Consider the following 53,488-nt stretch of genomic DNA (forward strand, 5'->3'; position numbering starts at 1 on the left):
AGTTCGGGCGCGATAGACGGTTCTGAATCTGTCGCGAGGGTGAAAAAAGGAAGGCGAAGGTGTGTCTGTCTCGCCGCTGTTGCAATTGGGCAACGGGCGATGTGACTGGATCAGGCGCCGGCGAGCAGTCCCTCAAGTGAAGGCAGGATAAGGGAGGGCGGGTGGTCGCGATATTCGTCGGGTTGGCCGCTGCGATTGACCCAAACGGTGCGGAAACCAAATTTCGCCGCGCCTGCGATGTCCCAGCGGTTGGAAGACTGGAAGGATATCGAGGCTGGGTAGAGACGCCAGTGCGTCGCCACAAGATCGTAGACGGACGGGTCGGTCTTGAACTTCCGGACCTGGTCGACGGAGAAGATGTCGTCGAGCACGGTGTCGAGGGCGGCCGATCGGACTGCGGCCTCCAGCATTGCCGGCGATCCGTTGGACAGTATCGCCAGCCGCGCGCCTTCCGCCTTGAGCGCCTTCAGCACCGCCGGCACCTCCGGGTAGCAGTCGAGCCGCCAGTAGGCGTCGAGCAGGTTCTGTCGCAGCGACCGGTCGGCCGAAGGCACCTTGTCGAAAGCGAAGTCGAGCGCCTGTTCGGTCAATTGCCAGAAATCGGCATAAGAACCCATGAGGCTGCGGACCCAGGAATATTCGAGCTGCTTCGCCCGCCAGACGTCGGACAGCAATTGACCCTCGGGACCGATGGCGGCCGCATGCCGCCGCACCGCTGCGTGGACGTCGAACAGCGTTCCATAGGCGTCGAATACGAAGGCGGCGTGTCGCATTCCAAATTCGTCCATCATTGCAGGCGCGGACGCAAGTCCCGTCGTCGCCTGAACGCCGGTTCTGGCCCCAACAATTCCTCTGGCTCGCCTGTTGACGGCGCGGGACAAAGCGTCTTCCATTGCGCCGCACAGAGATTTGGGACTTCACATGAGCTTATCGACGCCCGCGCAATCGACGACCTGGACCTATGTCGACGGAGACTGGCATGAGGGCAATGTCGCACTCATCGGTCCGCGCAGCCACGCAATGTGGCTGGGCACCAGCGTGTTCGACGGCGGCAGGTGGTTCGAGGGCGTGTCGCCCGATCTCGACCGGCATTGCGCGCGCGTCAACGCATCGGCGGTTTCGCTGGGCCTGAACCCGACTATGGCCACCGAGGAGATCGTCGGCCTGGCATGGGATGGCTTGAAGAAATTCGACGGCAAGACGGCCGTCTATGTCCGGCCGATGTATTGGGCCGAGCATGGCAGCTATATGGGCGTCCCGGCCGATCCGGAATCGACCCGCTTCTGTCTTTGCCTCTACGAAGCGCCGATGATCCCTCCATCGGGTTTTTCGGTGACGGTTTCGCCGTTCCGCCGCCCGACGCTGGAAACCATGCCGACCAACGCCAAGGCCGGTTGCCTCTATCCCAACAATGGCCGGGCCATCCTCGAAGCCAAGCAGCGCGGTTTCGACAATGCGCTGGTGCGCGACCTGCTCGGTAATGTCGCCGAAACCGGCACGTCGAACATTTTCCTGGTCAAGGACGGCCACGTCTTCACGCCGGCGCCGAACGGAACTTTTCTCTCCGGCATCACGCGTGCGCGCACGATTGCACTGCTTGCGGACTACGGCTTCCGCATCACCGAGACCACGCTTTCAGTGCGCGATTTCATGGAAGCCGACGAGATTTTTTCCACCGGCAACCACTCCAAAGTGGTTCCCGTGACCAGGATCGAGGATCGCGATCTGCAGCCCGGCCCAGTGGCCAAGAAGGCGCGGGAACTCTATTGGGAGTGGGCCCATTCGACTCCCATCGGCTAAAGCCGATAAAAAAGAGGCGAGGGCGCCTGTCGCGGAGTTGTCGCAGCAATATTCCAGCCTATCTCAAATCCGGCGGCTGCGCCGGAAACATTGCCACCGAGGAGTTACGACCATGGCTTTTGAACTGCCCGCACTGCCCTATGACTACGAGGCGCTCCAGCCTTACATGTCCAAGGAAACGCTCGAATATCACCACGACAAGCATCACAAGGCCTATGTCGACAACGGCAACAAGCTGGCTGCCGAAGCCGGCATGGAAGGCCTGTCGGTGGAAGAGATCGTCAAGCAGTCCTTCGGCAAGAACGCCGGCCTCTTCAACAATGCCGGCCAGCACTACAACCACATCCATTTCTGGAAATGGATGAAGAAGGGCGGCGGCGGCAACAAGCTTCCGGGCGCCCTGCAGAAGGCTGTCGACAGCGACCTCGGCGGCTACGACAAGTTCAAGGCGGATTTCATCGCCGCCGGCACCACGCAGTTCGGCTCCGGCTGGGCCTGGCTTTCGGTGAAGGACGGGAAGCTCGCAATCTCCAAGACCCCGAACGGCGAGAACCCGCTCGTGCATGGCGCGTCGCCGATCCTCGGCGTCGATGTGTGGGAGCACTCCTATTACATCGACTATCGCAACGCGCGTCCGAAATATCTGGAGGCCTTCGTCGACAGCCTGATCAACTGGGACTACGTCCTGGAAATGTACGAAAAGGCTAAATAATCTCCTGACCGGCTTTCAGCACTGAAAAAGGCTCCACCTTGTGTGGAGCCTTTTGATTTAGGTTGAAGTGCAAGCGTGGAGACCGGCGCGGCGGTCAATTCACTTGATGTCCGGTCAAAGCGCCGGCCAAGGTGCCGGCACATAACCGTAGGCGTCGCCCTCGCGCACGACATGACCGACGCCGGGGAAAGGTAGATGCATGCCGGCGACGAGCAGGTTGTCGGCCGCCGCCATGTCCAGCACCCTCTTGCGTGTGGCGATTGCGGTTTCCTGGTCCACATCGAAAGCGATTGCCCATTCCGGGTGGCTGAACTGCAAAGCCGCGGCGTGGATCACGTCGGTGAAGATGAGAAGATTTGCATCACCAGAGCTGATCCGAAGCGCAAGATGGCCGGGCGTATGGCCAGGAGCGGGCAGGGCCGTGATACCTGGCACGATCTCGATCTCGCCTTCGATCTTCCGGACCTTGCCCTCATAGGGCACGATCGCCTTGCGCGCCATGTCGAAGAACGGCTTCATTTCGGTCGGCGCTCTCGACATCACTCCGTCATCATTCCAGAAGGCGAGTTCGGGCGTCGACACCACCACCTCCGCCGCCGGGAAAGCCGCCTTGCCGGCGGCATCGAGCAGCCCGTTGGCGTGGTCCGGATGGAGATGGGTGATAATTACGGTGTTGATCGATTCGGGTTTGACGCCGGCAGCGGCAAGCGCCTCCGGCACATGACCAAGCGTTGGTCCCATGGCTGAGGCAGTCCCGGTGTCAATCAGCACGCGCTGGTCGCCCTTGGTGACCAAAAAGGCGTTAACAGATGTCGGCACCGCTTTCGGTAGGAAGGCTTTTGTGAGCAGCGCCTCGGCGGTTGCCGGATCGGCGGCGGGAAAAAGTTCGAGCCCCAGATTCAGATGGCCGTCGCTCAGAGCGGTGATATCCAGTTCGCCGAGCGTGAAGCGGTGGGCGGCCGGCAAAGGCATTGAAGCAGGTGCGGTTGCAGCCGCTGCCATCCGAAAAGGATCGATCCGGGAGAAGAGCAGGGTACCGGCGCCGAGCGCGCCGAGGCCGAAGGTTCGACGGTTTATGGTCATGACGTAGTCTCCTGGTGGGTGGGGCGGAGCGGCCGAAGGGGAATGCCTTTCACGGTCTTGATGGAAGCGAGCCGCTATTCGCGTGGACGCTTCGGATCGGCGGTACTTTTCGCCAAACTGACCGGCGCGAAAACTCACAAAACCGTGAAAACAAATGGCGGGAATTTCTGCTCCAATGGCGTCGTTTTCCCAAGGCATCCTTTTGCAACCCAGGGGTCACTCCATGAAGAAATTTGTTATTGCCGTTTCCGCAATTGCGCTCGCTACCACCGCCGCGTTCGCCGACGTGATCGCCGACCGCCAGGCAGTCATGAAGGAAAACGGAAAACAGGTCGGCGTGCTGGTGAAGATGGTCCAGGGCGAGGCCGATTTCGACGCCGCGGCGGTTATGGCGGCTTTGACCAAGCTCAACGAAAATGTGCAGGCGATCGATGTCGCGGCTTCGTTCCCGCCGGGCAGCGACAAGGGCGATACCACCGCTTCCCCGAAAATCTGGGAAGACATGGCCGGATTCCAGGCCGAGGTGGACAAGTTCAAGGCCGCCACGGCCGAAGCAGCCGCCGCTCCGGCTCAAAGCCTCGAAGCGCTGAAGCCGCAGGTCGCCGCGATCGGGCAGCGCTGCTCGAGTTGCCACGAGACGTTCCGTATCAAGAAGGACTGACGCCAGCCTATGAATTTGCCTGGAAAGCTTGCCATCGCCGCCGTGATCGCGGCAGGCATTGGCGGGCTGGCCTTCTGGTACCTGACAGCGCCTGGCCGAATCGACGCCGAAGCCGCGGCTGTGCTTGGAACCGGCGACGCGGCGAGGGGCGAACGCATCTTCTGGGCCGGCGGCTGCACGTCCTGTCACGCCCGGCCGAAATCCGAAGGTGAGGCGCTGCTGCAACTGGTCGGCGGAGTGCAACTCGAGACTGCATTCGGCACGTTCGTCGCGCCCAACATTTCCCCGGACGTCAACGATGGCATCGGCGCGTGGTCGCAGGAGGATTTCGCCAACGCCATGCTGAAGGGCGTCTCGCCGTCGGGACGGCATTACTATCCTGCCTTTCCCTATGCGTCTTACGCGCGGATGAAGCCGGCGGACGTGGCGGATCTCTACGCCTTCATGAAAACGCTGCCCGCGGTCGCCGGCCGAGCGCCGGATCATACGCTCAGCTTTCCGTTCAGCTTCCGGCGCGGCATCGGCCTGTGGAAGCTGCTCTATCTCGACGACGCTCCGGTCATCGCGATGGCGGAGGGCACACCGGAGAATGTGCTGCTTGGCCGCTATTTGGTCGAGGGGCCAGGTCATTGCGGCGAATGCCATACGCCGCGCAACATCGCGGGCGGGACCGATAAAGGCCAGTGGCTTGCCGGGGCAATTGCCGCCGAAGGCGACGGCGTCACTCCCAATACTACATCGGGCGAGGGCGGCATTGGCGACTGGTCCGAAGGCGATATCGCCAGCTACCTCGAAACAGGCTTCACGCCGGATTTCGATTCGGTGGGCGGTTCGATGGTCGAAGTCCAGAAGAACATCGCCAGATTAACGCCGGAAGACCGGGCGGCGATCGCGGCCTATCTCAAGGCTGTGCCGCCACGTCCGAATGGATATCCGGCGCGGCCCTCGACCCAGGCGCCTTCAGACTGAACGCCGATAGGGAGGTGCGGATGCCTTTCCGGTGACTTTCAGCGCGAACGCGTAGTTGAAGGCGATCTCCTCCAGCCGCGAAAAACGCCCGGATGCTCCGGCATGGCCCGAATCCATGTTGATCTTGAATAAAACCGGGTTGTCGCCTTTCTTCCGGGCGCGCAGGCGGGCGATCCATTTCGCCGGCTCCCAATAGGTGACGCGGGGATCGGTCAGGCCGGCGACTGCCAGGATCGGCGGGTATTCGTACGCGCCGACATTGTCGTAGGGCGAGTAGGCGGCGATCGTCCGGTAATCCTCTGCGGACAGGATGGGGTTGCCCCATTCCGGCCATTCCGGCGGGGTGAGTGGCAGCGTGTCGTCCAGCATGGTGGTCAGCACGTCGACAAAGGCCACTTCGGCGATGATGCCGCCGAACGCCTCCGGCGCCATGTTGGCGACGGCGCCCATCAGCATGCCGCCCGCCGAACCGCCCTGTGCGACGATCCGGTCATGCGCGGTGTAGCGCTCGGCGACCAGATGGTTGGCGGCGGCAATGAAATCGAGAAATGTGTTCTGCTTCTTCGCCCGCTTTCCGTCGTCGTACCAGCCATAGCCCTTGTCCTTGCCGCCGCGAACATGCGCGATGGCATAGACGAAGCCGCGATCGGCGAGCGACAGGCAGTTGGTATTGAAGGATGCGGGGATGGCAATGCCGTAGGAGCCGTAGCCGTAAAGCAGGCAAGGCGCCCTGCCGTCCAGCGGCGTTTCGCGGTGATGAATGAGCGAGATCGGAACCAGTTCGCCATCGTGAGAAGGGGCCATCAGCCGGCGGGTGACATAGTCAGCCGGGTTGTGGCCGGAGGGGACCTCCTGCGTCTTCAAAAGCGTGCGCCCGCGCGTGCGCATATTGTAGTCGAACAGCTGCGCCGGCGTCGTCATAGACGAATAGGAAAACCGCATCGTGTCGGTGTCGTATTCGTAGGAGCCGGAGAGGCCGAGCGAGAAAGCCTCTTCCTCGAACGAGATTATGTGCTCTTCGCCGTTGGCGCGGTCGCGCACGACGATGCGCGGCAGGCCATCCTTGCGCTCCAGCCGCACGAGAAAATCCTTGAAACTGAGCAGCGACAGGATCAGCCGGCCGGGTTCATGGCCGACGAGTTCCGTCCAATTGGCGCGCCTCGGATCGGCGACCGGCGCCGTCATGATCTTGAAGTCCTTCGCGCCGTCGGCATTGGTGAGGATGAAGAAAATGTCGCTGCCTTCCTCAAGATCATATTGCAGCCCGGTTTCGCGCGGCTCCACGATACGCGGGGCGGCTAACGGATCCCTGGCGCTGAGCAGACGGTATTCTGTCGTTTCATGATCGTTGATGCCGATGAAGACCCAGTCATTGCTGCGCGATCCGCCCACGCTCATGAAGAAACCGGGATCGGGCTCTTCATAGACGAGGCGATCGTCGGCGTGATCGGAACCGAGCGCGTGGAAAAAGATCTTCGACGGGCGGTGGTTCTGGTCGAGCCGCGTATAGAAGAATCCGTCGCCGGCAGCATTCCATACGCCTGAGCCGCCAGTGTCCGGGACGATTTCGGCGAGGTCCTTGCGTTCAGCAAGATCGCGGACGCGCAGCGTGAAGAATTCCGAGCCCTTGTCGTCGAAGGCCCACAGGAGGCGGCTGTGGTCGGGCGAGTGGTCGACGCCGCCGATGCGGAAATAGGGCCGGCCCTCGGCTTCGGCGTCGCCGTCGAGGATGATGTCTTCCTCGCCGCCGTCGCGCTGGGTGCGGAAGTAGCGCGGCTGCTCGCCGCCTTTCTTGAACGATGAGCCATAGGCGTACGGGCCGTCCTTCATCGGAACCGACGAATCGTCCTCCTTGATGCGGCCTTTCATCTCCTGGAACAGCGTCTTCTGCAGTTCGGCAGTGTCGGCCATCAGTGCCTTCTGGTAGTCGTTTTCGGCATTGAGATGGTCGCGGATTGCCGGATCGAGCAGCGCCGGGTCGCGAAACACCTCCTGCCAGTTCTCCGCGCGCAACCAGGCGAACTCGTCTGTCCGGGTGACGCCGTGCCGGGTGTCGGAGACCGGGCGCTCCTCGGTTATGGGCGGATTGACGTTCGGAAACATGGTTTTGGCGGTCATTGCTTCTCGCTTGGGAAGATTCTTGAATGGCAAATGAATACGTCCGTCACGGCGCGTTCAAGAGCAGTAATCTAGTTGTTCGGCGTGTCCGGTTTAGCCGGTTCGCCACAGGAGAGATAGATGAACAGGCTTTTGAGGGTCGCCGCGGCGCTCGCCGCATGCTTAACCGTCGCTGTCAGCGCAGGCCAATCCGGGGCGGCGGTCTTTGCGGCATGGGAAGTCGCCAATGTCCCGTTCGGCGACACGTTGAACGTCAGGAAATATCCGGCCGGCCATTCGCAGAAGCAGGCGGCATATCCCAACGGGACGGTGCTGCAGATGACGGGAAAATGCACAGGCGGCGTCAATCTGCTTGATATCTCCAACCAGCCGGCGTGGAAGCAGGAACAGGCGGTTCGTTACCGCTGGTGCCAGATCTGGCACGACCCGGCCCAGAACGGCAATTTCGTTACCGGCTGGGTCTACGGCAAATACATTGCTCCGCACTGACGGCCGGTGCATCAGCAAGCTCGCAGGTAAGTTCGGTCCCTTTCATGCGAAGGCGCAGACCCGTCGATTTCAGGTGGTTGGCGGCTGTCGGAGGCCGGCATTTGCCTCTAAAAAAACGAGAGCTTGCCGGTCCGGTCCGAATCGGTCATTGGACCTGCCACTGCGGCAAAAAAGCGCCGTCGCGCGGTCTTATCCATAAGCAGTAAAGACTTGGCGCAGCCGTGACGCTACGTAACGTTGCTGATTTGAGTGAAAATCGGTTTCGTCTAATCGACCTGGGCGCGTACAAGTCGCCGGCGAATATCTGGAATGACTAGCCAGGTAGCTAATATATACAAAAATTGTGAATTGACTTGACTTGGCAATATGTCCGATAAGACAAGTCGACGCGAATCGTGGGGTTTTGCCCTGCGCCAGACTGCGCAATGCCCCGCCGGTTAGAAAGGGGCACAACTATCTAGCTAAATTGGGGCCCGAGTAAAATGGACACTATGGAAACGCCTGCTCGTAATCACGAGATGCTGATCGAGCTCACCGCCGATGTTGTCGCTGCTTATGTGAGCAACAACCCGGTCCCGGTCGGCGAACTGCCTAACCTTATCTCTGACGTGCATGCAGCGCTTGGCCGCGTCGGCGGCAGCGCCGAGCAGCCGCCCGCCGACAAGCAGAAGCCGGCGGTCAATCCCAAGCGGTCTGTGCATGACGACTACATCGTGTGCCTGGAAGACGGCAAGAAATTCAAGTCGTTAAAGCGTCACCTGATGACCCATTACGGCCTGACGCCCGACCAGTACCGCGAAAAATGGAGCCTGGACGCCAGCTATCCGATGGTCGCGCCGAACTACGCGGCCGCGCGCTCGCAGCTCGCCAAGAAGATGGGACTCGGCCGTAAGCCCAAGTCCCGATAGGCTTAAACGTCTACAGGAGTTTCGCGACGGCGCCTTCGGGCGCCGTTTTGTTTTCCAGCCATGCCTTGGCGTGGCGCGGCTTCCGTTCCGCGCAGCCGGTCGAGCCCCTGCTTCAAAGCTATGTGCCGGTTCAGATCGTAGCTCCAGTGTCGCCGCAGTCCCTTCAGGCGCTCGCGCTCGATAGCTCTTTCCAGGCGGCCGGCTAGCCTGAGCTTTTCGGCGGGTCCGGCCTGAAGGGCGGCGGCAAGATCGATGCCGCAGGCGAGGTGCAGGGCGGCGATTTGCCGGGCATGCGCCGTTTCCTGCGCTTTCCGATCCTTGAAGTCTTTGGTTTCCTGGCGAAATCCGTGCATGCGGCTGGTCCTGTCCCTGGCATTGAGGCCAACAGGCTAGGCGCGCGGCTGAGGGGTGGGGATAAAACTCTCGCCTAAAAACCAAACGGAATCAAAAAAGTGTCGAGTTTTCAGTCTGTTGGCTGCTGGCCGACAGATTCTTTGTTCTCATTTTGTTCACATCCTGGTTGCAGGTCGTTATAAGAACTTATTCCTATCAGGCGAGGAGGAAAAGTTCAGTGCATTCGACCGCAGCGACGGCAAGCAAGGCGATCATAGAAATCCAGCCGGGGGCAAGAAGCGCTCCAACCCGTTCGGCCCAGCCGGTCGGCGGTCAGCGCGGCGAACGCGCCGTCGAATTGTGCGAGGGCATGATCGACATCGTCGCGGCGTTGTTCAACGTCTCGGGAAAGGAACTGCGGCGGCCGGGGCGGACCGATCAAAGCATCACGCGGGTCCGGCAGATCGCCATGTATGTCAGCCATGTCGTGCTGCGGCTCAGCATGAACGAGGTCGGCCACGGCTTCGGACGCGACCGCACCACGGTTCTCCATGCCTGCCACCTGATCGAGGACATGCGCGACGACGAAGACTTCGACTGTCTCGTCGCGCGGACCGAGCGGGTGGCGCTCGCGGCATTCCGCAACCGGCTTGGACTTTGACGGATGGCGGACAGGATGAAGCGGCGGCTCCTGAGCTTCCTGGCGCGTGGCGATGTCGCCGTCCGGCCGGCGGCGACTGCGGGCAGGGTTCTGCTCGACGCCGGCGAATGGGGGACGATCGCCGCAGACGCGGCCTTGCTGGCGGCAATGGCTAAGGACGGTGTGCTGGTCCGGCATGGCACGCGCCTTTCACTCGCGCCGAAGCGAGCAACGACCGGCCTGGGTGGGGCGGATGCCAGCCGCTTCCAGGATCAGCACCGCGAACTCGAGATCGTGCAGGTAGAGACCAGCGGGGAACCGGCCCTTGCCCTGATCAATCTGGCGGAATCGCCTCTGGGGCAATTGATGCGCCGCCGCGGCGCGGACGGCAGGCCGTTCCTGACGCAAGCCGAATTTGCCGCCGGCGAGCGGCTTCGGTCGGACTATACTCGGGGCAGGATCATGCCGCGGCTCGGCGCGAACTGGGAAGCGAGCGTGGCTTCGGGCACGCGCGCGCAAGGCGGAGGGCTGGCCGAACTGACCGATGCGGCACTCGCGGCGCGCCAGCGCGTCGATGCCGCGATCGCCGCTGTCGGCCCGGAGCTTTCCGGCGTGCTGATCGACGTATGCTGCTTCCTGAAAGGGCTGGAACTGGTCGAGCGCGAGCGCGGCTGGCCGGTGCGTTCGGCCAAGATCGTGCTCAAGACCGCGCTCGGCGTGCTCAGCCGCCATTACAATCCGGCGGCAGGACGGTCAGTGCGGCACCGCTCACTGCATTGGGGAAGCGAAGACTATCGGCCGAAAATGTCGATGTAGAACGGGGTTAGGCGTGCTGGACGAGAGCGGCTTCGGCGTCGCCCTTCATGCGCTTGACCATCGAGCGCAGGCCGTTGGCGCGCTGAGGCGTCAAATGCTCGTCGAGGCCGAGCGAACGCATCAGCCCCTCGGCGTCGGTCGTCACGATCTCGCTGGAGCGCTTGCCGGAAAACAGCGCGAGCATGATAGCGACCAGGCCACGGACGATATGCGCGTCGGAATCACCCTGGAAGCAGACGACCGGATCCGGCCCCGGCCCCTTGTCGGTCACCAGCCAGACCTGGCTGACGCAGCCTTGGACCTTGTGGGCGGCATCGCGCGCTTCGTCCGGGAAGGGCGGCAGCGCCTCACCGAGCTCGATAATGTAGCGATAGCGCTCCTCCCACTCGTCCAGGAAGGCGAAATCGTCGCGGATGGTGTCGATCGTAGTCATTTGCCGTGGATATAGTGGCTGAGGCGGGCCGCGTCACGGAAAAAGAGGGAGCGAGGCGCAAGGCGTGATGCCAGATCTGATGATCTGTCTGGATTGGCTGCCTTGTTCTGGACCGCGGGCGCCGTCAAAAGCCGTTCAGGCATGGATTCCCGACACTCTCCGCTCGTTCCTCGCTCACGAGGTCGGGAATGACGGCTTCATGAGGCCACTTCCGCAAATCGCCAACGCCAGCGTTTCCACAAATCGCCGGCGCGGACACTCCGTAGTCACCGACGTTGGAGATTAGCGGAGCCCTCAATGCAGTTCGTCATTCCCGACCTCATGAGCGAGGAACGAGCGGAGAGTGTCGGGAATCCATGCCGGAACGGGCAAGAATGCCGGAATCGGTCCAGAATAATCGTCGAGAGTCTCCCCTGCTGATGCCGGCGTATGCTGTGCCGGTCATCCGCATTCCATGAAACGCGGCGTGGCTTCAGCGAAAAACGGCAAGCAAAAAGATTAGCAGCCCGCCCAACAGTAGCGCGCGAACCTCAGTTCGCGGCCGGAATTTCCGCCTGGGGCGTCGGAATGGCGCCGGTCATGGTGGCGGTGTCGGGTTCGCCGAAATTCTCGTCGAGCATTTCGAAGGCGATGCGAGCCGCTTCGCGCGCCCTGACGCCGACCGTATGCAGGGCCGATCTGCCGGTCTCGCAGACTTCGGGTTTCCGCTCGCAAATGCCGGTCACGTCGCCGACCGCCTCGCGCGCGGCCAGAAACGCCTGGATGGCGCCGACGCTTGGGGCGTCAGTGGAGGTATTGCCGGTGTCTAGCGGAAGGACCAGCAGGACCAGCGAAAACCATAATGCCATCCGAACCAGAAAACCCATCTGACTGCCCTCATCGTCTCCGGGGCGCGCTTCATAAAATGCGCGACCTCCATGTTATCGCTTCACCATGGCACAGGCCGCCCAAGGAGCGCTTGCCTGGGAAGGCGGCTTTTTCGGCAAATTCGATTCTAATTTTAGGTATCGGTGGGTCCGGACAGTTCGATTCATGCTTTAACGGCGCAGGTAAGATTACATTAACCATGTAAGGCATTGTAATCACGAAGTTTTCACAGATCCTCGGGTGATCTTGAAGCTCCTCGGCGTGCGCGTTGGCGGCCTCGCGCGGCTAAACCGTCTGTTTACCATGGAACCAACTCGCCCTGTTCGGGAGCGCCGGCGCCCCAATATTCGGCTTTGACGGTGGACCTCGATCGGCGCGCCTTATTCATTCTTTAAAGCCTGGGTGCGACTTTCGGATTCAACCAGAACCGGGTGAAATAGGGTGCGTTGAGTGAGTTTGTTGGCGGCCAGATATAGCGACTTGCTCGGCGCGATCGCCGCCGGTTGCGATCGGCTGGTCCACCCTTCGATCGCCGGCGAGAGCGAAAGACTTCGCCACCGCCGCCTGATCGGCGTGCTGCTTGCCTCGCCGTTTCCGATTGCCGCCGCTGCCGGCCTGCTGCTGCCATCCGCACTCGGCGCCGCGGTCACGTTGGCCTTCATCTGTGCCACCTGCGGGGCGGCCTGGCTCGCCGCTCTGCTGGTCGCCGCAACCGGCAAGGACCGGGCGGCCGGCATCATCGCGCTGGGCGCCGGCGCGGCGGTCCTGGCTTGCTTGACGGCGGCTGCTGGTGGCCTTGCCTCGCCCATGACGCTTATAATGCTTGCGCTGCCGTTCGAGGCCTATTGGGTGGCGCGGACCACGAAAGCGGCCCTGTGGGGCGCGGCAGCGGCTGCCGCTGCTCTCGCGCTGCAGGCGGTGCTGGGCGGCGCGCTGTTTTCCGGCGCTTCGCCGGCTCTCTGGCACTGGCTGCTCCCGACCGCCTATGCGGTGGCGATGCTGGCGAGACTGGCTCCGGCCGCCGGCGAAATCGGGACCGCCCGGGAGACGAACGCCGAAACCAAGCTCGAGGACATCATCGACGCGGTGGTGCTGAAGATCGCGCCGGGCGGCGACGTTCTCGACGTCACCGAAAAATCACGCCAGATGCTGCAACTCCCGCCGGAGCTGCTGCTCGGAACCGGGCTGTTCGACCGTATCCATGTCGGCGACCGGGTCGGCTATCTCTGCGCGCTCGCCGATCTGCGCGACGGGCGGCCGAGCCGCAAAGCGGAAGTTCGCATCCGCCTGCCGCGTGCGGGCAATGGCATGCCGAACGACAATTATCGCCATTTCGCCGTCGAGCTGAGCAGGGATCCGGGCTCGGAACAGGCGTTCCTGGCAATACTGCGCGACAATGAGGAAATGGCGAAGCTGCGTTCAGCGCTCGCCGCGGCTGTCGATGCGAATAACGGCATCGACATCGCCAAGGGCCGTTTCCTCGCCGCCGTCAGCCATGAATTGCGCACGCCCCTCAACGCAATCATCGGCTTTTCCGATATGCTCCTGCACGAGATGTTCGGCGGCTTTGGCGACCCGCGCCAGAAGGAATATGTCGGCCTTGTCCGCGATTCGGGCCAGCATCTGCTGGAAGTCGTCAATTCGATCCTCGACGTGTCGAAAATCGAAGCCGGCTCCTATCCGACCTATCCCGAGCCGTTCCGGTTCCGCGAGGCGGTCGAGATGTGCCGCTCGATGATGAGCCTGCAGGCGCAGGCCAAGAAGATAAGGCTGCATGCCGAAGTGGCGGCCGAGACCGGCGAAATCCACGCCGACAAGCGCGCCGTGCAGCAGATGCTGATCAACCTCGTGTCAAACGCGGTGAAATTCACACCGGATGGCGGCCGGGTGACGATCGGCGGAAAGAGAATCGGCTCGCGCCTTCACTTCTGGGTAAGCGACACCGGCATAGGCATTGCGGAAGACGATTTGTCCACGATAGGAAAGCCGTTCACGCAGGTCCAGAACGACTATACGCGCCAGTATGAAGGGACGGGCCTGGGACTGTCGCTGGTGAAGGGGCTGGTGGCGCTGCATGACGGCACGATGTCGATCGAAAGCGCGGTGGGCGAGGGCACTGTCGTGACGATAAGCCTGCCGGTCGACGGACCCGCCGGACAGGTGTGCAACGACGGCGGCGAATTGCTGCCGATGCCGGGCAGGACGAAAGAGAAGGTCGATGGCACGCTCCGCAAAGCAGGCTAGGAAAGCTGTCGGCCGGAGCCGTGCGCTGCATGGCGGCGTGGCCGCCCTGGGCGGACTGATTTCGCGCAACCCGGCCGCCGTGGGCGGCTCCACCGCATTTCTGGTCGCGCTGCTCTATGTGTCTGCCAACGCGCTCTGGTATCAGCCGCATGCGCATCCCGGCGCATTCTTCGCCACGCGCGACCTGAATGAGGCCGGTTGGCCGGAGCGGGACACAGGCTCGGAGACCACGATCCATCTGGTGCGGCCGGAGGAGGCTCCGCCTCGCTCGAAAGGCGATCCGCGGGTCGAGCAGGTCCAGTCCGTCCTGAAGGAACTGAATTTCTATGACGGCGCGGTCGACGGCCTGGCCGGCCCGAACACCACGCGCGCCATCGAAGAGTATCGGCGCAAGATGGGCCTGACGGTGACCGGGGAAATCGACGCCGAGCTTCTCGAAATGCTGGGCACGCCGTCCACGACGGCGGGGATCGCGCCGACGCCGGCGCCGCGCGAGAGCGCCTTGCCAGCACCCCAGCCAGTGACGGATGCGCCCGAAGACATGGTCGTCAGGATCCAGGCCGGGCTAAAAGCTTTCGGCAATGACGACATGGAGATCGACGGGGTGATCGGCTCGCGTACGCAGGCGGCGCTGCGCGAATTCCAGTCGCTGTTCGGGCTGCCGGAAACCGGCCAGCCGGACCAGGCGGTCTATTCCAAGATGAAGGAAATCGGGCTGACGAATTGAGGGGCAGGGCGGCGAGTCGGTCGCGTATGATTGATTCTGTTCGGACGGGCTCTGTAGCTTCTCGGCGTTTCATGACCATTGAGGAGCGGTCCCGGTAATCTCGCTCTGCTCGCCATCGGTTAACGCCTGTTCTGATGGTCGCCGCTCGCGACCTCTTCCCCGTTCCCGCGGAGAGAGGCTAAGGGTGGGGGATTGCCTCATCCGACGGAAAGCCCCGCCAAAAATGCGCATCACCACCGATCTGTTCGTTTCCGCGCTTGTGCGGCGGATTTTCGCTGCCGGCGGATTTGCGGCCGTGGTCAAGCGCGGGGCGACGGAGGCAGGCGCCGTGTTTGTCATTGCGCGTGGCCGGCTGGGCGAGGCGAGCCTCTACGGTCCGGCCCCGCAGACGAGTTATGACGAGAGCCGGCCCGACGAGCGGCGCTTCACGCCGATGAACCAGGGTGACGATGCAGCCGCTCTGGACAGGCGGCTGGAAAAGGAGGCGCGCTTCGATCCCGATGTCTGGATCGTCGAGGTGGATGCAGGCGATACGCCGATCGAAGAGCTTATCCCGGTTGTCACGTTCTAAGGTGATAAAATCCTGTTTTGCGGCTGCCCGGCAGCAGCGTGCTCAGCGATAAACGGTTGCGCCATTGGCGGGACTGCATGGATCCGGCTCGACCCCAAAGGCCATGAGCAGGAACTTGCCCTTGTCCCTGTGGACAACCTGAATCCCCGGTCCGCCGAAACCGTTCTTCGTCTCCTGATTGTCGACGAGATAGACATTGGAGAGCTCGGTCGCGCTCAGTTCCTTGAGATAAATTTCGTGCTTGCTCTTGGATATCTCCGCAGCGTTCCAGAAAGAGCAATCGGCGCTTCGAACAAAGTAGGCGAGCGCAACCGGATGCATACCGAGCATATCCCGGGCCTTGTTGGCAAGCATATCCCGTGCCTTGGTCAGCTCATCGACTGATTTAACCGTCAAATTAATGTCGACATTGTCTATCTGTTGGACGAGCGTTATGCCGTTCCTGTCTATGGCGGATATTCTGCTTATCATTGCTGAGATTTCACTTTTGAACAGGAACATCCCAGCGACCACACACACAATGAATGCGCCAGGCCAAATGAGTTTCTGCATATGCCTCCCCCGCCGAATAATATCAGGGGTTGCAGTGTATCACGATATTGAAGCTTCTGGTAGCAGGCTTGTTTTGGCGGCACCTTACAGTCGAGGCGCGTTTCTCCGGACCGACAGGGCCGCGGCCTCCATCCGCCAATTGCGGACGCGGTCCAGCGCCGTGTCGCGGTCCAACGCGCGGTAGCGCTCGAGAAACAGCCGGATCGCCTCGGCATGCGCGAAATGCCCCGGGAAAACCGCGGCGGCGATGAGGAAGGCGCGCTCCTCGGCGAGATCCAGCGCACGCAGCGCCGCAAGCAGCACGGCGTGGCTCGACGTATCGGTGACCGATCGCGCCGCGGCTGCGTCCATGTCGAGCGCAGTGGCGAGCGCCGCCTGGAAGAAAGCCGGATTGCCGGTGAGCGCCGCGGCGCTGAGCTTTGCGTAGCGGGAATCTTCGGCTGCGTCGTGATCGTCGTCGCTCCGGGCGGGCAGCATCATGGAGCGCAGGCGGCGGCGCACATTGTCGGCGGCGTCGCCTGGATTGGCGGGGGCCTCGTCGTCGGCGATTGCGGCTTTGCCGGCCGGTTCGGGCGCGGATACGAGGTTTGCCGGCGACCGCCTTTCAAGGGCCCGGATCAGGTGAGCGATGGTCTGGTTCAGGCCGGGGCGGCGCGCTATGGCGCGCGCATGCGGCAGGCCGTGGCGACCGATGATCGCGATCAGATCGATGTCGGTCAGCGCCTTGGATCGGACGAGAAGCGGCGCGGCGATGTCGACCGGCTCGGCGCAGAGGCGGTCGACCAGCGCCTTGGGCGCGCTTTCGCATTCGGACAGTGCCGCAGCCACATACCGGCGCGACTCGACCGAGACCATGTCGAAAAGCGGCAGAGCGAGGTCTTCGAGCTGTGCGATTTCGCGGCGCGACGGGCGGGTGAGCGAGCAGAAGGCGGATACGGCTGCGCGGAACAGCCGCTCGGCCTTGCGCGCTTCGCCCTTGATGGCGATCTGCCTGAAATCGGATGCTGACACCGGGTACGCCTACTCGAAACACGCTGCGCCGCCCCCGCCTGCCAGGCCTTCGCCGGACCGCGAGCACGATCGCGTCGATAAAGTTAGCCTCGATCCGTTAGCAGACTGTTAACTCTCTGCGCCCTTAATCGGGGCGGAGGCGTTGCGTGGTTGCTCCGGTCAAACCGAGAGGGAATTCGCAAGTCATGGGCAGCATAGTTTCTTTCGTGCAGAAGAAAGCAGGCGCGAGCCGGCCCGGCCAGGCCGCCGGGGCGCCCGCCACCGTCATCATATTTCCAGGCGTTCGCTACGAGCGGCGGGAAGCCCAGAGCGCCGTTTCGCGGCCTGGACTCAGCCTGCCGAAACAGACCAAGCCGCAGCACTGAACGGATTCAGGTGAGGCCTGCCTGGTCGACGGAATCCGTCAGATCAGCGTACAGCTGATGCCGGCAAGGTAGCGGCTCACGACCTCGTCCCAGCTTTCGTCCGGCACGAAAATGCGGATGACGACGATGCCTTCGTCGAGCGGCGCTTCGACGAAAATGGCCTGCTGCAGTTCCTCGGGAAGGTCCTTGCGCAACTCGATCATCTGAGCAGGGGTAAGGATCGTGAAATCGAGGAGACCGGTGGCCGAGGTCCGGTCGTTGAACGAATAGATGTTCTGGCCGCCGCGATTGTAGATCGAGACCGACCAGAACGGTACATTGCCGGGCGCGATGACCCGCACCACGCCATCCGAGAGATCGAAGCGGCATGCCGCCGCGCGGAAAAGCGGGTCGACCGAGCCGACCGCGGCCGGTCCCCCGGCCTCCGGGTCGATCCGCGTCATCCGGTAGAGGTCGGACGCCATCGCCATGCGCGACCAGGCATCGCGCTCAGCCATTTCGGGAACGAGAAGCAGGATCGCGATGTGGACGATGCCGGCGCCAAACAGGCCGAGCAGGACGGCGTGCAGCAGCCTAACCATCGCAACCGGCCTCGATCACGAGCGGCAGTTCGACCTCGGCGATGCCGGTGCTGCCGGCGATCGGCGTGTCGTAGAAGGTCAGCACCATACGCATCGCGCCCGAGCCCGACACCGCCAGCCAGTTGCCCGGGGCCGGCCGGCTGTCGACCGCTATCGCGAACGAGCTGTCGGGCTGGCGCAGAAGTTCGAGCGAGTGGAGCGCGGATGCGCGGCCGTCGCGCGCGTTGACGACGCGGCCGGCGCCGTCGGCTGCGTAGAGCGTCCAGAAACGGGCCGGCGGGGTGGATCCCTCGATGCGGTAGGCGCATTCGCGCCTGAGCGGCGCGCCACCGGCGTCGCGATCGGCAACGAAGGCCAGGCCTTCGGCGCGGCCGAGCGACAGAATGCCCTGGCGGGCGACGCGGGCCTTCGAATAGGGATCGGCGTTGGGCGTGCCGATCTCGGGGAATGCGGTCCAGCCGCCGATGGTGACCGCGCCGACGCCGTCCGGGGTCCTGAGCGCATACCACAGGCTGGCGGTTCCGCCGCCAATGGCGATGGTCAATGTCAAAAGGGTGAGGAAGGCGGTCTTGAGCATGAAGCGCGCCGGCGGGAGGGATCGTCGTTCGAGTAGCGCGTTACAGGCGCGGCGCGCAAGCCGCGATGCCTCGATTGGCGCGGCCTGGTCTACAGCTTAGGTGAGCTTACAGCCGACAGCGTCTCGGGCTCGGCGGGGGCTTCGATGACGGGAGCGGAGCGGAATGTCTCCGACATCTGCCTCAAGACCCTCGTGGTGGTCGAGGAAAGCACCGGCGGGCGCTCTATCGCCGGCGTTGAAGCCTCTTGCGCAGCCTCGCCGGCTTTCTTCTTCTCCGCCTCGGCGATGACTTTCGGATCGACAAACGGATTTTCGATGCCGGGGATCGGCTTCAGATCGATGTTCTGGTGCGCGTAGGCCATAAGCCGCTGCCAGATCATCGCCGGCAACGATCCGCCGGTCATGTCGTTGGTCGGGGAGAAGTCGTCGTTGCCGAGCCAGACGGCGGCGGTGTAATTGCCGGTGAAGCCGACATACCAGGCGTCGCGATAGGACTGCGTCGTGCCGGTCTTGCCCGCCGAGCGGATGCCGGGAAGGGCGGCACGCCGCGCCGTTCCCCATTCGGGGATCTGCACGAGGATGGAATTCATCGCGACGAGCGCCTGTTCGGAAAGCACGCGCTTTGGGGCAGGGGCGTCGCGCTGCCAGTCGTAGATGATTTCGCCCGAATGGGTCAGGAGCTGCGTGATGCCGTGGCGCAGGCCGGCAAAGCCGCCGCTGGCGAACGTGCCGTAGCCGGTCGCCTGGTCCATGACGGTCATGCCCGACGTGCCGAGCACCGTCGTCTTGAACACTTCGAGCGGCGATTCCACGCCCATCGCATGCGCCATCTCGACGATCGGCTTGACGCCGAGATGATCCTTGGCGAGCCGCACCGGCACGGTGTTGACCGACTTGACCAGCGCCGTGGTCAGGTTCGTGCGGCCCGAATAGCGGCGCGAATAATTCTGCGGCGACCAGCCGTTCCAGGTGATCGGGCCGTCGGAAATTTTCGAATCCGGCTTAAAGCCGTTTTCCATCGCGGTCGCATAGACGTAGGGCTTGAAGGAGGAACCCGCCTGGCGCAGCGCGCGCGTGGCGCGGTTGAACTGGCTGGTCCCGTAATCGCGGCCGCCGACTATGGCGCGCACCGCGCCGTTGTTTTCGAGCACCACCACCGCGCCCTCGGTGACGCGGTATTCCTTGCCATGCTGGCGCAGGTGGAATTCGAGCGATTCCTCGGCGGCGCGCTGGATGTTCATGTCGATGGTCGTGCGCGCCACCATGGAATGCACGCCGGACCTGGCGGCGACGCGCTTGACCTCCTCGAAGGCCCAGTCGAGGAAATAGTCCGGACTGTTCAGGTCACCGCGGTCGACGATGCCGGCGGGCCTCAGCCGCGCCGAGAGCACCTGGCCCTCGGTCATGAAGCCGCTGTGGACGAGATTGGTAAGCACCACGTTGGCCCGCGCGCGCGCCGCCGGAAGGTTGATGTGCGGCGCGTATTTGGCCGGCGCCTTGAAGAGGCCTGCGAGCATGGCGGCCTCGGCGAGGTTCAGGTCCTTGACCGTCTTGCCGAAATAGAAATCGGCGGCCGCGGCGATGCCGAAGGTGCCGCCGCCCATATAGGCGCGGTCGAGATAGAGCTGCAGGATCTCCTTCTTCGACAGGTTCATCTCCAGCCAGACCGCCAGGAAGGCTTCCTTGATCTTGCGTTCGACGGTGCGCTCATTGGTCAGGAACAGGTTTTTGGCGAGCTGCTGTGTGATGCTGGAGCCGCCCTGGACCACCGAATTGGCGCGCACGTTTTCCGACATTGCGCGGATCAGACCAGGGAAATCGATGCCGTAATGCTCGAAAAAGCGGCGGTCCTCGGTGGCCAGCACCGCCTTGATGACGTGGTCCGGCATCTCGTCGACGGGCACGGAATCGCGCTGGATGATGCCGCGCTGGCCGATCTCGTTGCCGTAGCGGTCGGTGAAGGTGACGGCGAAATCGTCCTGTGCGCGCCAGTCGCCATGGGTTTCCTCGAAGGCGGGCAGCGCGAGCGCCAGCATCACCACGGAGCCGGCAACGCCGAGCGTAAACCCCTCGCTCAGAAGCTCGATGACGCCGCGCCGCCAGCCCGAAAAGCGAAAACGGCGAAAGAAGATGGTGAGGTCTTCCCAGAACTCCCGCGCCGCAAAACCGGCCTCGTAGAGCGTGGAATCGATCCAGGCGTCGATGGCCAGAAGCCTGCCCGCCCGTGGGCTTCTCGATTTCTGCGGTTTGAACGGGTTGTCCATGCAGCTTGTGTCCGGGCAGGCGTGTTTCGCGCGGGCGCAACCGCCCCTCTTATCATTTTAGGATTGCAGCGGTGCGAAATCCAGTTCCGGCGGGCGCGGGCGCGAAATATCGTAAAGATGAGGCCTTCTGGCCGGTAGGCGCCGGCAAAGGCGGTCGCCTTACCGTCCGTTCGCCAGATTGAGGATGAGCTGGTGGACGGCGCGGGCAAGCCGGCATTGGCTCGACCGGTGCTCGTGATGCACCGCCGTCATTCACCTGAACGCGGACTTATGCACCAAGCCACGCCGTGAGCCTTGATCTTTCGCGCACCATGCCATCCTGATTGAAGTGGTGAATACAAAAGTGCGCCCAAGTACCTTCGAACGCCATCTCCATATCGCCAGCGACCGATGTGCTGCCTAGTCCGAGTTCCGCGTAGGTGAACTCGAAGCTGCCACTCGGACGGGCAATCGCGATATGAAACGGTTCGCCATTGAACTCGTTGATCTTCGGGCTCGCCCTGCTCTTCAGTATGCCTGGTATTTCGACCCTGGCGGTGCGCCCTTCCAGGTCGGCCACCAGCTCGATCGGCAAGAACAAAGTCTTGCAAAACTCGGAACAGGTCGACGCGAAAACAGAAAATAAGTTGCTCAATGGCTCGCCGGCCCTGCCTGAGATTATTGTTTCCAGGGCGCTCCGCTGTGCTTCGTCCGCTCGTTCATCTATGACGATCTGGCGTTTGCCGTTTCCGTCCTTGATCTCTCCGGGCCATTTGTACAGCCCCGCCCAGTTCAATCCTGCAAGCGGCGTCTCGTTGAAATGGCCCTCGACGACGTGGCCGATGAAGGCCGACTGGCAATAGCCGTTGGTGCTCGGCAGATTGAACTGGCAACCGCAATTCATGGCGCAATTGCAGTTATCGTAAGTCTCGCTCTTGAAGATCCACTGTTCCGCCATCGTCGTCACTCCTTTACCGGTAGTCTTGTTGAGAAACATCGGCAACAAGACAAGACTGTTCTACAGACGACCAACGTCAGCTCGGGTCTCAGCTGCACAACAAATTCGATCTCTGCATCACTCAGCGGATCAAGCCATCCTGGTTGTAGTGGTGCACGCAAAATAGCGCCCATGAATCTTCGAACGCCATCTCCATATCGCCGCTTACCGAGGTCGTGCCTTGCCCAATTTCCCCATAGGTAAACTCGAAACTGCCGGCCGGCCGCGCCAGTGCAATGTGGAAGGGCTCGCCATTGAACTTGTTGATGATTGGTCTGCCGACGCTCTTCACAACACTCGGGATGTCGACGTTCGCGGTTCTGAGTTGGAGGTTCACCTCGAGATTGATCGGCAGGAAATGTGTCTCGAAAAACTCCGTACATAAGGAACCGAAAACGGAAAAATGGTTGCTGAGGGGCCGGCATGCCTTACCCGATATAATCGTTTCGAGAGCGATCCGTTGAGCCTCGTTCGCCCGCTCGTCGATAATGATCTGGCGCTTGCCGTTTCCTTCCTCGATCTCGCCGGGGAATATGCAGAGTAGCGACCAATTCAGGCCCGCCAGCGGCGTGCCGTTAAAATGACCTGCAACGACGGCGCCGACATAGGCAAACTGACAGTTTCCGTGTGTCGTAGGCTCGTTGAACTGACACCCGCAACTCACTGAACAATTGCAGTTATCGTAAGTTTCGCTCTTGAATACCCATTGGTCCGCCATTGTTTTGTGAGCCATGTGTGCCTCCCTAGCTCAGCTTTTAGAGTCTGTTTGGAAACTCTACTCTGGCGTTCATCTGCCGGCGTTTTCTGCGCTTCCGACCCGAATGTCCGCTGCGCTCCGGTTCTCGAAAACACCGTCATATGACCCGCCATAGCGAGTTTCGAAACAGGCTCTTAGGGCGCAGATACCAGCGCAGCCATCACGACGGTGGCACAAGAGAGGAGGCGAACTCCAGTTCAGGAACTGAAGTGTCCCGGTATAGAATCTGAACTAGCCAGGAAGCGCCATCTGCCGTAACGTCAGGTGAAGCTGGGAGGTTCATCATGACACAAGCTAGCTATGGACAGTTCTGTCCGGTGGCTCTGGCTGCCGAAGTGCTGTGCACGCGCTGGACGGTGTTGCTCCTGCGCGAACTGGTGGCCGGCTCGACCCGCTTCAACGATCTGCGCCGCGGCGTGCCGCTCATGTCGCCGGCGCTCCTGGTCAAGCGGCTGCGTGATCTCGAGAAGGCCGGCATCGTCCGTCGTGTTGCTTCGCGGACCGAGCCGGGAATTCTGGAATATCAACTAACGCCCGCCGGACGGGACATAAAGCCGGTGGTCGAGGCGATCGGTATATGGGGCCAGCGCTGGTTCGAGGCCGATGTCTCGCTGCAACATCTCGATCCGTCGCTGCTGATGTGGGACATGCACCGCAACCTCGATCCCTCGCCATTGCCGCCGCGGCGCTGCGTGATCCGTTTCCTGTACCCCGAACTGTCGGCTGCTCGCCGGAAGTGGTGGCTTATCATCGAGCCTGGCGCCGAGGTGGATCTCTGCTCGGTCGATCCCGGCTTCGATGTCGACCTTTACGTCACCGCAGACCTGCGCACCATGACCGCGGTCTGGTTGGGGCTGACGACTGTCCGCAAGGCGATGAGCGAGGGAAAGCTTCTGCTCACCGGCGATCGCCAACTCGCCAGCCACATGCAGACCTGGCTCGGCCTTAGCTCCTTCGCTGCGGAAAAGAAGCTGGTTTCTGCGTAGCGCAGGGTGCAGCTTATCATTGTGGGGAAGCTGGCTTCCCCGGCTGAGGTGGGCCTCTCCGGCCAAACGCGTCTCAAGAGCGGCCCGCCTGCGACAGCCTGTAGCTGGACATCATGCGCAAACAGGATAGCATGAATGGCCATGGACAAGCTTGCCCGTATCTTCGCAATCGTCCTGCTCGCGGCGTTCGCCATGGGCACGGTTGCGCATGCTGCGCGTGTGACGGGCATGTCGTTGGCTATGTCTGCCCCCGCGATGGCCGACGCGGATATGGGCGATTGCGATGCCTGTCCGCCGGATGACGGAAAGACGCCGATATGCGGCCAGGCCTGCCTGGCGCCTTTCGCCGGAATTGCGGCAAGCGTCGGCGTTAAGTTGCTGTTCGTAGCCTCCGGTATTGCGGGCTCGGTGCTGAAAGCTCCGGACGGTCATGTCGGATCGCCCGATCCTTCTCCGCCACGAACCACCTTCCTGAACTGACGCCCGGCCGGGCCTGCCCGCCGCCGGCGTCGATGATTGCTGGCGAATTTCTTGCCGCCAGCGACCGCAGTTCCGCATGAGGCGTCTTCCCGACATCGCATGCGGATGAACGGCTGACTTTCAGGATGGTTGATCCATGTCCAGATTTCCTATGCCGGCGCTGACGCGTCGAGCCTTTGTTGCATCGGCGGCCGCAGGGGCGGCGAGTGCAATGTTGCCTTTGCTCCGGCAGCCCGGGGCCAATGCCGCGGCTATGCGCGAGGTCCGGTTGCGGGCCGCGCCGGGCCGAACGCAGCTTGCGCCGGAACCGTTCGGCGAGACGTCGGCGTGGTGCTATAACGGGACTGTCCCCGGCCCCGAAATCCGCGTCCGCCAGGGCGAGCGCTTGCGGGTGGCGGTGGAGAACGGCCTTGCCGAAGAGACAACCGTGCACTGGCATGGCGTGCGCGTGCCGAACGCCATGGACGGCGTGCCGCATCTGACCCAGGCGCCGATCGCGGTGGGCGAGCGCTTCGTCTATGAGTTCGACGCGGTCGACGCCGGCACGTTCTGGTATCACCCGCACCAGCGCGGCTTCGAGCAGGTCGGGCGAGGGCTTTATGGTCCGCTGATCATAGAGGAGCCGGAACCGATCCGGGTCGATCGCGATGTGACCTGGGTGCTCGGCGACTGGCGGCTGATGAAATCGGGCGAAATCAGCGACGATTTCGGCAACCGGCACGACATTCATCACAATGGCCGCGTCGGCAATACGGTTACCATCAACGGCCGCGTGCCGGACAGCTTTGCCGTCAGGAAAGGCGAGCGTATCCGCCTGCGGCTCATCAACACCGCGAATGCCCGCATCTTCAGCCTGGACTTTGCAGGCCATGAGCCGATCGTCATCGCGCTCGACGGCCAGCCGGTCTCGCCGCACGCACCGGACGGCGGACAGGTGGTGCTGGGGCCGGCCATGCGCGCCGATCTGATCGTCGACATGACGGGTGAGCCGGGCAGCCGGGCCTCGATCGTCGACAGGTTCTATCAGGGGCTCGAATACCGGCTGGTCGATCTCGCCTATGCCGACGCACCGCTTCGGGAGCGGGCGCCGGACTGGCCGATGGAACTGCCGGCCAATCCGCTGCCGGAGCCGGACCTCAACACCGCGTCCCGCAACGAAGTTGTCCTCACCGGCGGCATGATGGGCGAAATGGTGGCCCAGGACATGGGCGAGAGCGTGGGCCCGGGCGCGCCGGGCGGCATGATGGGCGACATGAAGCCGGGCGGCATGATGGGCGACATGAATTCGATGATGGGAGGGATGATGCGGATGATGAACTCCGGCGCCGCCTGGTTCATCAACGGCGTCGCCGCCGATGAAGGCAGCCATGTGATGAAGCCGATGCTGACCCTCGCACGGGACAAGAGCCACGTCATCGCCATGACCAATGCGACGGCGTGGCATCACCCGATGCATCTGCACGGCCACTCGTTCCGGGTGATTTCCCGCAACGGCCAGCCCACCCGCCGCCGCGAATGGCAGGACACGGTGCTGGTTTCGCCACGCGAGAAGGTCGAGATCGCCTTCGTCGCCGACAATCCAGGCGACTGGATGTTCCATTGCCACGTTCTCGAACACCAGGCGGGCGGCATGATGGGCGTCATCCGCGTCGCCTGAACATCAGAAATCTGAAAGGAGAAACCGACATGTCCAATATCCTGAAAACCCTAGTCCTCGCTTCCCTGCTCTCAAGCGCCGGTCCGGCGCTGGCGGGCGAAAAGGACGTCACGCTCTACAAGAACCCGCAATGCGGTTGCTGCGAGGGCTATGCCGATTACATGCGTGAAAACGGCTTTGCCGTCACCGTGAAGCCGACGCACGATCTTTCCGCCATGAGCCGCGAGGCCGGCATTCCCGACAACGTGCAGGGCTGCCATCTCTCCTTCATCGACGGCTATGTGGTAAGCGGCCATGTGCCGGTGGGAACGGTCAACAAGCTTCTCACCGAACGCCCCGACATCAAGGGCGTAACGCTGCCAGGCATGCCCATGGGTTCGCCCGGCATGAGCGGCACGAAGGAAGCGCCTTTCGAAATGCTGGAAATCCAGAAATCCGGTGGCGTCGGCGGCGTCTACGCCACGGAATAGGAGCGGTCCGATGATGATGGAAGGCATGAGCGGCACGATGATGTTCGGCATGGGCCTGGTGTGGCTGCTTGTCGTCGTCGTGCTCGTCCTGGCGGCTGCCGCACTGGTCAAATATCTGTTCTTCAGCGGCAGATGAGAAGGACGGCTGTTTTCTTGTCGATGTTCGGCGTTGCCGCGGCTGGTCTGGGGTTGGCCTGGACATGGCCCTGGCTCGCCGATCGGATGGCGGGCGACGCCGCCACGATTGCGCGAGGCGAGACGCTCTATGCCGAGCGCTGCGCGTCCTGCCACGGCGCAAAGCTCGAAGGGCAGCCGAACTGGCAAAGCCCGCTGCCTTCAGGGAGGTTGCCGGCGCCGCCGCACGACGCTTCCGGCCACACCTGGCACCATCCCGACGGCGTGCTCTTCCGCATCACCAGGGAGGGGACGGCGGCCGTTGTCGGCGGCGGTTACGAAAGCGACATGCCGGGGTTCGAGGGCGTCCTCGGCGACGAGGACATCCGGGCCATTCTCGCTTTCATCAAGAATACATGGCCGGAGCGGGAACGCGCCTATCAGGCGCAGATGAGCCGCCGGGAACGGGAGAAGACACAGTGAGAACAGACCTGATTGCTTGCGCGGCACGCGCACTTTGGCGGAGAGAGCTATGACAATGAAAACGAAACTCTTCCTTCTTGCGCTGTCTCTGCTGCCGGCTCTTGCGCTGCCCGCGTCGGCTCACCATCCGGGAGCCGATCTCGATAAGGTCATGGGCAGCGAAGAGAAATTCTTCCAGGTGATCGACGAGCCGGCCGCGCCGCCCTTCGAACTGGCGAATGCCGATGGCAAGGTCGTCCGGCTATCCGATTTTTCCGACAAGATCGTCGTGCTCAATTTCATCTTCGCGAGCTGCACGGATTTCTGTCCGATTCATTCGGAGGTGATCGCCGACATTCAGGAAAAGATCAACGCGACGCCGATGAAGGACAGGGTGCAGTTCCTGACCGTCACGACCGATCCGGCCAAGGACACGGCGGCCGTGCTCAAGGACTATGGTCCGGCGCATGGGCTGGACGCGGAGAACTGGATGTTTCTCACCACGCTTCCCGGCCAGCCGGAGGACGCAACGCGAAAACTGTCGGAGCAATACGACGTCCGTTTCGAACCGCTGGAGGACGGTCAGCAGATGCACGGCGCCGTCACGCATGTCATCGATCGCGGCGGGCGCTTTGCCGCGAAATTCCACGGCTTGCGCTTCGATACGCTCAACATGGTCCTCTACATCAACGGCCTCACCAACAATGTCGGGAAACCGGCGAAGCCCGAGCCCGGCTGGTGGGACAGGCTGAAGGCGATGTTTCAATGAGCCTGGCTTGAGGCAAGGCCGTCTAGGGCGGGGCGCTCAGCAGCGCTCGCCATTGTCGCCGCCTCGCAATCGGTCAGGTCGAATATCAACCCGCCATCGCGGGCTTTATCCGCGACTGAGGATTTCGATAATCGGACAGTCGGGCGCAGTTCCGCCCTCGCAACGCGCGGCGGTTTCGGCGAGCGTCCGCTCCATGCGCCGCAGGTCGGCAATCTTGCGCCGGATGGTCTTCAAATGGGCCAAGGACGCTTCCTGGACCTCGCCGCAGCTATAGCCGCCCTCGACCATGCCCAGCAGGTTCCGGATTTCGTCCAGGCTGAAACCGAGTTCGCGGCTGCGCCGGATGAAAACAAGCCGCTTCAGATGGACATCGGAATAAACCCGGTGGCCACCTCCGGTTCGGGGCGGCGGCGGCAGCAGCCCGATCCTTTCATAATACCGCACCGTCTCGATGTTGACGCCTGTGCAGTGCGACAGTTCACCGATGCCAAATTCTTGATAGGCGGCCAAGAAAGTTCTCCTTGCATCTGTAGCGGCTACAGATTGTAGAAGCTCCGGCACAGGGTCAAGGAGCATTCCGATGAACGCACCAAAGCGTGATGGATGCGGGGCTTGAACCTGTAGCTGCTACAGGTCGCATATTGGCATTTGAGCAGGACCGGAAGGTGACGATGCGATGGACACTCGAAGCGAAACCATACAGGCGACAGGCACGGCCGGCCAGGCCGCCCGGCAAGGACTGGCCGTCACCGGAGGGCTGCTGGGAGGGCTTGCGGCCATGTCATGCTGCATCATGCCGCTCGTGCTGTTCAGCCTCGGAGCTGGCGGCGCGTGGATCGGCAACCTGACGGCGCTGGCGCCTTATCAGCCGATCTTCGTCACCATGGCCCTCGGCTCCATCGGCTACGGATTTTGGCTCGTCTATCGCAGGCGGGAGGCTTGCGCCGATGGCGACGCCTGCGCTCGCCCCTTGCCCAAGCGCTCTGTCAAGCTGGGGCTTTGGGCCGCGACGTTCATGACCGCCGCTGCCCTGGCTTTTCCGTTCGTTGCGCCGATCCTGCTTGAAATCTGAACCGGAGAATAGAGATGCACCAGACACTTTCCCTCGCGGTGGCGGCGCTCCTGCTGACCGCCTATCCGATCGCTGCTGGCGAAAAGACAATTACGCTTGCGGTAGAGAACATGTCTTGCGCCTCTTGTCCGTACATTGTGAAACAGTCGCTCGCCGGGGTGCAGGGAGTGATCCACGCCGAGGTATCCTTCGAGAACAAGACGGCCGCCGTGACCTTTGACGACACGCAAACGGACCTGGCCGTCATCACTGCGGCGACGGCCGAAGCAGGCTTTCCGTCGCATCCCACGTACGAATGACGGAACACCTGCGGCTTTACGCATTTTGGAGAAGTAGCCGACATGACGGACCTGCAGAGCACTATTACCTGCCCGCAATGCCGGCATCGGGAAACCGAAACAATGCCCACCGACGCCTGTCAGTTTTTCTATGACTGCAAAGGCTGCGGAACGCTGCTGCGTCCCAAGCAAGGCGATTGTTGCGTATATTGTTCCTACGGCTCGGTCGCGTGCCCGCCGATGCAGGAAGCGCGGGGAAACGGCTCGTCGGGGAACTGTTGCGCAGCCTCATAGGTTGGAGGCCGTGGCACAGCAATTCGATCTTGCCGTGATCGGCACGGGAACCGCGGCGCGTGGGACTGCGTTGCGAATCCGTGCGGCCGGATGGTCCGTCGCGGTCATCGACAAAAGACCCTATGGCGGTACTTGCGCTCTTCGCGGCTGCGACCCGAAAAAGATGTTGGTCGGCGGGGCTTCCGCCATGGATCACGCAAGACGCATGCGGGGAAAAGGGATCGCGGGCGCACCGCATATCGACTGGCCCGAGCTGATGGCTTTCAAGCGCAGCTTCACCGATCCGGTGCCGGAGAACCATGAGAAGAGCTATGCCGACAAGGGCATCGCGACTTTCCATGGGCAAGCCCGTTTCATCGGCCCCAACAGCGTCGATGTCGAAGGCGCCGAGCTTGAAGCACGGCGCTTCCTGATCGCCACGGGCGCCAAACCGAAGGCCTTGGGCATACCGGGCGAAGAACATCTGATCACAAGCGAGGGGTTTCTTTCCCTCGAGGCGCTGCCGCCACGGATAGTATTGGTCGGCGGCGGCTATATCGCGGCCGAGTTCTCGCACATCGCCGCGCGAGTCGGAGCCCAGGTGACAGTCCTGCAACGCGGCGAACGCATGCTGAAGCATTTCGATCCCGATCTGGTCGGCTGGCTTATGGAGAAATTCCGTGCGGTCGGGATCGACGTCAGAACCGGAACCACCGTTGAAGCGATCGAGAAGATCCAAGATGGATTTCGTGTCACTGCTTCGGCGGGCGGTCGACAGGTGATCGTGGCGGCCGATCTTGTCGTGCATGCGGCGGGCCGGGCGCCAGACATCGACGGCCTCGATTTGGCGCGGGCCGGGATAGCCGCCAAGGGCGGGCGGCTGGAGCTCAACGAATACCTGCAAAGCCGTACCAATCCGGCAGTCTACGCGGCGGGCGATGCGGCTCTTTCAGGACCGCCGCTCACGCCCGTATCGAGCCACGATGCCAGAGTGGTGGCCGGCAATCTGCTGGACGGCAATCGGCACAGGCCGGATTATCGCGGGGTGCCGAGCGTCGCCTTCACTATCCCGCCGATCGCCGCTGTCGGCCTGAGCGAAGCGGATGCCCATGGGCAGGGACTCAAGTTTCGCACGAAGTCGCAGAAAGCCTCGGACTGGTTCACCGCGCGGCAAGCCGCCGAGGATGTCTACGGATTCAAGGTCATGGTCGAGGAGGACACGGAACGGGTTCTCGGAGCGCATCTCGTCGGACCGCATGCCGACGAGGTCATAAACCTGTTCGCGCTCGCAATACGGCACGGCCTGACCGCCGCCGCGCTCAAGCAGACCATGTTCGCCTATCCTACAGGCGCATCTGATATCGGTTACATGCTTTAAGGTGTGTTGATATTCAGGTGATGCCGGCCTGCAAATGGCAGCTTTCTGCGCTTCCGGTACTCACGTACCCAAATGTACGCTCCGTTCCGGTTCTCGAAATCTGCCATTTTGGTCGCTTCGCGCCCTCTTCGATTCCGGCTCGGCCTGACCTGAATCTCAACACACCTTAGTGTGCCCGAAGCGCGGGAAGCGGCTCGTCAGGGAACTGTTGACCTCATTTCCTGAAGCGAATTCTGGAATATGATCATTCTTCCAATTCCCGCTCGATTCTTGCTGGGAGGCCCCGTGTCGTTCGTATCCGATCTCTCGCACGCCCGACGATCCTATGCCGAGGAGTTGAGAGTCGTCGCACCCGTATTGCGGAACGAAGCGGTTGTCGAAGCTTTCGCCACCGTCCCTCGTGAGGCGTTCGCGGGGCCTGGCCCGTGGCTCATCCTTCCGCCATTCAGCAACGAGACATCGTTCCGGTCGCCGAGCGAGGATCCCCGTTGGCTCTATCACAACGTGCTGGTCTCGATCGACGAAGCCCGGGATCTCAACAATGGGCAGCCCAGCCTCTGGGCGCGGCTTTTCGATTCCCTTGACCTGACGCCGGGCACGCGCGTGCTGCAGGTGGGCGCTGGTACTGGCTATTACAGCGCCATCCTTGCAGAGCTCGTCGGTCCGACCGGACGGGTAACGGCTGTCGAATACGATGGCGTACTGGCTGCGCGCGCGCAGGCGAACCTTGCCACCTGGCCGCAGGTCGAGGTTGTAGCGGCTGACGGCACACTGCACGATGCCGGTGAGGTCGATGTGATCATCGTCTTTGCCGGGGCGACCCATCCGGCAACCCTTTGGCTGGATCGCCTGGCGGAGGGTGGACGATTGCTGTTGCCCCTTACGGCAGCGAAAGGCCGTGGCTTGCTGCTGAAAGCCACGCGCAGGGGCGCTTGGTTCGAAGCCGAATCTCTCGGTCCTTGCGGGTTCTTCCCGTGTTTCGGGCTGCGAAACGACAGAGCCGCGGAATGCCTTGCCCGCGCGATCAGAGACTTGAAAGGCACTCCGGTTCCGATCAAAGCTCTCCATACCGGAGCGCCTCCGGAAAACGCGGATCACGTCTGGTATGCTGGGCCAGGATTCTGGCTCAGTCGCGAACCGGTTGAAGCGTAGCTTGTTCTGGCATCCCGACGCGCACGCGATGGGGCTGTCGGTTTCGGACCGGTGCGGATTTCGAAGTCGCTGCCGGCCACGAGGTTTCATGCGGGTCGGCGGATGACTCTTACCTTCCCGCTGTTTCCCCCGCCGCAGAAGAGCTGATCGCCGCCATCCGATTCCAGCCCCGACACGCCCACGCCGGGCGGCATATCGAGCTTCTGCAGAACCGCTCCTGTTTCGGGATCGAGACGCCGCACATCGCTGCCGTCGCCGTCCCAGGTTGCATGCCAGAGTTCGCCGTCCACCCAGGTGACGCCCGTGACGAAACGATTGGACTCGATGGTGCGCAGAACGGCGCCCGTTTGCGGATCGACCTGGTGGATCCTGCTGCCGCGATGCTGCCCGACCCAGAGCGTCCCCTCCGCCCAGGCAAGGCCTGAATCACCGCCGCCTCCAGGCGCGGGGATGCTGGAGAGGACATCGCCGGTTGCGGGGTCGATCTTCTGGATGCGGTCCTCCGCGATCTGGAAGAGGTGCTGGCCGTCGAAGGCCGTTCCCGCATGCGCGGCGACGTCGATGGCGCGCACGATTTTTCCGTTGGCGGGGTCAAGAGCGTTCAGCCTGTCGCCGGATGCGAACCAGACGTGTTCGCCGTCGAAGGTGAGGCCGTGCACCTCGTCGACGTCCGGAAACGGACCATATTCCCTGAGGATTTCGGCTTGAGATTGCTTCATGTGTTCATTCCCACGGTGAGAGTCTGTTTGGAAACTCCACTCTGGCGGTCATCTCGCAATAGCGAGTTTCGAAACAGACTATGAGGACCAGATTGACAGGGACTGACCCTAGCTGCTTGGCAGCGGACCGGGGAGTAACAATGTCGTCGGGAATCCCGGCACGGGCGGGGTCATCCAGCGGCGCGCCCGCCCGCGGCCGAACGACTGCACCTTGCCCGCTCCCGTAAGCTGTTCAAGCGCCCGCTGCACGGTGCGCGGGCTGGCGCCGAGCGCAATCGCCAGAGCCGAGCTCGACCACGACTCGCCGTCGGCGAGGAAGGCGAGGACTGTTGCATGCCGCTCTTCGACGGGCGGCGCCAGCACGATGACCTCGTGAGCGTGCCGCGGCGCCAGCGCAAAACCCCGGTCGGTCGCGTTCACCTCCGCCAGCGCGAGAAGCTCGGAGCGCAGCCGCCCGATCTCGACCCGCAACCGGGCACGATGCGATTCGTCGGCGTGCTTGCCCCGGAAGGCACGGCGGACGAGCACCTCCCTTGGCGCGTCGCCAGGCCACCCTTCGGCCAGCGCCCGCGCCAGAGAAAACAGCACCGGACGGGTCGCAAGCGAGACCACCGTGCCCGCGTCGCGGACAACGTTGCGGCAGGCGTCCATGACGAGCGCGCCGGAGGTCAGCAGTGCCTCGACCTCTTCGAGCAGGAGGGGGCGTTCCCCGCCATCCGCGATCAGGCGCGCCGCCGGCCGGGTCATCAGGAGGGAGACGCTTTCGACCTCCGCCGTCAGCCTGGGAATACCCGCCACCCGCGCCGCGTGCTCGGCCCGGGCGAGCGCCGCGCGCGCGATTTTTGTCTGAACGCGCCGAATTGCGATTCCCGCTGCCGCCAACTCATAGCCGGCCCTCAAGGCGGGTGGGAGCGGCGTGGGGTCAATGAGGGAAAGCAGGCGCTCGGCCTCATTGAGGCGGCCGATCAGGAGCAGGCGCCGGGCCGCGAGTGTCCCTGCATGCGCGGCGTTGACATGGTCCTCGTGCTTTTCGAGCGCCGCCCGCGCCGTGTCGAGCGCCTTGGCGGGCCAGGTGAGGTCACGCGAGACGAGTGCGATCTCGGCCTCGGCGACGACACACCGCGCGCGGGCCACTACGTCCCTGGAGCCGAAGGCGCGCGCTGCGCTCTTGAGGAGCGACTTCGCTCGAACGAGATCGCCGAGCTGCGCCATCGCGATGCCCCTGAGCGCGAGCGCCGGGGCATCGTCGCGCAGGGCAACCCGCTTCAACGCGCCAAGAGGATCGCCTGCCGCAAGCGCGCGCGCCGCGGCCGTGATCAGCGAGTCCATCGGAATCCCGTCACACTTGTTACTCTCGTCATTTGCTGTCCGTCACTAACCTACCTCTCGATAACCAGCCAGCACGTCGCACCGGCAATGGTGCACGCAACCATCGGAGAAGAACCATGACGGCACATTTGACAGGCACACGTGAAGAGTGGCTTGCAGCGCGGCTCCAACTGCTCGAGGCGGAGAAGGAACTGACGCGGCGCAGCGACGAACTGGCGCGGCGGCGGCAGGAATTGCCGTGGGTCCGCATCGAGAAGGAGTACCGGTTCGAGACCGACGAAGGAAGCGCCTCGCTCGCGGACCTCTTCAAAGGGCGCTCGCAGCTCCTCGTCTACCACTTCATGTTCGGCCCCGACTACACGGCCGGGTGCCCCTCATGCTCGTCGATCGCCGACGGATTCAACGGCGTCGTCGTCCATCTCGAGAACCATGATGTCGCCTTTTCGGCCGTATCGCGTGCGCCGCTGGAAAAGCTGCAGGCATTCAAGCGGCGGATGGGCTGGACCTTTCCCTGGGCTTCCGCCGCCGCCAGCGACTTCAACCGCGACTTCAGCGTCTGGTTCACGCAAGAGGAGCAGCGCCGCGGCGGCATCGAATACAACTTCCGCCGCGAGCCGGCGATGGCCGATCTGGCGTCGAAGGAGCCGCTGGTCGGCGGCGCCATGCAGGAATGGAAGCTGCGCGGCGGCGAAGGCCCGGTGGCGCAGATCGCGGCGATGACCGGCACCGACGTGGCCACCTACACGCGCGAGAGACCGGGCCTGAGCGCCTTCGTGCTCGAGGACGGCGTGGTCCATCACACCTATTCCAGCTATGCGCGCGGAGTGGACGGCATATGGGGCATGTACCAATGGCTCGACCGCGCACCCAAGGGGCGCAACGAGAACGGCATCTGGTGGCGCCGCCACGATGAATACGGCCAGGGCTGACGTTCGATATCTCTGCGCCCCGACAGCGCCAAAGCGATGCCGGTAAGACCTGCCGGCGATCCACGCGACCGGCCTGCCGCGCGACGCGCGGCGGACCGGCTGTCGCTTGCGGCCGCGCCGACCTTCGCGACCATGGCGCTGCTTACGGGCGTTCCTGGCGGCGGGGATATCTGCTCGGCCGCGCAAGGAGCGTGGCCGCTGAGTGGAATGGTCCCGATGTATCTGCTGATGAGCGCCTTCCATTCGGCGCCCTGGCTGAAACTTGTCTCCAGCCGATGAAAGCGGCGCCCGCCGGCCGCAATCCGGCGGGCGCACAGCCTTCTACCGGCCGTTCACCAGGTTGAGGATGAGCTGGTGGACGGCGCCGCCATTGCTGAGCTCCACCCGGTCGAAATCCCGGCTCTTCTGACGTTGCGCCAGCGACAGCGCCGAGAGGCGTTTCGTCATCTCGGTCCTGATCTTGCGGCATTCCGGGTCGTCGGGGACGGACAGGCCGACAGTGGCGGCCTCGATCGCCTTCACCATGTCGACGATGAATTCGCCATGCACCTTTTCATGGGCGCGCACGCCGGCTGAAAATTTCTCCCAGAGTTTGTTCGTGGCGGCCGGGAGCTTTTCGGCGGGTTTTGGCAGCCTGTAGGTGATGATGAGCTTCGGCCGCGCCGAGACCAGCGTGCAGGCGCCGTCCCTGGGTTCGTATTTGCGCTGCCAGGTCAGCTTGAAATCGGTGTAGGCGATGGCGCGGCCGATGCCGGCTTTCGGGCCGCGCTCGCCGATCGAGGCGTAAAGCTCGGGGCCGGACTTGCCGGCGACGGCGTAGGGCTCGACCTTCTCGACCGCCTGCCACTCCGCAAGGGCGGCGGTCGGCGGGGAGGCGAGGGCGATCGCCAGAAGCAGAAGTGGGAGGGTGGATTTCAAGCGATTCCCCGCAGGCTGGTTGCGCGCGGCAGACTAGGGGGAGCGCCGAAGGGTTTCAATCGGCCACTCACACCCAACAGGAGGTCCGACGCGGCTGGAACCGGACGGGGCGCTGCCCCGTCAGATGCGCTTGCCGTTGGAGGCAAGCATGGTTCCTCGTCCGCCGCTCGGCACCACGACCAGTTGCTTGATCTTGCCCTTTTTGAAGGCGTTGAGGAAGCGGTCGTAGTCCTTGAAGGCGACGCAGCCATGCGATTCCGCCCGTCCGCCGCGCAGCAGGTAGCTGTGGGTGAGGAAACCGTCGCGGCCGTGCTTGTTCCTGCCGTCGACGGGCAGCATGCGGATCGCCTCGACGCCGTGGAAGCGTTTTTCCCGCATTTTGAGGTTGTAGGTGTGCGGCGGGGTCGGCCCGTTCATCTTGACGTGCGCGTAGCGCGGGTTGTCGGCCATCTTGCCGATGCCGGAATGGGCCTTGAGCACGCTCCCGTCGGGCATGTAGACCTTCGCCGCGCTGATGTCGTAGACGGCGACGCCATTTCCGGCCCTGGCGCCGCCGCCGAACAGGCTCCTGAGCGACTTACCGAAACCGCCGCGCGACTTGCTCTCGGACGGATCGGACGGCCGCGCATAAGCGAGCTTCTGCTGCTTCGGCTTTTCGCGCTCTACGGCCTTCGCCGCCGCCGGCTCCTCGGCCTGCCGGGTTTCGGGTTTGCTGGCCTGCGCGTCCGGCTTGCCGTCGGACGGCCGAGGCTGCGGCACCGGATGAGCCGGAAGGTCCGCAAGATCCGGCAGGGCGGCTGCGTCGTCCTCGATGTCCAGGTTCGGATTCCCGGCGAGGTCTTCCTCCGACGGCTCCGCCAGCAAGGCCGACAACGCCGCGCCGGCAGCGCTCGGGGAGGGGTTGGCATAGGCCAGCAGGGGCTGAGCGGTCGTGCCGGCGGGCAGCGACACAAATCGCTCCGGCGTGGGCGCGGCGGCCTTCGCGGCCGCGCGGTGCGATTTGGCGGAAGCGGATTTATCGAAGAGGCTGGCGAGTTTCTCGGACGTCAGAGCGGCTTTCTTCACGACGGCGTCGAAGCGCGCTGCAGTGCTCGCATCGGCCTCTACCGCAAGGCGGGCGGATTTCGCATGGCCGGCGGAAAGGCTCGCGGCCATGAAGGGCCGGCTGCCGGCGGAGACGCTTGCGGCCAATACGACCTGAGCCGCCGTGGCGCGCAGCCGGGCCGCCTTGGCGGCCGCGGTGTCCGGCAATCGCGGCTGCAGCCTTTGGGCTTGGAACTGCGGTTTGGGCAGGAAGCTGGCCGGGCCGAAAACAACGGAACTGCCCAGCGCGACCGTTCCGGCCACCGACCACACGGCCGCGACGGCGAAGGCGACGCCGAAGGAAGTGACCAGCAGTGGACGAAACATGCGGCGCAAAAACCGCACACGAGAAACTTTACTCACCAACACATACCCAAGCCGGCAAATCCCGCAAAAAGGTCTCAGGTCGGCAAGCGACCGCAACTGCGTGACGTCCGGATTGTCCCCATCTTGAACTACTGATCAGAAAGGATGGGCAAATATGGTTAAATTTTGCTTTGCGGGAATTCGATCTGTTCGGAGAGGCGTTTTTTTGAACCAAAGCAGGTTTCCGACGGCCAAATGGCGTCAGGAGTAAAGAGGAACAGCGGCGCGAGGGGTAACGCTCTCAGGCGCCTTCGTTGCGTCTGACGATCTTCATCACCAGGATGACAATGCCGACCGCGAGGAGGGCGACCCCGGCCGCGATGAGCCAGGCCGACGCGGACCTGTAGCCTTCCGCCGCCAGCAGGAAGCCGAAAACGAGCGCAACCAAAGCGCCGAGCTTGTTGATCAGGGGGTGCGTTCTTTCACCGGAGACGGCCATGCTGAACCTCCGCGCATGAGATTTAGTCTACCCGCTAGCTCTGCAGAGTAGCGCTCGGGGAAGGGATAGTCGAGTTAGCCTCGTTGCAAATCCCGGGTCATGGCAGGTCCAGTTATTCATCACTCGGCCAGCGTGTTCTTGTGGATGACGCCGTCCTTCATGATGATCTTGAAGTTGTTGGCCGGATCGGCCACCAGGTCGAGGTTCTCCAGCGGATTGCCTTCGACGAGCAGGAGGTCGGCGAGCGCGCCTTCCTCGACGACGCCGAGCTTTCCCGGATAGGGGTTGCGCTTGCCGGACAGCGCCAGCAGTTCGGCATTGGTCCCGGTCGCCATGGCAAGCGCTTCGGCGGGCGTGTACCAGCGGGTGAGCGAGGCGAGGATTGCCCCTTGCTGCGCCGCCATCGCGCGCGAGAACAGGACGTCGGTGCCCCACGCCGTCTTGATGTCGTACTTCTTCGCGAGTTTGTAAGTCCTATCGATACCGGGCCATACCTCGTCCGCCTTGGCCCGCTCGACCGAGCCCTCCCGGAGGCCTGTCCTCATCATTTCGTGAAGCGGCTGCAGGCTAAGCCAAACGCCTTTTTCGGCTATCAGCTTGGCGTCCGCCTCGCTCATGAGGAAGCCGTGTTCGATGCACTTCACGCCGGCCGCGATGGACATTTGGACCGCTTCCGACGTGAAGGCGTGCGCGGCGACGTAGGTGCCCCAATTCTCGGCAATTTCGACGGCCGCCCGCAATTCGGGCGCGGTGAAGGTGGTGACGTCGAGCGGGCTGTGGGGCGAAGATACGCCGCCGCCCGCCGTCACCTTCAACAGCACGGCCCCTTGCATGAACTGCTCGCGGGCACGCAAACGCACCTCGTCGGGGCTGTCCACGACGATGCTGCCGCCGTTTATCTCCATGGGGGTGAACAAGCCCGGCTTCCGCGGCAGGTCGCTCATCTGGCGGAAATCGCCATGTCCGCTGGTCACGGTGATCATGGCGCCGGAGGGATAGATGCGCGGCCCCTCGATGATGCCCTGGTCGATCGCGCGCTTGAGACCGAACGCCGGTCCGCCCACGTCGCGAACGGTGGTGAAGCCGCGCATCAGCGTATCCGTCGCCTCGTCGCCGGCCGCGAGAGTGGCGAAGCCGATGTCGTTCATCGTCTCTGCCGGGCCAGTCGCGATCAGCATCGCGTGCCAGTGCGCATCGATCAGCCCCGGCATCAGCGTTCGCCCGTTCCCGGCAATGCGCTGCGCGCCCTCGGCCGCGATCGGACTTGTCGAGATCTGAGCGATCACATTGCCCTCGACCAGCACATTCGACGGAGCCGATAGCGCGGCGCCTTTTCCGTCGAAGATGCGGACGTTTTCGAAAAGCACGTTATCGGCGGCCGCGGTGGCGCAAAGTCCGAGCAGGAGAGCCGCCGCAAGCATTTCTCGGCCTGAGCGAAGCATCATGAAAGCTGCGCGGGCAGGAGAGAAAACGGCTGCGGCGCAGGACACGGCATGCGCCACGGCCTCACGCAGTTCGAAAGATTTGGGATACACGACGCTTCTCCGGCTTCGGGAGGTCACGGCACAAGAAGAAGTTGTAGCGGTCGCGTGGATGGGGGGCAAGGCGAATTGGCTTTTCGTGTTGGAGGGCATGGTCGGTATTGCCGCCTTAGATTCGCCGTTTGACCGGAATGAGCAAGAAGCGCCAATAACCGGTCATTCCGCTCGCTTCTCAACAGCGGTCGTTCGCACGACCCGTTCGAACGTCGGCGTCGCCAAGCGTAGCGCCGATCCGCATTGCCGTAATGGATGGCAATCATGAAGTGACGGACGGCGAGCCCTTAATCGACTTTGGCACTTCCTTATCTAGCCGGCCGTCTCAAGAAATCGATCAACGAAGTCGGCGAGAGCGTTCCAGTCAGTGAACTCGTGATCGCGCTCGGGGCTCGCAGCACCGCTGCGCTTCATGACGATGAATTTGACGACCTGCTCTTGGAAGTAGTCGTATTCGGTGAAGCGCAAAGCACCCCCGAGAAGGAGTGTCATGCGTGGCTGCCACCCCACCACTGAGACAAAGCGATCCACATATTTCTGCGCTTCCGTCTTTTCGTCTTCCAGCACGGCCGAGAGACTGACAGATATAAGGGCTGAAGGCTTGCTGTTCAGCAGCTCGTGATGCGCGAACACAAAGTTTGTGATGGTGTCTTGGTGGTGCTCGTGGTGGACCGACGCGGCAACAATGAACGCGTCGAAGGCTCCAAGTTTCAAAACAGATTCGAGCGCTGCGCTATCACGCAGCTCGACCTGGTGCCCGCGCTCGCCGATATGCGTTGCCGTCCATGCGGCAATTTTCCGGGTCTGCCCTTCGGTCGTTCCATAGACAATCAGAACGTTCACGATATCCCTCCGACAACAGAAGAGACATTCAAAGGGGACAGTCGATACGGCCGTCCCGGCATGGGGTGTGACCCGCGGCCTTCCACCCTTCCAGCTCTGATTTAACTCAGAGTCGCCTAAGTGATGCCGCGGGTCCGTAGGCCATGTTTCACCGGCAATCTGGTTCGCCTCCTGGATTCCATTCGCTTGAACGGTTCACCATCGCGCGTCGCCAGTCTGTCTCCGCATGACGACGGAAAAGTACCGACAGGGGCGCTCGGTTGCCTTGATCTGAATCAATGCTCAACCAATGTGTCGTCGTCGGCACCGGCGGCCCAGGCACAAGACATTCGACAAGGGCGCCAGCTCGCGTTTGAGGTCTGCGCATCCTGTCATGCCGTCCTCCCTGGGCAAGCTCTGTCCCCGGTTGAAGAAGCGCCCAGCTTCGAAGCGATCGCCATGACTCCAGGGATGACCGCAACGGCGCTCCATGTCTGGCTCACGGCCCACGAACATCCCACCATGCCGAGGATAATACTCTCGCACCAAGAAGTTCGGGACGTGTCGGCCTATGTTCTGGGCCTGCGGGATTTAGTTAGAGGCTGTCCTCAATCAAGGGCACCATGCCCTCCCGCAGGAGGCCTCTCGTTGGCGGTGCGCGCGAAAGCGACTAAGACCGCCTGCTTAGAGAAATAGGCCCCAGAAAGGTGGAAAGGTCAGCAGGAATCCGATCGCCAGCAAGACAAAGGCTGCGAGATTGACGGCTCCCATGTTCACCGTTTCCCTGCCCCAGAGGCGAGACAAGCCGTACCAGGCCACAAGCCAGACGATGATCGCGACTGTCGATTTGCCAGACAGAGGACCGGCCGGATTATAGAAATTCAACGCACCTTTAAGGGTCGTCGACACTTCGGCGCCAAGGGCGAAGACGCCGATGGCGGCAGATCCGATGCCCGCAGCCAGAATGGCCGCCGCGCCAGGACCGTTCGGGATATTCTCAATCGGTCCCTCGCCAGATCTCACGGCACGGTCGCGGATTTCCGTCATGGAGTCCTGGATCTTTGTCATGGATTTTTTCCTTCCATCAGGACGATCACTTCGCCGCCGCGAATTGGAGCGTACTTGTTCAAGAACGCGCCGAATGCGCCCGCGATGCCCGTAGCGACGAATGCGGCCACGGCGAAAGCCAGCACGCCGATCCGCATGTTCCGGTGTTGGATGATCGCTCGCTTGTATTTCCAGGTCACGTAGGCGACCATGGTCATGGCGATCGGCGCCAGCCATGCCACGTGCTCTTTCCATTCCATGCCCACGTTATGCCATTCGGATGTCTTCCCGCTCGACAGGAGCAAGCGCCGCGGATACTCGGACAGATCGGCGATGTCGGCTGGTGGAACTGCTCGATACCATGGATAGATGATGTAAGTACCCGAGAACACGGTTAGCCAGGCCAGAATGACCATCGCCGCCAAATAAAAACCGAGCACCGTTTGCGCTCTCATGCTCATTGCCGACGGCGCCCCGGGAGCCGAGATGCGATAAAGTTCGACCAACGCGCCGGAGAACGCCAGCATGAACAGGGCTCCAAACCCCATTCCGTGCAGAACCGTCGCGAGGTCATGTGTTGTGATTTCCATGACAGACCTCGTTACGTCAGTTGATTTTTCAGGTTCCGCCTTGTCGCGCTCAGGCGCTTTGATTCGGATCAAATTCCCCAAAGGAATGTTTGCCGGATTCGACCGTTCGGAAGTCCGCTCCTGTCGCCATCCTTAGCCCAGTGGGATTGAAGCTCACGCAACCTTGACAAGCGCGCTTTCAGCTCCATCGCAGGGTCGAGGCCGTGAATTCCCGCGAACGTCCGCTTCCGGACAGCAATATCAGCTCAGGAAGGTCCGGATCGGGTCGAGCCTGTGTGGAAAGACGTTGATTTGATAAAGTGATTCCCGATCAGCGAGGGGAGTCGGGATGAAGCGGTTTGTCGAGGGCGAGGATCGCCGGCAAGCGACGCTGCTTCCCGAGTGCCTGGACGATTACGTGACGCAGGACAATCCGGTCCGGGTCATCGAAGTCTTCATCGACGAACTCGACCTCGGCGCCATGGGCTTTGCCGGGGTCGTGCCGGAAGCGACCGGGCGGCCTGCCTATCATCCCGCGACGCTGCTGAAGATCTATCTCTACGGCTATCTCAACCGCATCCAGTCGAGCCGCCGGCTCGAGCGGGAGACCCAGCGCAACATCGAGCTGATGTGGCTGACCGGACGGTTGATGCCGGACTTCAAGACGATCGCCGACTTCCGCCGCGACAATGGACCGGCGATCCGCGCGGCCTGCGCCCAGTTCGTCGTGCTGTGTCGCCAGCTCAATCTGTTCACCCGGGCCGTCGTGGCCATCGACGGGAGCAAGTTCAAAGCCGTCAACACCCGCGACAAGAACTTCACGGTGACCAAGGTCGCCAAGCGCATCGAGCAGGTCGAGGCCAGCATCGCGCGCTACCTGGCGGCGCTCGACCGTGCCGACCGGCAGGACGATGATGTCGCCGAGGCCAAGACGGTCCGCCTCAAGGAGAAGATCGAGGGCCTGCGGCGGCAGATGCAGTCCCTCAAGGAGATGGGCAAGCAGGTCGAGGCCGCGCCTGACAAACAGGTCTCCCTGACCGATCCCGACGCCCGGTCGATGGCGACCAGCGGCAAGGGCACCGGCATCGTCGGCTACAATGTCCAGATGGCCGTCGATGCCGAGCACCATCTGATCGTCGCGCACGAGGTCACCAATATTGGCAGCGACCGGGCGCAACTGACCTCGATGGGGCAACGGGCGCGGGATGCTACCGGGTGCGAAGAGATCACGGTGCTGGCCGACCGCGGCTATTACAACGGCGACGAGGTGCTGGCCTGCGAGGGCAGCGGAGTTTTGCCCTGCATTCCCAAGACGCAGACATCCGGCAACGCCAAGCGCGGCCTCTTCACCGTGGCCGATTTCATCTACGACGCCGGGAATGACCGCTACACCTGTCCGGCCGGCAAGCACCTGACCAGAGGAAAGGTGCGCTCAGACCGCCGGGACGATATCGACCACTATCGCAATCTCACGGCCTGTTCGTCCTGCGCGCTCAAACCCAGATGCACGCCCGATAAGCACAAGCGCCTGAAGCGCTGGGAACACGAAGGCGTCCTCGACAAGATGCAGGACAGGCTCGATCGCCTGCCGGACGCCATGACCATCCGCCGGCAGACCGTCGAGCACCCGTTCGGAACGCTCAAGGCGTGGATGGGCAGTACCCATTTCCTGACCAAGACCCTCGAAAACGTCAAAACCGAGATGAGCTTGCAGGTGCTCGCCTACAACATGAAGCGCATGATCAACATCTTCGGCGTCAAGCCGCTGATGACGGCAATCGCCGCCTGATCGCGCCCCCGACCGCCAGCGGCCTCATCGCTGCCATGCTCGAAACAGCGGCAGTCATACGCAATCTGCAATCGCGTTTTCACACGACCTCGGTCATAGACGGTCAATAGGACAGGTGGTTAGCTGTCGTGAGGAATAGGAAAATAGTCCTTGACACCGTAACGGTGCTCTGGTAGGTTTTCGCTATCGTCGGAAAAGTGTGGGTGGCGGGACGCCGGGAGCGGAAGTTCGCGGGGGGATGCCTTGTCCCTTTGACCATCGAGTGTGGCGGAACCACCCCCACCCCTAACCCCTCCCCGCAAGGGGGAGGGGGACTTGCGACACCGCTGAAACCACAACCAGGAAAAAACATCATGCCGAGACGTGGGCCGCTTGCGCGGCAGCGGGCGCTGCGTGCGCTCGCCGAAGGAGCCAGGGCGACAACCGAACTTTTGGCCGACGCCACCGGGCGTTCGCATAGGGCGCTGAGGCTGGAAGCCGAGCGCGAAGGCTGGCGGCTCGACCGCGCGCCGCACTCCGACATTGCGCTGCGCGTGCGGACGATCGCCGCCGGACTGCTGGAAAAGGTCGAGGCGATCGGCCGCGCGGCGCTGGAAGAGGGCGGCAAGATCGACAAGGCCGAACTCGAAGGCGTGGTCGTGATGATCCGCGGCCTCGACAAGATCGGCGAAATCATGCGGCCGGAAGAAGCCGCCAAAGAGGATCAGAACAGGCGCGATGAAGACCTGGCGGACGTACTCCAGCGCATCAACGAACGGATTGTCGAACTCGCACGCGAATTCGCTCACGAGATTTGTGCGCGTGAATCTGGGGCTGGCCGGCGCGGATCTGGTCAAGGATGAATGGATCCGGAGCACGCGCAAGAATCAATATCCGCTGCTGCAGGGAGAACCCGCGACCTGGGTGGTGACGGGCGGGCGCGGCGCGGGCAAGACCAGGCTGGGCGCCGAATGGGTGAACGGGCTGGTGCGCGGGCTGCCGCCTTTCAGCTTAAACAAGCGCAAATACAAGCGGATCGCGCTGGTGGGCGACACGCTGGGCGATGTGCGCGAGGTGATGATCGAGGGGCCTTCGGGCATCCTGACCATCTCGCGCGCGCCCCGGCCGCGCTTCGAGGCCAGCCGGCGCAGGCTGGTGTGGGACAATGGCGCGGTGGCGCTGATGTTTTCCGCCGAGGATCCGGAGAGCCTGCGCGGGCCGCAATTCGACGCCGCCTGGTGCGACGAGCTGGCCAAGTGGAAGAATGCCGAGGCGTGCTTCGACATGCTGCAGCTGGGCTTGAGGCTCGGCGATCTGCCGCGGCAGCTGATCACCACGACGCCGAAGCCGCTGAAGCTGTTGAAGCGGCTGATCGCCGACCCGGCCGTGCCGGTGACGACGATGCGGACCGGCGACAATGCGAAGAACCTGGCGGCGGGTTTCTTGAGCGCGGTGGAGCGGCGCTATGGCGGGACGGTTCTGGGCCGGCAGGAGCTGGAAGGCGAGCTGATCGAGGACCGCGAGGACGCGCTGTGGTCGCGCGAGATGCTGGAGAGCGGGCGGCTGGAAAATGTGCCGGAGCTTGGCCGCATCGTGGTGGCGATCGACCCGCCGGCGAGTTCGCGAAAGACCTCGGACGCTTGCGGCATCGTGGCGGCGGGGCTGGACGAAGCCGGCCGCGCGGTTGTGATCGCCGATGCGACGGTGCGCGCGGCAAGGCCGCAGGATTGGGCGAACGCCGCGGTGGCGCTCTATCGCCGGCTGCAAGCGGATCTGATCGTGGCCGAGGTGAACCAAGGCGGCGACATGGTGAGCGCGGTGATCCGCACCGTGGACCCGGCGCTGCCGGTGAAGGCGGTACGGGCGCGGCGCGGCAAATGGCTGCGCGCCGAGCCGGTCGCCGCGCTCTACAGCCAGGGCAGGGTGCTGCATGGTGGGCGCTTTCCCGAACTGGAGGACGAGATGTGCGATTTCGGGCCGAACGGGCTGTCCAACGGACGCTCGCCCGACCGGGTGGACGCGCTGGTCTGGGCGGTGAATGAGTTGATGCCGGAGCGGGCGGGTACGCCGAGGGTGAGGGAGTTTTGAAGAGCGAATAGCGAATAGCGAATAGTGAGTAGGGAATAGTGAGTAGCGAATAGCGAATAGCGAATAGGGAAGAAGAAGAAGGACTGAAAACTACTCACTACTCCCTATTCGCTATTCGCTCTTCCCTCATCAACACAGGACAACACACCATGTCATTCAAATGGCCTTGGCCCCGCAATGCGGGGAATGGCGGCGCTTTGCCCGAACGCAAGAGCGGCGGGCAGGGCTTCGTGGCGCTGCATGCGCAAGGCGAGGCGCGCTGGACGCGGCGCGATTACGCCACGCTGGCGCGGGAAGGTTTTATGCGCAACCCGGTGGTGCACCGGGCGGTGCGGCTGATCTCGGAGGCGGCGTCGGCCGTGCCGTGGCTGCTCTATGAGGGCGCGGCCGAACTCGACGACCACCCGCTGCTCAAGCTGCTCGACCGGCCGAACCAGCGCCAGGCCGGCGCTTCGTTCCTGGAGGCGCTGTACGGCCATCTGCTGATCGCCGGCAACGCCTATGTCGAGCTGATCGAGGCCGGCGGCGACATGCGCGAGCTGCATCTGCTCAGGCCCGACCGGGTGTCTGTGGCGACGGATTCGGCCGGCTGGCCGGTGGCGCTCGACTACCGGGAGGGCAGCGCGAAGCGCAGAGTGCCGCTCGGGGCTTCGGCCCTTCGGCAAGCTCACGACTCGGGACAGGCCGCTTCCGCCCTTCGACAGGCTCAGGGCGAGGGCGCCTCGACTGGCTCAGCGGCGCATCTGACGCTGTTTCATCCGCTCGACGATCATTACGGCTTTCCGCCGCTGGAGGCCGCGCTGATGGCGCTCGATACGCACAACGCCGCCGGGCGCTGGAACAAGGCGCTGCTCGACAATTCGGCGCGGCCATCGGGGGCGCTGGTCTATGCGCCGAAGGAGGGCGGCAATCTGACCGACGAGCAGTTCGACCGGCTGAAGGCCGAGCTCGAAGAAGGCTATGCGGGCACGACCCGCGCCGGCCGGCCGCTGCTTCTGGAGGGCGGGCTGGACTGGAAGGCCATGGGCATGACGCCCAAGGACATGGATTTCATCGAAGCGAAGCATTCCGCGAGCCGCGACATCGCGCTGGCCTTCGGCGTGCCGCCGATGCTGCTCGGCATTCCCGGCGACAATACCTACGCGAACTACCAGGAGGCGAACCGCGCCTTCTACAGGCTCACCGTGCTGCCGCTGGTGGCGCGCACGGCGAAGGACCTGTCGGCCTGGCTGGCGCCGGCCTTCGGCGGAGAGCTCAGGCTGTGGTTCGACGCCGACCGCATCGAGGGGCTGGCGGCCGAGCGCGACGCGCTCTGGGCGCGGCTCGGGGCGGCGGAGTTTTTGAGCGACGACGAGAAGCGGGAGGCGGTTGGGTATGGGAGGGGGAGTAGGGGAGTAGGGGAGTAGGGGAGTAGGTTTTGCCCCTCACTGCCGGCCCAGGTTACGGGCGTCAAAGTCCTATTCCCTTACTCCCCTATTCCCCTACTCCCTCCCAAAAATCCGGAGTCATCCAATGACAGAATTCACCGATGCGGCCTGGCTGTGGGCCGCGAAAGGTGCTGGCGCGGTTGCCGGTTCGGCGATCTCGCTGGCCTACATTCTGCCGCGCGAGCGGCGCGAGGCGGCGGCGCGTTTCGCCGTCGGCGTGGTGTGCGGCCTGGTGTTCGGCGGCACGGCCGGGCTGAAGATCGCGAACGAACTCGGCATACGCAACGCCATCGGGGCGAACGAGATCGTGCTGATGGGTTCGGCGATCGCCAGCCTCTGCGCCTGGTGGCTGCTGGGCTTTGCCAGGCGGGCGCTCGACCACAGCGCCTTCGAGCGCGTCTTTCTGGAGCGCGACCCCGAAAGCCCGGACCGGCTTTCGGGGCGGATCATACGCAGGCTGAGAGCCACGGAGCGCCCCTTGCCCGCGCAAGGGACGCAAGACGCGGAGAAACGGGAAGGGGAGGGCGTCGATGAACGCTGAACAGATGGCCGGCTTCACCGAACGGAAGTTCGTCGGCCTGGCGCTCGACAGGGTGGACGAGCACGGCGCGTTCTCGGGCTATGCCAGCCTGTTCGGCCGCGTCGACCTCGGCAAGGATCTGGTCGAGCGCGGCGCTTTCGCCAGGTCGCTGAAGACGCGCAGCGCGGCCGGGATAAGGATGCTGTTCCAGCACGATCCGGCCGAGCCGATCGGGGTTTGGACCGAACTCAAGGAGGACCAGCGCGGGCTGCATGTGCGCGGCAGGCTGAACACCGATGTCGCCCGCGCCCGCGAAGTGCTCAGCCTCATGCGGGGCGGCGCGCTGGACGGGCTTTCGATCGGCTTTAGCGCGGTCAGGACAAAACGCGACCCGGCGACCGGCGTGCGCCGCATCATCGAGGCCGACCTCTGGGAGATCTCGGTGGTGACCTTCCCGATGCTGCCCGGCGCCCGCATCGACACGGTCAAGGGGCGGCCGCGGCCCACATTTCCCGATTTCCAGCGCTGGGTGAGACGCCAGACCGCGCTGGCGAGGCTCGACGCCGGCAGGGCTGCGGCCAAGGGCGCCTTCCCCAACGGGCGGCGCTCCAGGGCGGAACTATCACGAAGGCTGGCGGAAAGGATCCGCGCGGCGACACGCATGATCAACATGAGAGGAAACAGCTGATATGACTGACCTGCAGAGCACCGGTCCGCTCGAAACGAAGGCGGCGGACGCCGATTTGAACGACGCGTTCGGCGAGTTCATGACGACCTTCGAAACGTTCAAGGAAGCCAATGACGAAAAGCTGGCGCAGCTGGAAAGGCGCGTCGGCGGCGACGTCGTGACCACCGAGAAGGTCGAGCGCATCCAGCGCGCGCTTGATGAACAGAAGCGTGCGCTCGACCATTTGTCGCTGAAAAGAGCGAGGCCGGCGCTGGGCCGCGAAGGCCGCGCCATGCCGAGCGAGCATAAGGGCGCTTTCGAGGCGTATATGCGCAGCGGCGACGACCGGCTCATACGCTCGCTCGACACCAAGGCGATGTCCTACGGCTCCGGCCAGGACGGCGGCTATCTGGTGCCAGACGAGACGGAAGCCGAGATCGGCAAGCGGCTTGCGGCACTGTCGCCGATCCGCGCGATCGCCTCGGTGCGCCAGGTTTCGGCGGCGGTACTGAAGAAGCCGTTCGCGGTCGGCGGCCCGGCGGTGGGCTGGGTGGCGGAGACGGCGGCGCGGCCGCAGACGGCTTCGCCGACGCTCGCCGAACTGCAGTTTCCGACGATGGAGCTCTACGCCATGCCGGCGGCGACCGCCTCGCTGCTGGAGGATGCGGTGGTCGATCTCGACCAGTGGATTTCCGGCGAGGTGGACGCGGCCTTTGCCGAGCAGGAGGGCGCGGCCTTCGTTTCCGGCGACGGCGTCAACAAGCCGAAGGGCTTTTTGAGCTACACCGAGGTGGCGGAGGGGAGCTGGAGCTGGGGCAATATCGGCTACATCGCCACCGGCGTCTCGGGCGCGCTGCCGGCCAGCGATCCTTCGGACATATTGATCGACACGGTCTATGCACTGAAAGCCGGCTACCGGCAGAACGCGGCCTGGGTGATGAACCGCAAGACGCAGGCCTCGATCCGCAAGCTGAAGGACGTCGACGGCAACTATCTCTGGCAGCCGCCGGCGGCCCCGGGGCAGCGCGCCATGCTGATGGGCTTTCCGCTGGTCGAGGCCGAGGACATGCCGGACGCTGGCGCCGATGCGACGCCGGTCGCCTTCGGCGATTTCTCGCGCGGCTATCTGGTGGTCGACCGCACCGGCGTGCGCGTGCTGCGCGACCCGTATTCCGCAAAGCCGTATGTGCTGTTCTACACGACCAAGCGTGTCGGCGGCGGGGTGCAGGATTTCGATGCGATCAAGCTGCTGAAGTTTGGGGTGTCTTAAGGGTCGGCCACCTTCTCCACAGGGGGAGAAGGAAGAGGGCGTCGATACGAGCGGCCAAACTCCAGCGTGGGCTCGCCCTTCTGGCCCAACAAGGGAGAAGGGCGAGCATCTTTTCCCGGCCGGCATGCGGGTACGCACACGCTCCGCTAATGCCGGCTGACGCGGCCCTGGTGTGTCTCCAGCCAGGGCCGCTCCCTTTTCCCAACAACGAGGTGACGAATGACGCTTTTGCGAACCGGCGAGCCGCTCGCCGAGCCGGTGACGGTTGCCGAGGTGAAGAGCCATCTGCGCCTGCAGCATGCGAGCGAGGACGATCTCATCGCCGGGCTGATCCGCGCGGCGCGCCAGGAGGTCGAGCGGACGACCGGCATGGCGCTGATCGACCAAACCTGGCGGCTGGTTCTCGACCGCTGGCCACGCGGCGGCCGCGCGGCGCTGATGCGCCACCCGGTGCGGCAGGTAATGTCAGTGACGGCCTACGGCACCGAGGGCGAAGCGTCGCTGGTCGATCCGGCGGACTACGAGGTCGACACGCTGTCGCGGCCGGCCCGCATCCATTTCGAGCGCCGGCCGGAGCCGCTGCGCGCCATGAACGGCATCGAGATCGATTTTTCCGCCGGCTTCGGCGAAGCCGGGACCGACGTGCCGGACCTGTTGCGCCGCGCGATCCTGGTGCTCGCCGCGCATTGGTACGAGTTTCGCGCGAGCTACGGCCCGGCTGACCAGCCGGTTTCCTATCCTCCCGGCTATGAGCGGATGATCGCCGGCTACCGCGACCGGAGGCTTTGATGGCGGCGCTGTTCATCGACCCCGGCCGGTTGCGCAGCGAATGCGCGCTGGAAGCGTGCCTGCCCCTAGCGGATGCAATGGGCGGTCACACGGAGAACTCGGTCGAGGTCGCGACCGTGTTCGCGCTGATCGAGCCGGTCTCGGCCGCAAGCAAATTCGGCGCCGGCCAGACGCTGGAAACGGTGACGCACAGGATGACGATCAGGCACCGGAGCGGCGTGGCGAGCGGCATGAGGTTCACAAGGCAGGGCCGAATCTTCGATATCGTGACCGTGCACGATCCGGACGAAACGGCGCGCTATCTGGTGTGCCGCGTGAGGGAGGTCGGAGCATGAAACTTGCAATGAGACTGACGCTGGACGGGCTGGTGCGCGGCCTGCGCTGGAAGGCGCATACTCTGGCGGAAGACGCGGAACAGCGCTACCGTCCGCAGGTGCGGACCCCGATAGCCAAGGAACGCGCGAGGGCCACACGGAGGATGAGGCAGAGCGATGACCGCCCCGGCCGCTGAACTGCAGAAGGCCGTGTTCGAGGCCCTGGCGGCCGACGCGGCGGTGACAGCGCTTCTGGGTGGCGGCAAGATATACGACCACGCGCCGGCCAACGTCGCCTTTCCCTATCTGACCTTCGGCCGGACCAGCATCTTCGACTGGAGCACCGGCACGGAAAGCGGCACCGAGCAGCTTTTCACGCTGCATGTCTGGTCGAAGGCCAAGGGCAAGAAGGAAACGCTGGCCATCATGGAAGCGGTGCGGGCGCTGCTCGACGACGCCGCGCTCGAGCTCGACGAGCATCATCTCGTCAACATGCGCCTGGAATTCGCCGAAGCCCGCTATGACGAGGACCTTTCCGTCCACCACGGGCTGCTGCGGTTTCGGGCGGTGACGGAAGAGGGGGAGTAGGGGAATAGGGCAGTAGGGGAGTAGGGCAGTAGGGGAGTAGGGCAGTAGGGGAGTAGGGCAGTAGGGGAGTAGGGCAGTAGGGCAGTAGGGCAGTAGGGCAGTAGGGCAGTAGGGCAGTAGGGCAGTAGGGCAGTAGGGCATATCGCCCGCTTCCTGGCCCAGAGTGCCCGCTCTATGGGTTCCGGCTGTCTCCACTCCGTACTCCCCGCTCCCCCACTCACGCCACTTCCCCCTCCAGCCTGCCCTACTGCCTTATTCCCCTACTCCCCTAAACCAAGGAGACCGAAATGGTCGCACAGAAGGGCAAGGACCTTCTTCTCAAGATCGATGGCGATGGTCTTGGAACCTTCGTCACCGTCGCCGGGCTGCGCTCGAAGCGGATCGCCTTCAACAGCGAGACGGTCGACATAACCGACGCCGATTCCGCCGGGCGCTGGCGCGAGCTATTGGCCGGAAGCGGGGTGCAGCGCGCAGCGCTGAGCGGCTCCGGCATTTTCAAGGACGCGCAGTCGGACGCGGCGATAAGGACAAAATTCTTCGCCGGGGAAATCTCCGGCTGGCAGCTTGTCGTGCCGAGCTTCGGCACGGTCGAGGGGCCGTTCCAGATCACGGCGCTGGAATATACCGGCAGCCATGACGGCGAGGTGACGTTCGAGATCGCGCTCGAATCGGCCGGCGCGATCGGCTTCACGGCCGCGCCATGAACGCCAAGAGACGCCGCGGCGAAATCGCCGCCGAACTGGACGGCAAGTCGTTCAGGCTCTGCCTGACGCTGGGCGCGCTGGCCGAGCTGGAATCGGCCTATGCGGCTGCCGACCTCGGCGAACTGGTGGAGCGCTTTTCGAGTGGCCGCCTGTCGGCAACCGATCTGATACGGGTCGTGGGCGCCGGCCTGCGCGGCGCAGGGCATCCGGTCGAGGACGAGGCGGTGCGGACAATGCGGGCGGAGGACGGCGCGGCCGGCTTCGCGCGGATCGTGGCGGAGCTTTTGACCGCGACCTTCGGGGCCGCGCCGAAGGAGGGGCCGGACCCTCGATAGCCGCAGCCGGCGAGAAGAACGAATTTCCCTGGGACCGGATCATGTCCGCGGGATTCGGCCTGCTGCGGCTATCTCCAAGAACATTCTGGTCGATGACGCCGCGCGAACTGGAGCGCGCAATGAGCGTGCTGGCGCCCGCGACGCGGGCGGGCATCGGCCGGGGCGAGTTGGCCGAGCTGATGCGCGCGTTCCCGGACAAATCCATGGAGGCGATGAAAGATGGCTGAAGAGGTCAGGGTCTCGATAGAGGCCGACACCGCGCCGTTCATGGCGGCGCTGGAGAATTTGCAGGGCCTTTCCGACCGGTTCGGCTCACAACTGACCGGCGCGTTGAAGGGCGCGGCGGTCAGCGGGCGGGAACTCGACGACGTGCTGCGCCGGATCGGGCTGAACCTCGCCGGCATGGCGCTCGACCAGGGGCTGATGCCGCTGCAGAATTTGGCGGGCTCGCTGTTTTCGAGCCTGCTCGGCGGGCTTTCCGGCGCGCTGCCCTTCGCCAAGGGCGGCGTGCCAGGGCGCATCGCGCCGTTCGCCAGCGGCGGCGTGGTATCGGCGCCGACCTATTTTCCGATGGGGCGCGATGTCGGCCTGATGGGCGAGGCGGGGGCGGAGGCGATCCTGCCCTTGCAGCGGTTGGCCGACGGGCGGCTCGGCGTCGCGGCATCGGGCGGCGGTGCGCCGGTCAACGTCATCTTCAACGTCACCGCGCAAGACGCCGCCTCTTTCCGCAAGTCCGAGGCGCAGATCACCGGCATGCTGGCGCGGGCCGTCTCGCGCGGGGCGCGCACGCTTTAGCAGTGGGGGCCAGGTTTCTGGTCAGGCTTGATATCACCGATGTCGAGGCATGGATTCCCGACACTCTCCGCTCGTTCCTCGCTCACGAGGTCGGGAATGACGGCTTCATGGAGCACTTTCGCAACTCACAAAGTAAGCGATTCTGCAAATCGCCGACGCCCGAAGATTGGCAGAGGCTTGCAGGCAATTCGTCATTCCCAACCTCGTGAGCGAGGAACGAGCGGAGAGTGTCGGGAATCCATGCCTCGACAGCGATGAAGCCAAAATCGCTCCAGGACATCAATCAGCAACCTCACCAATACCGAGAGGCACAAAAAAATTGTCCGAACTTTCAAGCTTTCACGATGAGCGGTTTCCAGCCGCGATCTCCTTTGGCGCGACGGGCGGGCCGGAGCGGCGCAACGAGATCGTGCAGCTGACCTCCGGCCGCGAAAAGCGCAATGCGCGTTTTGCGCAGTCGCGCCACCATTATGACGCCGGCACGGGCGTCAGGTCGCTCGCCGACCTGCATGACATTCTCGATTTTTTCGAGGCGCGGCGAGGCTCGCTGCACGCCTTCCGGTTCCGCGATCCGTTCGACATGAAATCCTGCCGCCCCGGTGAGACGCCGACGGCGCTCGACCAGACGCTCGGCACGGGCGACGGGACGAATGCGCGGTTCGCCCTGGTCAAGCGCTATGGCGAGGGCGACGATTCCTATCTCCGGCGCATTTCGAAGCCCGTGGCGGGGAGCCTGAAAGTCGCGGTCGCGGGCGTCGAAGCGGTGGACTTTTCTTTCGACGAGGCGACGAGCGAAATTGTCTTCGCGCCGGCCGCAATCCCGGCGTCAGACCTAGCGGTGACCGCCGGCTACGAATTCGACGTGCCGGTGCGCTTCGACGCCGAGCGGCTGTCGATCAGCCTGACCGCGTTCAAGGCCGGC

General features: G+C 63.6%; 65 protein-coding genes and 1 pseudogene (1 of these 66 cut by a window edge). 43 read left to right on the top strand and 23 right to left on the bottom strand.

The window, feature by feature from the left end:
- Window positions 1-110 precede the first annotated feature (110 nt).
- The gene (locus G6N73_RS20780; RefSeq protein ID WP_165031070.1) at window positions 111-773 is read right to left on the bottom strand and encodes a haloacid dehalogenase type II; all 663 of its coding nucleotides are present in this window, start codon (window positions 771-773) and stop codon (window positions 111-113) included.
- A gap of 148 nt (window positions 774-921) precedes the next feature.
- Here G6N73_RS20780 and G6N73_RS20785 point away from each other — a divergent pair, with 148 nt between their 5' ends.
- Both G6N73_RS20785 and G6N73_RS20790 read left to right on the top strand, forming a co-directional pair.
- Window positions 922-1,800: a branched-chain amino acid aminotransferase gene (locus G6N73_RS20785; protein WP_165031072.1), complete on the top strand. Its 879-nt coding sequence runs from the start codon at window positions 922-924 to the stop codon at window positions 1,798-1,800.
- Between the two features lie 112 nt (window positions 1,801-1,912).
- A complete protein-coding gene (locus G6N73_RS20790; RefSeq protein WP_165031075.1) occupies window positions 1,913-2,512 on the top strand; it encodes a superoxide dismutase in 600 nt (199 codons plus the stop codon).
- A 114-nt stretch (window positions 2,513-2,626) separates the two neighbouring features.
- Here G6N73_RS20790 and G6N73_RS20795 read toward each other — a convergent pair whose 3' ends face one another.
- Complete coding sequence (locus tag G6N73_RS20795; RefSeq protein ID WP_246252327.1) at window positions 2,627-3,595, bottom strand: MBL fold metallo-hydrolase; 969 nt, start codon at window positions 3,593-3,595, stop codon at window positions 2,627-2,629.
- 223 nt (window positions 3,596-3,818) lie between these two features.
- On the opposite strand from G6N73_RS20795, the gene G6N73_RS20800 reads away from it, so the two are divergent.
- On the top strand, window positions 3,819-4,256 hold the full coding sequence (locus G6N73_RS20800) for a c-type cytochrome (RefSeq protein ID WP_165031077.1): 438 nt from the start codon (window positions 3,819-3,821) through the stop codon (window positions 4,254-4,256).
- A gap of 9 nt (window positions 4,257-4,265) precedes the next feature.
- Window positions 4,266-5,225 carry a cytochrome c gene (locus tag G6N73_RS20805; protein ID WP_165031079.1) on the top strand — a complete coding sequence of 320 codons (960 nt, stop codon included), beginning with the start codon at window positions 4,266-4,268 and terminating at the stop codon, window positions 5,223-5,225.
- Here the strand turns inward: G6N73_RS20805 and G6N73_RS20810 are convergent.
- Window positions 5,217-7,343, bottom strand: coding sequence for a S9 family peptidase (locus G6N73_RS20810; protein WP_165031081.1), 2,127 nt, complete (start codon window positions 7,341-7,343; stop codon window positions 5,217-5,219). The two genes, G6N73_RS20805 and G6N73_RS20810, sit on opposite strands and share 9 nt — an antisense overlap.
- Window positions 7,344-7,463: 120 nt before the next feature.
- Between G6N73_RS20810 and G6N73_RS20815 the strand changes: the two genes are divergently transcribed.
- Window positions 7,464-7,832, top strand: coding sequence for an SH3 domain-containing protein (locus tag G6N73_RS20815; protein WP_165031083.1), 369 nt, complete (start codon window positions 7,464-7,466; stop codon window positions 7,830-7,832).
- 482 nt (window positions 7,833-8,314) lie between these two features.
- A complete protein-coding gene (locus tag G6N73_RS20820) occupies window positions 8,315-8,740 on the top strand; it encodes a Ros/MucR family transcriptional regulator (RefSeq protein WP_165031085.1) in 426 nt (141 codons plus the stop codon).
- A 2-nt stretch (window positions 8,741-8,742) separates the two neighbouring features.
- Here the strand turns inward: G6N73_RS20820 and G6N73_RS20825 are convergent, their stop codons facing one another.
- A complete protein-coding gene (locus tag G6N73_RS20825) occupies window positions 8,743-9,093 on the bottom strand; it encodes a cytoplasmic protein (RefSeq protein WP_246252329.1) in 351 nt (116 codons plus the stop codon).
- Between the two features lie 218 nt (window positions 9,094-9,311).
- Here G6N73_RS20825 and G6N73_RS20830 point away from each other — a divergent pair, with 218 nt between their 5' ends.
- Complete coding sequence (locus G6N73_RS20830; protein WP_343044684.1) at window positions 9,312-9,734, top strand: helix-turn-helix domain-containing protein; 423 nt, start codon at window positions 9,312-9,314, stop codon at window positions 9,732-9,734.
- Window positions 9,735-9,737: 3 nt separating this feature from the next.
- A complete protein-coding gene (locus G6N73_RS20835; RefSeq protein ID WP_246252332.1) occupies window positions 9,738-10,529 on the top strand; it encodes a DUF6456 domain-containing protein in 792 nt (263 codons plus the stop codon).
- Between the two features lie 7 nt (window positions 10,530-10,536).
- On the opposite strand, the gene G6N73_RS20840 is transcribed toward G6N73_RS20835, so the two are convergent.
- Complete coding sequence (locus G6N73_RS20840; protein ID WP_165031087.1) at window positions 10,537-10,962, bottom strand: SufE family protein; 426 nt, start codon at window positions 10,960-10,962, stop codon at window positions 10,537-10,539.
- A 530-nt stretch (window positions 10,963-11,492) separates the two neighbouring features.
- Window positions 11,493-11,828 (bottom strand): DUF5330 domain-containing protein, encoded by a 336-nt coding sequence (locus G6N73_RS20845; RefSeq protein ID WP_165031090.1) that lies wholly within the window; start codon window positions 11,826-11,828, stop codon window positions 11,493-11,495.
- A 460-nt stretch (window positions 11,829-12,288) separates the two neighbouring features.
- Here G6N73_RS20845 and G6N73_RS20850 point away from each other — a divergent pair, with 460 nt between their 5' ends.
- From G6N73_RS20850 to G6N73_RS20860, 3 genes are all read left to right on the top strand, one after another.
- The gene (locus G6N73_RS20850) at window positions 12,289-14,073 is read left to right on the top strand and encodes a PAS domain-containing sensor histidine kinase (protein ID WP_246252335.1); all 1,785 of its coding nucleotides are present in this window, start codon (window positions 12,289-12,291) and stop codon (window positions 14,071-14,073) included.
- On the top strand, window positions 14,048-14,800 hold the full coding sequence (locus G6N73_RS20855; protein WP_165031092.1) for a peptidoglycan-binding domain-containing protein: 753 nt from the start codon (window positions 14,048-14,050) through the stop codon (window positions 14,798-14,800). The genes G6N73_RS20850 and G6N73_RS20855 overlap by 26 nt, the downstream gene beginning before the upstream one ends.
- A gap of 223 nt (window positions 14,801-15,023) precedes the next feature.
- Window positions 15,024-15,371 carry a DUF1491 family protein gene (locus G6N73_RS20860; protein WP_165031094.1) on the top strand — a complete coding sequence of 116 codons (348 nt, stop codon included), beginning with the start codon at window positions 15,024-15,026 and terminating at the stop codon, window positions 15,369-15,371.
- Window positions 15,372-15,413: 42 nt separating this feature from the next.
- Here the strand turns inward: G6N73_RS20860 and G6N73_RS20865 are convergent, their stop codons facing one another.
- Together G6N73_RS20865 and G6N73_RS20870 are read right to left on the bottom strand one after the other, a co-directional pair.
- Window positions 15,414-15,923 (bottom strand): hypothetical protein, encoded by a 510-nt coding sequence (locus G6N73_RS20865; RefSeq protein ID WP_165031096.1) that lies wholly within the window; start codon window positions 15,921-15,923, stop codon window positions 15,414-15,416.
- An 84-nt stretch (window positions 15,924-16,007) separates the two neighbouring features.
- On the bottom strand, window positions 16,008-16,934 hold the full coding sequence (locus G6N73_RS20870; protein WP_165031098.1) for a DUF2336 domain-containing protein: 927 nt from the start codon (window positions 16,932-16,934) through the stop codon (window positions 16,008-16,010).
- A gap of 185 nt (window positions 16,935-17,119) precedes the next feature.
- Here G6N73_RS20870 and G6N73_RS20875 point away from each other — a divergent pair, with 185 nt between their 5' ends.
- A complete protein-coding gene (locus tag G6N73_RS20875; RefSeq protein WP_165031100.1) occupies window positions 17,120-17,299 on the top strand; it encodes a hypothetical protein in 180 nt (59 codons plus the stop codon).
- Between the two features lie 38 nt (window positions 17,300-17,337).
- On the opposite strand, the gene G6N73_RS20880 is transcribed toward G6N73_RS20875, so the two are convergent.
- The 5 genes from G6N73_RS20880 to G6N73_RS20900 form a co-directional block, all read right to left on the bottom strand.
- Window positions 17,338-17,880 carry a DUF1254 domain-containing protein gene (locus G6N73_RS20880; protein WP_165031102.1) on the bottom strand — a complete coding sequence of 181 codons (543 nt, stop codon included), beginning with the start codon at window positions 17,878-17,880 and terminating at the stop codon, window positions 17,338-17,340.
- On the bottom strand, window positions 17,873-18,457 hold the full coding sequence (locus G6N73_RS20885) for a DUF1214 domain-containing protein (protein ID WP_165031104.1): 585 nt from the start codon (window positions 18,455-18,457) through the stop codon (window positions 17,873-17,875). Before G6N73_RS20885 ends, G6N73_RS20880 begins: the two co-directional genes overlap by 8 nt.
- 89 nt (window positions 18,458-18,546) lie before the next feature.
- Entirely contained in the window at window positions 18,547-20,721 is a 2,175-nt protein-coding gene (locus G6N73_RS20890; protein WP_165031106.1) for a transglycosylase domain-containing protein, read from the bottom strand.
- Window positions 20,722-20,989: 268 nt separating this feature from the next.
- Window positions 20,990-21,658 (bottom strand): DUF1326 domain-containing protein, encoded by a 669-nt coding sequence (locus G6N73_RS20895; protein WP_206078993.1) that lies wholly within the window; start codon window positions 21,656-21,658, stop codon window positions 20,990-20,992.
- A gap of 121 nt (window positions 21,659-21,779) precedes the next feature.
- The gene (locus G6N73_RS20900) at window positions 21,780-22,430 is read right to left on the bottom strand and encodes a DUF1326 domain-containing protein (RefSeq protein ID WP_246252337.1); all 651 of its coding nucleotides are present in this window, start codon (window positions 22,428-22,430) and stop codon (window positions 21,780-21,782) included.
- Window positions 22,431-22,738: 308 nt separating this feature from the next.
- Between G6N73_RS20900 and G6N73_RS20905 the strand changes: the two genes are divergently transcribed.
- From G6N73_RS20905 to G6N73_RS20930, 7 genes are all read left to right on the top strand, one after another.
- Window positions 22,739-23,440, top strand: coding sequence for a winged helix-turn-helix transcriptional regulator (locus G6N73_RS20905; protein WP_165031108.1), 702 nt, complete (start codon window positions 22,739-22,741; stop codon window positions 23,438-23,440).
- A 135-nt stretch (window positions 23,441-23,575) separates the two neighbouring features.
- Window positions 23,576-23,920 carry a hypothetical protein gene (locus G6N73_RS20910; RefSeq protein WP_165031110.1) on the top strand — a complete coding sequence of 115 codons (345 nt, stop codon included), beginning with the start codon at window positions 23,576-23,578 and terminating at the stop codon, window positions 23,918-23,920.
- A 211-nt stretch (window positions 23,921-24,131) separates the two neighbouring features.
- Entirely contained in the window at window positions 24,132-25,577 is a 1,446-nt protein-coding gene (locus G6N73_RS20915) for a multicopper oxidase family protein (protein WP_246252340.1), read from the top strand.
- A 29-nt stretch (window positions 25,578-25,606) separates the two neighbouring features.
- Entirely contained in the window at window positions 25,607-26,047 is a 441-nt protein-coding gene (locus G6N73_RS20920) for a DUF411 domain-containing protein (protein WP_165031114.1), read from the top strand.
- Between the two features lie 10 nt (window positions 26,048-26,057).
- Window positions 26,058-26,183, top strand: coding sequence for a hypothetical protein (locus tag G6N73_RS38015; RefSeq protein ID WP_281352963.1), 126 nt, complete (start codon window positions 26,058-26,060; stop codon window positions 26,181-26,183).
- A 23-nt stretch (window positions 26,184-26,206) separates the two neighbouring features.
- Window positions 26,207-26,644 carry a c-type cytochrome gene (locus G6N73_RS20925; protein WP_246252358.1) on the top strand — a complete coding sequence of 146 codons (438 nt, stop codon included), beginning with the start codon at window positions 26,207-26,209 and terminating at the stop codon, window positions 26,642-26,644.
- A gap of 55 nt (window positions 26,645-26,699) precedes the next feature.
- Window positions 26,700-27,392, top strand: a complete 693-nt coding sequence (locus G6N73_RS20930) for an SCO family protein (protein ID WP_165031117.1) — start codon at window positions 26,700-26,702, stop codon at window positions 27,390-27,392.
- A gap of 105 nt (window positions 27,393-27,497) precedes the next feature.
- Here the strand turns inward: G6N73_RS20930 and G6N73_RS20935 are convergent, their stop codons facing one another.
- Complete coding sequence (locus tag G6N73_RS20935; protein WP_246252343.1) at window positions 27,498-27,902, bottom strand: MerR family transcriptional regulator; 405 nt, start codon at window positions 27,900-27,902, stop codon at window positions 27,498-27,500.
- A 166-nt stretch (window positions 27,903-28,068) separates the two neighbouring features.
- On the opposite strand from G6N73_RS20935, the gene G6N73_RS20940 reads away from it, so the two are divergent.
- The 5 genes from G6N73_RS20940 to G6N73_RS20955 all read left to right on the top strand — a co-directional run bounded on the left by G6N73_RS20940 (window position 28,069) and on the right by G6N73_RS20955 (window position 31,545).
- Entirely contained in the window at window positions 28,069-28,464 is a 396-nt protein-coding gene (locus G6N73_RS20940; protein WP_165031121.1) for a mercuric transporter MerT family protein, read from the top strand.
- Window positions 28,465-28,478: 14 nt separating this feature from the next.
- The gene (locus G6N73_RS20945; protein ID WP_165031123.1) at window positions 28,479-28,763 is read left to right on the top strand and encodes a cation transporter; all 285 of its coding nucleotides are present in this window, start codon (window positions 28,479-28,481) and stop codon (window positions 28,761-28,763) included.
- A 42-nt stretch (window positions 28,764-28,805) separates the two neighbouring features.
- Complete coding sequence (locus G6N73_RS37045) at window positions 28,806-29,036, top strand: GDCCVxC domain-containing (seleno)protein (RefSeq protein WP_246252346.1); 231 nt, start codon at window positions 28,806-28,808, stop codon at window positions 29,034-29,036.
- Window positions 29,037-29,046: 10 nt separating this feature from the next.
- On the top strand, window positions 29,047-30,393 hold the full coding sequence (locus G6N73_RS20950) for an FAD-dependent oxidoreductase (RefSeq protein WP_165031125.1): 1,347 nt from the start codon (window positions 29,047-29,049) through the stop codon (window positions 30,391-30,393).
- A gap of 504 nt (window positions 30,394-30,897) precedes the next feature.
- A complete protein-coding gene (locus G6N73_RS20955) occupies window positions 30,898-31,545 on the top strand; it encodes a protein-L-isoaspartate O-methyltransferase family protein (RefSeq protein ID WP_343044686.1) in 648 nt (215 codons plus the stop codon).
- An 86-nt stretch (window positions 31,546-31,631) separates the two neighbouring features.
- Here the strand turns inward: G6N73_RS20955 and G6N73_RS20960 are convergent, their stop codons facing one another.
- Window positions 31,632-32,264 (bottom strand): Vgb family protein, encoded by a 633-nt coding sequence (locus tag G6N73_RS20960; protein ID WP_165031129.1) that lies wholly within the window; start codon window positions 32,262-32,264, stop codon window positions 31,632-31,634.
- A 108-nt stretch (window positions 32,265-32,372) separates the two neighbouring features.
- Window positions 32,373-33,593 carry a helix-turn-helix domain-containing protein gene (locus G6N73_RS20965; RefSeq protein ID WP_165031131.1) on the bottom strand — a complete coding sequence of 407 codons (1,221 nt, stop codon included), beginning with the start codon at window positions 33,591-33,593 and terminating at the stop codon, window positions 32,373-32,375.
- 116 nt (window positions 33,594-33,709) lie between these two features.
- Here G6N73_RS20965 and G6N73_RS20970 point away from each other — a divergent pair, with 116 nt between their 5' ends.
- Together G6N73_RS20970 and G6N73_RS20975 are read left to right on the top strand one after the other, a co-directional pair.
- The gene (locus G6N73_RS20970) at window positions 33,710-34,522 is read left to right on the top strand and encodes a DUF899 domain-containing protein (RefSeq protein ID WP_165031133.1); all 813 of its coding nucleotides are present in this window, start codon (window positions 33,710-33,712) and stop codon (window positions 34,520-34,522) included.
- 36 nt (window positions 34,523-34,558) lie between these two features.
- Complete coding sequence (locus G6N73_RS20975; protein ID WP_165031135.1) at window positions 34,559-34,801, top strand: hypothetical protein; 243 nt, start codon at window positions 34,559-34,561, stop codon at window positions 34,799-34,801.
- Between the two features lie 42 nt (window positions 34,802-34,843).
- Here the strand turns inward: G6N73_RS20975 and G6N73_RS20980 are convergent, their stop codons facing one another.
- The 5 genes from G6N73_RS20980 to G6N73_RS21000 form a co-directional block, all read right to left on the bottom strand.
- Window positions 34,844-35,440: a DUF922 domain-containing Zn-dependent protease gene (locus G6N73_RS20980; protein ID WP_165031137.1), complete on the bottom strand. Its 597-nt coding sequence runs from the start codon at window positions 35,438-35,440 to the stop codon at window positions 34,844-34,846.
- A gap of 120 nt (window positions 35,441-35,560) precedes the next feature.
- Window positions 35,561-36,850, bottom strand: a complete 1,290-nt coding sequence (locus tag G6N73_RS20985; protein ID WP_206078995.1) for a DUF2778 domain-containing protein — start codon at window positions 36,848-36,850, stop codon at window positions 35,561-35,563.
- A gap of 280 nt (window positions 36,851-37,130) precedes the next feature.
- Window positions 37,131-37,328, bottom strand: coding sequence for a hypothetical protein (locus tag G6N73_RS20990; RefSeq protein WP_165031139.1), 198 nt, complete (start codon window positions 37,326-37,328; stop codon window positions 37,131-37,133).
- A gap of 119 nt (window positions 37,329-37,447) precedes the next feature.
- Window positions 37,448-38,749 (bottom strand): metal-dependent hydrolase family protein, encoded by a 1,302-nt coding sequence (locus tag G6N73_RS20995; RefSeq protein WP_165031199.1) that lies wholly within the window; start codon window positions 38,747-38,749, stop codon window positions 37,448-37,450.
- Between the two features lie 426 nt (window positions 38,750-39,175).
- Window positions 39,176-39,706 (bottom strand): flavodoxin domain-containing protein, encoded by a 531-nt coding sequence (locus tag G6N73_RS21000; protein ID WP_165031141.1) that lies wholly within the window; start codon window positions 39,704-39,706, stop codon window positions 39,176-39,178.
- Between the two features lie 123 nt (window positions 39,707-39,829).
- Here G6N73_RS21000 and G6N73_RS38335 point away from each other — a divergent pair, with 123 nt between their 5' ends.
- Window positions 39,830-40,381 (top strand): c-type cytochrome, encoded by a 552-nt coding sequence (locus tag G6N73_RS38335; RefSeq protein ID WP_343044687.1) that lies wholly within the window; start codon window positions 39,830-39,832, stop codon window positions 40,379-40,381.
- On the opposite strand, the gene G6N73_RS21005 is transcribed toward G6N73_RS38335, so the two are convergent.
- Together G6N73_RS21005 and G6N73_RS21010 are read right to left on the bottom strand one after the other, a co-directional pair.
- Complete coding sequence (locus G6N73_RS21005; protein WP_206078996.1) at window positions 40,370-40,753, bottom strand: hypothetical protein; 384 nt, start codon at window positions 40,751-40,753, stop codon at window positions 40,370-40,372. The genes G6N73_RS38335 and G6N73_RS21005 overlap by 12 nt on opposite strands.
- Entirely contained in the window at window positions 40,750-41,322 is a 573-nt protein-coding gene (locus G6N73_RS21010) for a hypothetical protein (protein WP_165031143.1), read from the bottom strand. The genes G6N73_RS21005 and G6N73_RS21010 overlap by 4 nt, the downstream gene beginning before the upstream one ends.
- Before the next feature lie 328 nt (window positions 41,323-41,650).
- Here G6N73_RS21010 and G6N73_RS21015 point away from each other — a divergent pair, with 328 nt between their 5' ends.
- The 16 genes and pseudogenes from G6N73_RS21015 to G6N73_RS21085 form a co-directional block, all read left to right on the top strand.
- Window positions 41,651-43,090 (top strand): IS1182 family transposase, encoded by a 1,440-nt coding sequence (locus G6N73_RS21015; RefSeq protein WP_165031145.1) that lies wholly within the window; start codon window positions 41,651-41,653, stop codon window positions 43,088-43,090.
- A gap of 353 nt (window positions 43,091-43,443) precedes the next feature.
- The gene (locus G6N73_RS37050) at window positions 43,444-43,932 is read left to right on the top strand and encodes a hypothetical protein (RefSeq protein ID WP_246252349.1); all 489 of its coding nucleotides are present in this window, start codon (window positions 43,444-43,446) and stop codon (window positions 43,930-43,932) included.
- A complete protein-coding gene (locus G6N73_RS21020; protein WP_246252363.1) occupies window positions 43,898-45,157 on the top strand; it encodes a DNA-packaging protein in 1,260 nt (419 codons plus the stop codon). Before G6N73_RS37050 ends, G6N73_RS21020 begins: the two co-directional genes overlap by 35 nt.
- Before the next feature lie 149 nt (window positions 45,158-45,306).
- Window positions 45,307-46,563, top strand: a complete 1,257-nt coding sequence (locus tag G6N73_RS21025) for a phage portal protein (RefSeq protein WP_165031149.1) — start codon at window positions 45,307-45,309, stop codon at window positions 46,561-46,563.
- A gap of 106 nt (window positions 46,564-46,669) precedes the next feature.
- Window positions 46,670-46,954 (top strand): annotated as a pseudogene (locus G6N73_RS21030) (DUF6107 family protein); the annotation flags it as partial.
- Between the two features lie 160 nt (window positions 46,955-47,114).
- The gene (locus G6N73_RS21035; protein ID WP_165031151.1) at window positions 47,115-47,792 is read left to right on the top strand and encodes an HK97 family phage prohead protease; all 678 of its coding nucleotides are present in this window, start codon (window positions 47,115-47,117) and stop codon (window positions 47,790-47,792) included.
- 1 nt (window position 47,793) lies between these two features.
- On the top strand, window positions 47,794-49,041 hold the full coding sequence (locus tag G6N73_RS21040) for a phage major capsid protein (RefSeq protein ID WP_165031153.1): 1,248 nt from the start codon (window positions 47,794-47,796) through the stop codon (window positions 49,039-49,041).
- A 219-nt stretch (window positions 49,042-49,260) separates the two neighbouring features.
- Window positions 49,261-49,830, top strand: a complete 570-nt coding sequence (locus tag G6N73_RS21045) for a head-tail connector protein (RefSeq protein ID WP_165031155.1) — start codon at window positions 49,261-49,263, stop codon at window positions 49,828-49,830.
- Complete coding sequence (locus G6N73_RS21050; RefSeq protein WP_246252352.1) at window positions 49,830-50,165, top strand: phage head closure protein; 336 nt, start codon at window positions 49,830-49,832, stop codon at window positions 50,163-50,165. The genes G6N73_RS21045 and G6N73_RS21050 overlap by 1 nt, the downstream gene beginning before the upstream one ends.
- Window positions 50,162-50,341, top strand: coding sequence for a hypothetical protein (locus tag G6N73_RS21055; protein ID WP_165031159.1), 180 nt, complete (start codon window positions 50,162-50,164; stop codon window positions 50,339-50,341). Before G6N73_RS21050 ends, G6N73_RS21055 begins: the two co-directional genes overlap by 4 nt.
- Entirely contained in the window at window positions 50,322-50,732 is a 411-nt protein-coding gene (locus tag G6N73_RS21060; protein WP_165031162.1) for a DUF3168 domain-containing protein, read from the top strand. Before G6N73_RS21055 ends, G6N73_RS21060 begins: the two co-directional genes overlap by 20 nt.
- Before the next feature lie 287 nt (window positions 50,733-51,019).
- Window positions 51,020-51,436, top strand: a complete 417-nt coding sequence (locus G6N73_RS21065; protein WP_165031164.1) for a phage major tail protein, TP901-1 family — start codon at window positions 51,020-51,022, stop codon at window positions 51,434-51,436.
- On the top strand, window positions 51,433-51,771 hold the full coding sequence (locus G6N73_RS21070; RefSeq protein WP_165031166.1) for a gene transfer agent family protein: 339 nt from the start codon (window positions 51,433-51,435) through the stop codon (window positions 51,769-51,771). The genes G6N73_RS21065 and G6N73_RS21070 overlap by 4 nt, the downstream gene beginning before the upstream one ends.
- 41 nt (window positions 51,772-51,812) lie before the next feature.
- Window positions 51,813-51,998 (top strand): phage tail assembly chaperone, encoded by a 186-nt coding sequence (locus tag G6N73_RS21075; protein WP_165031168.1) that lies wholly within the window; start codon window positions 51,813-51,815, stop codon window positions 51,996-51,998.
- Window positions 51,991-52,566, top strand: a complete 576-nt coding sequence (locus tag G6N73_RS21080) for a phage tail tape measure protein (RefSeq protein ID WP_165031170.1) — start codon at window positions 51,991-51,993, stop codon at window positions 52,564-52,566. The genes G6N73_RS21075 and G6N73_RS21080 overlap by 8 nt, the downstream gene beginning before the upstream one ends.
- Window positions 52,567-52,885: 319 nt before the next feature.
- On the top strand, window positions 52,886-53,488 hold the 5' portion of the coding sequence (locus G6N73_RS21085) for a DUF2460 domain-containing protein (protein WP_165031173.1). Its footprint extends 39 nt past the window's final position; the window shows 603 of its 642 coding nt (coding positions 1-603); it begins with the start codon at window positions 52,886-52,888; the stop codon falls past the right edge of the window.

This window comes from Allomesorhizobium camelthorni, from assembly GCF_011045125.1.
Taxonomy (GTDB): domain Bacteria; phylum Pseudomonadota; class Alphaproteobacteria; order Rhizobiales; family Rhizobiaceae; genus Allomesorhizobium; species Allomesorhizobium camelthorni.

Coding starts and splice junctions, on each gene's coding strand:
- G6N73_RS20780 (WP_165031070.1), bottom strand. CDS start 773: ATGCGACACGCCGCCTTCGTATTCGACGCCTATGGAACGCTGTTCGAC.
- G6N73_RS20785 (WP_165031072.1), top strand. CDS start 922: ATGAGCTTATCGACGCCCGCGCAATCGACGACCTGGACCTATGTCGAC.
- G6N73_RS20790 (WP_165031075.1), top strand. CDS start 1,913: ATGGCTTTTGAACTGCCCGCACTGCCCTATGACTACGAGGCGCTCCAG.
- G6N73_RS20795 (WP_246252327.1), bottom strand. CDS start 3,595: ATGACCATAAACCGTCGAACCTTCGGCCTCGGCGCGCTCGGCGCCGGT.
- G6N73_RS20800 (WP_165031077.1), top strand. CDS start 3,819: ATGAAGAAATTTGTTATTGCCGTTTCCGCAATTGCGCTCGCTACCACC.
- G6N73_RS20805 (WP_165031079.1), top strand. CDS start 4,266: ATGAATTTGCCTGGAAAGCTTGCCATCGCCGCCGTGATCGCGGCAGGC.
- G6N73_RS20810 (WP_165031081.1), bottom strand. CDS start 7,343: ATGACCGCCAAAACCATGTTTCCGAACGTCAATCCGCCCATAACCGAG.
- G6N73_RS20815 (WP_165031083.1), top strand. CDS start 7,464: ATGAACAGGCTTTTGAGGGTCGCCGCGGCGCTCGCCGCATGCTTAACC.
- G6N73_RS20820 (WP_165031085.1), top strand. CDS start 8,315: ATGGACACTATGGAAACGCCTGCTCGTAATCACGAGATGCTGATCGAG.
- G6N73_RS20825 (WP_246252329.1), bottom strand. CDS start 9,093: ATGCACGGATTTCGCCAGGAAACCAAAGACTTCAAGGATCGGAAAGCG.
- G6N73_RS20835 (WP_246252332.1), top strand. CDS start 9,738: ATGGCGGACAGGATGAAGCGGCGGCTCCTGAGCTTCCTGGCGCGTGGC.
- G6N73_RS20840 (WP_165031087.1), bottom strand. CDS start 10,962: ATGACTACGATCGACACCATCCGCGACGATTTCGCCTTCCTGGACGAG.
- G6N73_RS20845 (WP_165031090.1), bottom strand. CDS start 11,828: ATGGGTTTTCTGGTTCGGATGGCATTATGGTTTTCGCTGGTCCTGCTG.
- G6N73_RS20855 (WP_165031092.1), top strand. CDS start 14,048: ATGGCACGCTCCGCAAAGCAGGCTAGGAAAGCTGTCGGCCGGAGCCGT.
- G6N73_RS20860 (WP_165031094.1), top strand. CDS start 15,024: ATGCGCATCACCACCGATCTGTTCGTTTCCGCGCTTGTGCGGCGGATT.
- G6N73_RS20865 (WP_165031096.1), bottom strand. CDS start 15,923: ATGCAGAAACTCATTTGGCCTGGCGCATTCATTGTGTGTGTGGTCGCT.
- G6N73_RS20875 (WP_165031100.1), top strand. CDS start 17,120: ATGGGCAGCATAGTTTCTTTCGTGCAGAAGAAAGCAGGCGCGAGCCGG.
- G6N73_RS20880 (WP_165031102.1), bottom strand. CDS start 17,880: ATGGTTAGGCTGCTGCACGCCGTCCTGCTCGGCCTGTTTGGCGCCGGC.
- G6N73_RS20885 (WP_165031104.1), bottom strand. CDS start 18,457: ATGCTCAAGACCGCCTTCCTCACCCTTTTGACATTGACCATCGCCATT.
- G6N73_RS20890 (WP_165031106.1), bottom strand. CDS start 20,721: ATGGACAACCCGTTCAAACCGCAGAAATCGAGAAGCCCACGGGCGGGC.
- G6N73_RS20895 (WP_206078993.1), bottom strand. CDS start 21,658: ATGGCGGAACAGTGGATCTTCAAGAGCGAGACTTACGATAACTGCAAT.
- G6N73_RS20900 (WP_246252337.1), bottom strand. CDS start 22,430: ATGGCTCACAAAACAATGGCGGACCAATGGGTATTCAAGAGCGAAACT.
- G6N73_RS20905 (WP_165031108.1), top strand. CDS start 22,739: ATGACACAAGCTAGCTATGGACAGTTCTGTCCGGTGGCTCTGGCTGCC.
- G6N73_RS20910 (WP_165031110.1), top strand. CDS start 23,576: ATGGCCATGGACAAGCTTGCCCGTATCTTCGCAATCGTCCTGCTCGCG.
- G6N73_RS20915 (WP_246252340.1), top strand. CDS start 24,132: ATGTTGCCTTTGCTCCGGCAGCCCGGGGCCAATGCCGCGGCTATGCGC.
- G6N73_RS20920 (WP_165031114.1), top strand. CDS start 25,607: ATGTCCAATATCCTGAAAACCCTAGTCCTCGCTTCCCTGCTCTCAAGC.
- G6N73_RS38015 (WP_281352963.1), top strand. CDS start 26,058: ATGATGATGGAAGGCATGAGCGGCACGATGATGTTCGGCATGGGCCTG.
- G6N73_RS20925 (WP_246252358.1), top strand. CDS start 26,207: ATGTTCGGCGTTGCCGCGGCTGGTCTGGGGTTGGCCTGGACATGGCCC.
- G6N73_RS20930 (WP_165031117.1), top strand. CDS start 26,700: ATGAAAACGAAACTCTTCCTTCTTGCGCTGTCTCTGCTGCCGGCTCTT.
- G6N73_RS20940 (WP_165031121.1), top strand. CDS start 28,069: ATGGACACTCGAAGCGAAACCATACAGGCGACAGGCACGGCCGGCCAG.
- G6N73_RS20945 (WP_165031123.1), top strand. CDS start 28,479: ATGCACCAGACACTTTCCCTCGCGGTGGCGGCGCTCCTGCTGACCGCC.
- G6N73_RS37045 (WP_246252346.1), top strand. CDS start 28,806: ATGACGGACCTGCAGAGCACTATTACCTGCCCGCAATGCCGGCATCGG.
- G6N73_RS20960 (WP_165031129.1), bottom strand. CDS start 32,264: ATGAAGCAATCTCAAGCCGAAATCCTCAGGGAATATGGTCCGTTTCCG.
- G6N73_RS20965 (WP_165031131.1), bottom strand. CDS start 33,593: ATGGACTCGCTGATCACGGCCGCGGCGCGCGCGCTTGCGGCAGGCGAT.
- G6N73_RS20970 (WP_165031133.1), top strand. CDS start 33,710: ATGACGGCACATTTGACAGGCACACGTGAAGAGTGGCTTGCAGCGCGG.
- G6N73_RS20975 (WP_165031135.1), top strand. CDS start 34,559: ATGCCGGTAAGACCTGCCGGCGATCCACGCGACCGGCCTGCCGCGCGA.
- G6N73_RS20985 (WP_206078995.1), bottom strand. CDS start 36,850: ATGTTTCGTCCACTGCTGGTCACTTCCTTCGGCGTCGCCTTCGCCGTC.
- G6N73_RS20990 (WP_165031139.1), bottom strand. CDS start 37,328: ATGGCCGTCTCCGGTGAAAGAACGCACCCCCTGATCAACAAGCTCGGC.
- G6N73_RS20995 (WP_165031199.1), bottom strand. CDS start 38,749: ATGCTTGCGGCGGCTCTCCTGCTCGGACTTTGCGCCACCGCGGCCGCC.
- G6N73_RS38335 (WP_343044687.1), top strand. CDS start 39,830: ATGCCGCGGGTCCGTAGGCCATGTTTCACCGGCAATCTGGTTCGCCTC.
- G6N73_RS21005 (WP_206078996.1), bottom strand. CDS start 40,753: ATGACAAAGATCCAGGACTCCATGACGGAAATCCGCGACCGTGCCGTG.
- G6N73_RS21010 (WP_165031143.1), bottom strand. CDS start 41,322: ATGGAAATCACAACACATGACCTCGCGACGGTTCTGCACGGAATGGGG.
- G6N73_RS21015 (WP_165031145.1), top strand. CDS start 41,651: ATGAAGCGGTTTGTCGAGGGCGAGGATCGCCGGCAAGCGACGCTGCTT.
- G6N73_RS37050 (WP_246252349.1), top strand. CDS start 43,444: ATGCCGAGACGTGGGCCGCTTGCGCGGCAGCGGGCGCTGCGTGCGCTC.
- G6N73_RS21025 (WP_165031149.1), top strand. CDS start 45,307: ATGTCATTCAAATGGCCTTGGCCCCGCAATGCGGGGAATGGCGGCGCT.
- G6N73_RS21035 (WP_165031151.1), top strand. CDS start 47,115: ATGAACGCTGAACAGATGGCCGGCTTCACCGAACGGAAGTTCGTCGGC.
- G6N73_RS21040 (WP_165031153.1), top strand. CDS start 47,794: ATGACTGACCTGCAGAGCACCGGTCCGCTCGAAACGAAGGCGGCGGAC.
- G6N73_RS21045 (WP_165031155.1), top strand. CDS start 49,261: ATGACGCTTTTGCGAACCGGCGAGCCGCTCGCCGAGCCGGTGACGGTT.
- G6N73_RS21050 (WP_246252352.1), top strand. CDS start 49,830: ATGGCGGCGCTGTTCATCGACCCCGGCCGGTTGCGCAGCGAATGCGCG.
- G6N73_RS21055 (WP_165031159.1), top strand. CDS start 50,162: ATGAAACTTGCAATGAGACTGACGCTGGACGGGCTGGTGCGCGGCCTG.
- G6N73_RS21060 (WP_165031162.1), top strand. CDS start 50,322: ATGACCGCCCCGGCCGCTGAACTGCAGAAGGCCGTGTTCGAGGCCCTG.
- G6N73_RS21065 (WP_165031164.1), top strand. CDS start 51,020: ATGGTCGCACAGAAGGGCAAGGACCTTCTTCTCAAGATCGATGGCGAT.
- G6N73_RS21070 (WP_165031166.1), top strand. CDS start 51,433: ATGAACGCCAAGAGACGCCGCGGCGAAATCGCCGCCGAACTGGACGGC.
- G6N73_RS21075 (WP_165031168.1), top strand. CDS start 51,813: ATGTCCGCGGGATTCGGCCTGCTGCGGCTATCTCCAAGAACATTCTGG.
- G6N73_RS21080 (WP_165031170.1), top strand. CDS start 51,991: ATGGCTGAAGAGGTCAGGGTCTCGATAGAGGCCGACACCGCGCCGTTC.